This window comes from Staphylococcus massiliensis CCUG 55927, assembly GCF_000298075.1.
Taxonomy (GTDB): domain Bacteria; phylum Bacillota; class Bacilli; order Staphylococcales; family Staphylococcaceae; genus Staphylococcus; species Staphylococcus massiliensis.
Map to the genome: position 1 here is coordinate 104,665 of NZ_JH815594.1, position 57,671 is coordinate 162,335.

The following is a 57,671-nucleotide window of genomic DNA, read 5'->3' on the forward strand; positions in this document are numbered from 1 at the left end:
AGAGCCTCACGTATACAAATTTGCCTTATCAGTATGAAATCCAAAGCATCTTAAAGAAGTGTCTCAACTTGCCTCAAACACACTTGCGCCGCGTGCTTAAGAAATTGGATCATTATATCCGCTTCAACGACCAACACATCCAACCACTACCTTCAATTTTCAATGATATCCTGATTTATAGTAGCGAACGCAATGTCATGTCTGTAGAATTCACCACTTCTGAAAAGCCACGCTCTGAAAACGTCATCTTTATAGGGATGGTCTGTGAAAATGGCTCATGGCATGTTATTTGCTATGTAATCGGTACTGGTCACACGATGCCTATCCTTATTAATGACATTCAAGATATTTCTTATTCATTCCACAAATCAATACAAACGAGCGACATCACATTAGACAATTACCAAACCTTCTACGAATAATATAGAGACTTCATTTCAAACCTCCTTTTATATCCGCAATGATAATCACCTCTAAGAAAGGTTGATGACTATGAAACCTCATCACTTAACAACTCAAGATATCCATGCTCAATTCATAACGATATATCAGCTTGCTCAATCTTTCGACCTTTATTGCTTTAAAGACCGCGCAAAGTCATTAGAAATAGCCGCTGAGCTCAACCAACTTGTAGCGATGCACTATCATAATCTTGAAGAAGCTATAGCCATACCACCCCACCATATCGCCTCTCTATACAAACAAGCTTTATCTAACCTCCATCATGCTAACTTACAATTTATCTCTGAAGGCAACCAACACCTCGTTAACGACGAATATATTAAAGTTATACTGCATATGTTGAACATTTTACAAATGTAAAATTGTTACATATTTAGAACTTTAAATAAAACTAAATTGTAAAATTATTTCATATTAGGTATACTTCATGTAAACGATTACATGAGGAGGTTTTATTATGCTTGGTTTCTCAATCTATTTTAGCCATGAACCAAATTACGATTATGAGAAATCCTTACTTGATATGGGCTATAAGACGATTTTTACGTCAATTCAAATACCTGAAGAAGAACAAAAGGACCCTCTTGATATGTTGGAACATAGACTAAACAAGCTTAGTTCAGAATCCCTTAACATTATTGTAGATGCTAATCCTGAAGTAATTAATGACCAACTGTTTAACTTAATGTCTAAATATCCTTCACTTCAATTAATCATTCGAATTGACCATAGTGTGTCTTTAGAACTCGTTAAAGAATGTGTTTCAAATAATGTAAAAGTATGTCTAAATGCTAGTACGATTTCTCAAGAGGATTTAAAGCAATTTCATGAAGCAAAAATACCAAAATCACAAATGATATACTGCCATAATTATTATCCACGTCCCGAAACAGGTTTAAGTCAATCACATGTGCTAAAACAAAATCAACTAATAAGATCATTTGATAATGAAGCTACTATATATGGTTTTATACCTGGTACTTCATTTCGCGGACCTATTCATAAAGGTTTACCAACTTTAGAATCAGCTCGTGGTACCACAGTCATAGATGCATCATATCAACTTTTAGATAGTGGCGTTAATCATATCATCGTAGGTGATCACTATATTAGCTTATTTGAAGCTAGTCGCCTGTATAAAGCAATCATGAATCAGCACTTTGAGTTACCGCTCAAGTGGTTTAATGACTCATATCAAACAGAGTTATTCAAACGACATACCAATAGGCCAGATGTTGCTGAACAAGTAATTCGTTCCATGCATTCTAGAACAGAGTGTCAAAGAACAATACCAATAGAAGAAAATTTAGACCGTCCTGAAGGGACTATCACTATTGATAATAAACTCTATGGTCGCTATGAAGGCGAAGTTCAAATCACAAAAGTTAACCTACCTAAAACGGATTCTGTAAACGTCGTTGCTCAAATCGATTCTACTTACATTAAAGAACTCAAGTATATAAAAGGTAATCATACGTTTGAGTTTGTGAAAGGAGAAGAATAAATGACCTCAAAAATAACTGAATCACGTAATCAAGCTTCTACGAATTTAGACCGAATGGATATTGAAACTGCTTTAAAACTAATGAACCAGGAAGATCAAAAGGTACCAAGAGCAATTGAGGAAATCATTCCAAAACTAACACCCTTAATTGAAGAAACTATAAAAATTTTCAATGAAGGAGGACGTATTATATATGTTGGTGCAGGAACTAGCGGTCGATTAGGTGTACTTGATGCTGCAGAATGTATACCAACGTTTAATACAAAGAAAGGTGATGTCATTGGTTTAATAGCAGGAGGTGAACGCGCAATGACTGAAGCTGTTGAAGGCGCTGAAGATAATGAATCAAAGGCTATAGAAGATTTAAAGCAAATTCATTTGTCTTCTAAAGATATCGTCATAGGTATAGCCGCAAGCGGTAGCACACCATATGTAGTCGGTGGTTTAAAGTACGCATCCTCATTAGGTACTAAAACAGGATCAATATCATGTAATTTAAATACTCCAATAAGCAGCCTCAGTGATTATCCTGTCGAAGTAGACGTAGGTCCAGAGGTGCTAACAGGATCGACGCGTTTAAAAGCTGGCACTAGTCAAAAACTCATCCTAAATATGATTTCTACAATAACAATGGTTGGCGTTGGTAAAGTTTACGGCAATTTAATGGTAGATTTAAAACCTACTAATCAAAAACTTGTTAATCGCTCTATTCAAATGATTAAAGAAGTTTGTAATCTATCTGAACATGAAAGCAAATCACTTTTTGAAGAATCAGGAAGACAAGTGAAAGTAGCAATAGTCATGTCATTAATGACTGTTTCAAGAGAAAAAGCAATCGAGTTACTTAACCTTCATCAAGGTAAAATACAATCAATTATTCAAGAGAGTGTGATTAAAAATGAATAAAGAAGAAAAACTTGCTAAAGATATTCTACATGCTGTTGGATCCTTGGATAACGTACAAAACGTCATTCACTGCATGACACGCGTACGTCTAAAAATAAAAGACTATAATAAAGTTGATTATGATCAATTAAAAGCGATAGACGGGGTCATGGGCGTAGTTGAAGACGACCGTCTACAAGTGGTTGTTGGACCTGGCACAAGTAACAAAGTTGCTAATGTTATTAGTAAGATGAGTGGTGTTGATTTAGGAGAGGATATACCTTCTAATAATAAGCAACGTGTAGAAGATGAAGCTCAAAAAAACAAATCTAATTTTCAAAAGCATAAACAAAAGCCGCTTCAACGATTCTTTAAAGTTATCGCTAATATTTTCATCCCTCTCATTCCAGCATTCGTTGGTGCTGGTCTCATAGGTGGTATAGGCGCTTTATTAACAAACTTAGTTACTGCTGAAGTTATTGGCGGAGCGTTTATAACACAGTTAATATTAATTTTTGATTTAATCAAGAATGGTATGCTGGCTTATCTTGCAATTTTTGTAGGAATAAACGCTGCTAAGCAATTTGGGGCTACACCAGGATTAGGCGGCGTTATTGGAGGAACAACTTTATTAACAGGTCTCACTGAAGATAAGACGCTGACAAACATTTTTACTGGAGATTCATTATTACCCGGCCAAGGTGGTATTATAGGTGTTCTTTTAGCAGTTTGGTTGCTTAGCCTTATCGAAAAGCGACTGCACAAGGTTATACCTAACGCAATCGATATCATTGTTACACCTACCCTATCTTTACTATTCATAGGACTTTTAACAGTATTTCTAATTATGCCTATAGCTGGTTTTATTTCAAATGGTCTTGTGGGCGTTATCAACACGATTATTGATACTGGTGGTATGTTTAGCGGATTTATTATAGGTGCTTTTTTCCTACCATTGGTTATGTTTGGATTACATCACATGTTCACGCCTATTCACATAGAAATGATTAATCATTCAGGTCAAACATTTTTACTTCCAATAGCTGCCATGGCAGGCGCTGGTCAAGTAGGTGCTGCATTAGCATTATGGGTTAAGTGTCGTAAAAATAAAGAAATTAGAAATATGATCAAGGGAGCACTCCCGGTTGGCTTTTTAGGTATAGGGGAGCCATTAATATATGGTGTTACACTTCCCCTTGGACGACCATTTATCACCGCTTGTATAGGTGGTGGCATAGGAGGAGCTGTAATCGGAGGTATTGGTCATATAGGCGCTTATGCAATTGGACCAAGTGGTGTATCTTTAATTCCCTTAATTGCTGATGCAAAATACCTTGGTTATATAATAGGTTTACTTGCTGCTTATTTAGGTGGCTTTGTAGCAACGTACTTATTCGGTACTACTAAAGAAATGGTAAAGCCTAACAATGTTGGTGATGTTAAAAATGAGTATATTAATGAAACTTGATTCTGAAATGCCATATTTATCTAAAAGTGAAAAGACTTTAGCAACTTTCATTCTCAACAATCCTAATAAGGTAATTACAATGAGTATACAAATGCTTGCTGAAAGCACCAATGTAAGTACAGCAACAATTGTACGTCTATGTCGCAAACTAAATTTAAGTGGATTTCAAAGTTTCAAAATAGAACTTTCTAAATACATCTCTATAGACAACCATAGCTTAAACCCCGAGCTAAGGCAGAATGAATCAATTGCTGGTATTAAGAATAAAACCATTTCGCGTATTAACTTCGCTACCAATGAAGCAAGTTCTAGCTTAAACAATGAATCTATTGAACAACTATGCGACCTAATAGAAGAAGCTAATAGAATCATAGTTTATGGCATAGGTGCCTCTCATGTCGTAGCTATGGACATGTATCAAAAATTTAGTCGCTTAGGTATTCATATTCAATGCATTGAGGATACGCATTTGATAGCAAGTATCTTATCAAGCTTAGAAGATAAGGATTGTTTTATATCATTGTCTAATTCTGGTGAGAATGGTGAACATATAAAGCTCATCAACTTGGCACGAGAACACGGCGTTAAAACTGTAGGAATAACTAATCATCGATCTAACCCAATAGCCGAACTTACAGATATTCAACTCATACATGGTCGTAATGATGAAAGAGAATTAAGAATGGCTGCAACAACGTCTCTAGTTTCTCAACTATATACAATCGATATTATATATTATAGATACATTGCTAAAAATTATAATAAAGCTTTAAACCAATTAACTCTATCAAAGTCAACAGTAGATTCCTATAAGAAATAAATAAAAAAACGTGAGACTGAAAGCATTCAATCTCACGTTTTTATGATATTAGATTTGATCTTTTTTGCTTTGTTTATGGTAGCCTCTTAAGAAATAGTAAATAGCCATAAATCCTAAGAATAATACACCGATAAGTAATGGAATTCGTGTATCTACGTTAATAATCATGCCAACTAAGACAAGTAACAAGAAACCAATAGTTAAATAGTTTGTTACTGGTGCTCCTGGCATTTTAAATGGATGACCATCCACTTTTTCAGGATATCTCTTTCTGAAGCGAATATGACTGAATAAAATCATAAACCATGGAATCATACCTGGTAAAATAGAAGCACTATATACATAAACGAAAATATTTTTTGACTCAGGAATTATTAAAGGTAATACAATATTTAAAATTACACCAACAAAGATACCTAGTGAAACAGCTAATACAGCGAATAGCGGCACGCCATTTTTCATAACTTTTAGGAAAATCTTAGGCATTTGTCCATATTGCGCTAATGTAAAGATCATACGACTTGAACTAAAGATACCTGAGTTACAACCTGACATAGCTGCAGTGATTACAACAAAGTTAATTAAAGCAGCAGCGATTGTTACACCAACTTTGGCAAATGTTGCTACGAATGGGCTTCCTAAGTTACCTAGCTCATCCCAAGGATAAACAGTTACGATTACAAAAATAGCCCCAATATAGAAGATTAAAATTCTCCAGATAACACCATTAACAGCTGCTTTAATGTTCTTTTGAGGATCTTTTGTTTCACCAGCTGTAATACCGATTAATTCAACACCTTGATACGAACCGATTACAATTGATAATGCAAAGAAGAAACCAACCCATCCGTTCGGGAAGAATCCGCCATGTGCATAAAGGTTCGTTAATCCAAGTGGTTGGCCAACGCCTAAACCGAAGAAAATAATACCAAAGCCTGCAATAATCATTAAGACAATCGTAACGATTTTAATCATAGCAAACCAAAATTCGAATTCACCAAATGCTTTTACAGAAACTGCGTTAGCAGCAAATAATATTATAATTACGATGATACCAGGTATCCAAGAAGGTAACTCTGGCCACCAGAACTTTAAATATTGTCCAACTGCGATTACTTCACTCATACCGACGACAATCCATTGGAATATGTTACTCCACGCAGTCACATAGCCCGCAACTGGATGAATATAATCACTCGCAAAACTCGCAAATGAACCAGTTGTTGGATTTAAATAAATCATCTCACCCATCGCACGCATAATTAAAAATAAGAATATACCTGCAATTAAGTAAGCAAAAATTACTGAAGGCCCAGTCCATTTAATTGTGCTTGAAGCACCCATGAATAGACCTACCCCAATTGTTCCACCAAGTGCAATCATCTGCATCTGACGTGCACTTAGTCCCCTTTTTAATTCGTTATCATTCATGTTTCATCCCATCTCCTAATACATCTAATTAACGGATAAACGTATTATACTACAATTTATCTTTAATTGTAGAAAGATTTTAAAAATTTTTATAATTTAGTTACTACCTTAAATAATCAATCCCTTTTATACGTTGACATTTAGGAGATAATTTCAAAATATCTATATACTTATAACTCATACCTATTAACGCTTCAACCCTTTAAATGATTGCATTTGTTTTAACAGAAATGTATACGCTTTCACTAATTTAAATCATTTCTCTAATATATAATTTTGACATATATGCGACACAATATTGTAACAACTTCTTATTGTGAATTAATTCACAATACTATATAATTTATTCGTATGATGTTTCGTATGGAGGAAAGAAAGTTATGAATGAGAAAAATGTAAGATGGGATAAAATCTTTTACGGTAAGGATTGGGTGAATCAAATCGTAGACACGATAAAGACGAAGGACATTCTTCAAGGTGTTTACTTTAAACGCTATATACTAAGAGCTATTATGGCAGGCTTTATTATTAGCATCATAACCGTATTTGTGCTCGCGATTAAGATGTCGCTTATATCAGACATACCCCTTGGTGTGGTTAACATCATCGCGGCAATTGCCTTTAGTTTCGCTTTAGTTATGATATTATTTACAAACTCAGAATTATTAACGAGTAACTTTATGTATTTCACAGTTGGATTGTACTATCGACTGATTAAACCAACTCGCGTCGCTAAAATCTTCTTACTATGCTTTGTAGGTAACGTGGTAGGTGCTATATTATTATTCACCTTAATGCTAGGTACAGATGTTGTAACGCCAGATATGAAAGCCGAACTCGTACACATCATCGATCATAAAAGTGTCGACAGTTCTTTCATGTCTATATTAATTAAAGCAATATTCGCAAACTTCTTCATCAATATTTCCTTAGTCATCGCCATGCAAATACATGACATCTTCGCCAAAATGTTTGTGATGATGTTTGGCGTCGCGATATTCGCATTTATGGGATATGAGCATGTCGTGTATGATTCATGTTTATTTATCGCCGGACTCTTGTTCGATCCACTAGCACTATCACCGCTTCACCTTGTTAAGAATATCATTGCGGCTGGCATAGGCAATTATATTGGTGGCGGATTAATTATTGGGCTTTTCTACGCGTATCTTAATGACCATCATCAATTTGATAAGGAACGTCTCAATTAAGCCACATTAACAAGATGTGATATACTTCAATCAGATTCTATTGAAGGAGTTCAAATTAATGAAGCACATTCTTATGAGATCAATACGAGTGGGTATTTTATTTGGCATACTCTTCTTCGTTTTAAATTATTTTGCTGATTCCAATCACAATATGCCAAGGCTAATTGGCTTATCTTTACTTGCAACGCTTACATTCATGGTATTAAACTTTATCGTATTTTGGTCACTTAGAGACGAAAGAACGAAGATTAAATTCGGTATTACTATACCGATAGCAATCCTAATCGGACTTATTCTAGGCGGTTTAATCTTACAAAGTATTAAAGTCGGTCTTGTAGCTGGCGTTATACTTGGCATTATCGCTGGGGTCGTTTGGGTCCTTCTCGATAAAAGGAACGTGAATAAATAACCATGACAAATGCAATTATTATCATTATTATTATCTTATTGATTCTAAATTTAATACCGAATATGATCATGATTAAGAAATTTTCTAAAGAACCTAATAGCAACCGCTTCAAGATGATTGCACTTGTAGATGGTTTATTACTGATACTCTTAGTCCTCGTCTTCATAATATTTAATTAAAGATGAAACGCGTACTACTGTCTATCCCACAGTAATACGCGTTTTTTATGTAATCTCTTATAACAGGAACTTATATACAACATACGCAATCATTAAATATAATGCGAGTCCTAGCAGAAACGACAATAAATGAACCTTCATAGGTATGTGCTTATGTCGTTTAGGCCCGATACCTAGATTCCAAATGGCTATAATCACCGGGCCTACTATAAAGAATAGAATCGCTTTTATGGACATGCGTTAACGCCTCACTTTTCGAAGATCTGAATCATTTCTTCAGTTGATACTTCCTTTCCCACTAATGCCACGCTTGAAAAGTCATCTTGCTGAGACATCTCATTTGTGTTCACAATACAATCTAAACCAGCCATAGTCGCTGCTTTAGCGCCATTAAGTGAATCTTCAATGGCTAAGCAATGACTTGGACTATAATTTAATGCTTGCACAGCCTTTAAATATAAATCGGGCTCTGGTTTCACTGCTTCTACATCTTCACGGCCTATAATGACATTGAATAAATCTTTTATTTCGAGCCTTTCCAAAATGGGTGTGATATCAGATCGATAACTACTCGTTGCGATCGCCATAGGAACGTTACGCTTTTGTAAATAGTCGATAAATCCTTCAACCGCTTCACGAACGGGTAATTGGTGGCTTGTACCAAGTTGTTCTTGAAAGAGCAATTTCGTCATGTTAGTTCCTAACATAAAGCGGAGACGGGAATATACGTCGTCACCTGAACCGCCAATGGACTGACGATACCCTTCCTTTGTTAAAGGTGTTTCGCCAGCTATCTTAAGGTATTTATTAATCGTCTCAAAAATATAAGTTTCAGTATCAATTATCGTACCGTCGAAATCGAATACGACTGCTTTATACATTGTAAAAACCCCCTACTTGTATTCTAAGTAGAGGGTCTTTCAATGTCCAATTATAATAATTTAACTAAGCGTTGTGATAAACGTGCAGGTAGTTCCTTTTGCTTTTGAACCATTTTGTAAATTGTAAAGCAGTCTAACATGAATGATTGCTCTTTAATGTAATATGATTCAAGTTTCAAACGTTGATCTTCTGTTAAATGCGGTCCGCCGACCGTGTGTGAAAAGTTAATTAAACCAGGTTTGACTTGATTTAATCCATAAAGCTTGCGCTTAGAGATTAGTTGATATTGATTAAACTGTGCAGATTTAGGTCCTACAAATGACATCTCACCACTCAAAATATTAAAAAGTTGTGGTAATTCATCCATTGATGATGCACGTAAAAGTGTTCCTGAACGCGTCGTATACTTAGCTGGTGTTAGGTTTTCACGCGGTACAATCGGCGCATTGATGTGCATTGTTCTAAATTTGAATGCGTTGAAATAGGTATCACCTTTACCTGTTCGGCTTTGAATATAAAGCGCAGGTCCATCTGATTCGCGTCTTATTACCAAAGCTATAAGCAACATGAACGGGCCTAAAATAATTAAGCCAACAAGTGAGGACAAAATATCAAATGCTCGTTTCATAACTCACCTCTACAAAATTATAAGTTCTTATATACTATTATAACGTAAAAAATAGTAGGAACGTATCAATACGATTATATTCGATTAAGTTTCTGTCTTTTTAATATTGTGTTTAGAGCGATCCCACCAGTTAGCAAGAATTGGCCCTGTTATACAGTGGATGAAACTGAATACAGCACCTGGTATAGCGGCTAATGGGTTGAAATGTAACGTAGCAAGTGTCGTTGCTAAACCTGAATTCTGCATACCAACTTCAATGGAAACCGTCCTTGAATCTTGATTGTTAAGTTTAAATATATTTCCTAGGAAATAGCCTAATAAATATCCAAGAACATTGTGTAAGAACACAGCTAAGAAAATAATAGCACCAACTTCAAATAATTTATCGCGACTAGATGCAACTACAATTGCAAGAATAAGTGAAATCGCAAATACTGAGACGATTGGTAATAATGTCTCCGTAACGTGCTTGATGTTCTTAGAGAGCTTTTGCACAAGAAGACCAAGAATGATAGGAATGATAATCACTTGTGCGACCGTCTTAAACATGCTTAGGAATGAAACTTGTAGCGTTTCGTGCATAAAGACGTACATAAGTAATGGCGTTAACAACGGCGCGAGTAGTGTTGAAATACTTGTGATTGTGACTGATAAAGATACGTTAGCTTTAGCAAGATAACTGATCACGTTACTAGCTGTGCCGCCCGGTGAACACCCTACTAACATCACGCCTATAGCTAAGTCTGCAGGCAATTGAAAGATTAAAATAAGTAACCATGCGATAAGTGGCATGATCGTATATTGTAGGAAGACGCCGATTAAGACAGCTTTAGGTGCTGTTATGACATATTTAAAGTCATCTGGTTTAATGGTAAGACCCATACCAAACATGATTAACCCGAGTAAATACGGGATGAAACTACTTAATTCTGTATAGAAGTTTGGGAATGTGAAGCCGAGTATTGCGGCGATTAACATCCATATTACAAACGTTTGTGTCACGAATTGACTAACTCTAGACATATAAGCACCTCTTTTATTTTAATTTTCTGAATATTATCATTTTACATGCAATTACACGTCTTCTCAATACGAATTCAGAAATTTAACACTTCGTCCCAAAGTCTGAGTGATTTATATCATATGGAGTGGTACAATATGCTTACAAACTACTTTAAGTTCATATAATAAATATGAAAGAGGAATATATATGATGATAGATAAATATGACACTTTTTTAATTAATATTAAAGGTCTTCATTCCCGCCGCACTCGCTTTCGATTAAATAAAACGCTGAAGATGATGCACTTAATACACCAGCCTCAATTTAGTTTAAATAAATATCAATCTCATACTGTATTAGAAGTACAGATTCCAAAGCAGCAACTACCCTATTTAATTAGCTACTTAAGCTTTCATAACTATGAAATTTTTCAAATCCTTCGTGAAAAGGATCATAAGGGTTTAATCAATCCTGATCATACATTTAAATCTCCTAAACGATTTGAAATCGGTATTTTAGGCATCCAAGACGCCTACATTAAAGATAAAGCAATCGATATCCTTAACTATTTCCAACATCATCATGATTTACAATACCTGATTAATGAACGTACGATTTCTGTTCAGTGTCAGACAGACATTTATGTATCATTGATTCAAACTTTGGCTACACAACATTTAGATATTAACCAAGCTAACTTTTTAAAGCGTTCGTTAGCACATTCTAAGATTTCGTAATTTAGAACAACGCTTAAATTTAGATCGTGTTAAAATATAATATTTATGGACAATGGCGCTTACGGGCGATAAGAGAGGTTTTAACTTTTTAAGAAATTCCGCTCGTAAGTGCCTTTTTAAGTTGCACTAATACCCAACAGCACAAAAAGAAACCAGGCTAGGACATTTCATAAAAATTCGTCCAAGCCTGGTTTTTATTTTCTAACAAATTAAGACGTGATATAGTCGCCACCATTTACGTGAATCACTTGACCTGTGATATATGAAGCATCGCTTGAAGCTAAGAACACATATGAAGGTGCAAGTTCTACAGGTTGACCACGGCGTTTCATAGGCGTATCGCCACCTTGGTTTTCAACCTTTTCAGCGTCAAATGTAGCAGGAATTAAAGGTGTATAGATTGGTCCAGGGGCAACCGCGTTTACGTGAATGCCCTTTTCCATAAGGCTTGTCGCAAGAGAACGTGTAAATGACACGATCGCACCTTTAGTCGCTGAGTAATCGATTAAGTGCGCTGAACCACGATAAGCAGTAACACTTGTAGTGTTTACGATACTGTCGCCTCGTTTCATATGAGGCACTGCTGCTTGTGATAAGAACATCATGCCATAAATGTTCGTTTCGAATGTCGCTTTAACTTGCGCTTGTGAAATATCTTCAAAGTTATCTTTAGGGAACTGAACACCACCGTTATTCACTAAGATGTTAAGTCCGCCAAATTCATTCACTACTTTATCAACAAGCATTTTAGATTCGTCAGCTTTACGTAAGTCATGTGCGTAAGCTTTTGCTTTAACACCTAACTCTTCTAAACGTTTAACCGTATTCTCAGCATCAATATGCTCGTTTAAGTAGCCAATTGCAACATCTGCGCCCTCTTTTGCGAAAAGGATTGCAACGGCACGACCAATACCAGAATCACCACCGGTAATTAAGGCAACTTTACCTTTTAACTTACCGGCAGCTTTATATGAATCATCTTCAGTAATTGGAAGTGGATCCATATCTTTCTCTGAGCCTGGTTGTGTATCTTGCGTATAACCTTTAATTTGTTCATGAAATTTTAAAAAGTCGTTTGTCATAGTTAGTATGGCCTCCTATTAAACTTCACGATCCCAATAACGTACTTCTTTGAATTGCTCTACAATTGCATTCGCTTCATTTGAAACAAATACACCTGGTTGTGTTACGTCAACTTTGTCACTGTTAAGGTTAGCTTTAGCAGTTTCAGTTAATACAAGTGGTTTGCAGTGAACAAAGCTTTGTTCCATAAAGAACTCTGCTTCTTTAGATAATGGTGTATCATCAGATAACGTTACTAAGCTATCAAATAATACTGGGTGAACAGTATCGAACGTTTCAGTGATACCGAATGATTCAGTGATGTGTTTAGGTTTATGAGAAATAAACGCATAGTTTAATTTGTTGTTAGCTGCTGTTTTCGCATAAGCTTTTAACGTTTCTTCGTCTACTTCACCATCTACTACAATCGCTACTGAATGACCTGGTAATGGACGTTCAAATTTTTCTAATGTTAATTGACTATCAGATTTATCTGAACGTACTTCTTCGTTCACTTCAGGAACTTCAACGCCAATATTTTCAGCAACGCGTTCAGCTAATTTACGGTCTACTTTGTTTAATTGGTTTACTGCGTTTTGTTTAACTTCTACTTTTTCACATTTACCTAATTCGAATGAAAAGCCATCTACTGTGTGGTCGAATTCATGTGGTTTTAAACTATTTAAATATAACTTAGCTTGGCTATAGTAATCTTTAAAGCTTTCGCTACGTTTTTGAATTTTATGCGCATCGATTTTTTCTTGGTAATGAGCGAAGCCACCTTCTGATTGCGGTGTTGTATGAGGATCATTGTTGTTAATCGCATTCTTATGGTACGCCGTTTGACCACGGTGTACGTTCATTTGATGCATACCGTCACGTTGGTTGTTATGAACCGGTGCTACTGAACGGTTGATTGGAATTTGATGAAAGTTAGGTCCACCAAGACGTGAAATTTGAGTATCTGTGTAAGAGAATAAACGTCCTTGTAATAATGGGTCATTAGTAAAGTCTAAACCTGGAACAATATGACCTGGGTGGAATGCCACTTGTTCAGTTTCAGCAAATACATTATCAACGTTACGGTTTAAAGTCATTTTACCTACTTTTTTAACTGGCACTTCGTCTTCTGGCCAAATCTTAGTAGGGTCTAAAATATCAAAGTCAAATTTAAATTCATCTTCTTCAGGTAAAATTTGAAGACCTAATTCCCAAGCTGGGTAATCACCTTTCGCAATTGATTCATAAAGGTCTTTTCTATGGAAGTCGATATCTTTACCGCAAACAATTTGCGCTTCATCCCATACCATAGATTCTAACCCGTGCACAGGTTTCCAATGGAATTTCACGAAATGTGCTTTACCTTCTTTGTTTACTAAACGGAATGTATGCACACCAAAACCTTCGATTTGACGAATATTCTTAGGAATACCACGGTCACTCATAGCCCACATAGCTGTATGTGTTGATTCAGGATTTTGTGCAAAGAAATCCCAGAAAGTATCGTGAGCTGAACCACCTTGAGGCATTTCGTTATGTGGCTCTGGTTTAACAGCATGAATTAAATCAGGGAACTTAATAGCGTCTTGAATAAAGAATACTGGAATGTTGTTACCTACTAAGTCAAATACACCTTGGTCAGTATAGAATTTAGTCGCGAAACCACGTACGTCACGAACTGCGTCTGGAGAACCTTTTGACCCTTGAACTGTTGAGATACGTACGAATACTGGTGTCTTTTTAGACGTATCTGTTAAGAAGTCCGCATACGTATATTCAGATAAGTCTTCATATAATTCGAATTCACCATGTGCGCCGAAACCACGTGCGTGCACGATACGTTCAGGAATACGTTCATGGTCGAAATGCGTCATTTTTTCTCTGAAATGGAAATCTTCAAGAAGTGTAGGACCACGTTCACCAGCGCGTAGTGAATTTTCATCTTCGCTTACTTTAAGACCTTGGTTCGTCGTCATTGCTTTACCGTCATTATTTACAATATCTTTTTCTAAATCTTGTTCTTTTTTGTTAACCACAGTAAATCCTCCCTTTAGATATATGTAGATATACTTCCTATTTACCACTTCCGAAACATTAAAAACGCTACAAGCAAATTACTACCAATTATTGTAATAATATGTCATGGATGAAATATGTTACATAGCAATAATCATTATTTACATCATCTCCGTGGCGCCCCTCCTTGAAAAGCCCTATAGCACCACAAACGTTTTTTAGATAGCTACGCCCTATCACCAAAAGAAAAACCGACACGCATACGTGTCGGTCATCTCAGTCATTGATTCAATTTGTTCTTAATGAAATACGATTCGTAAGAGTAAGATAATTTCCTAACAGCTGACTCCTAGGGGAGTAGCGTGAGTCCGGAGACTACAGGCTCCGGCCACGCCCCAGGAAAGCATGCTGTTAAGGAAATTATTCGTCGTCTTCTTCAATTACTTGTTGTAGTTTATCAAACATCATTTCAAATCCATGCACAGTGGAATCATGATATTCCTTTTTCTTTTGCTTGTATTCAAGACGTGTTAAACGACGCTCCTTAGGAATATCACTTTGATATCTAAATGTCATTTGGCAAATGCCAGGTTCACGTTCCTCAAAGTAAAGTTCAATTAAATCTTCAACATCACTTAAATGCGGCATACCCATTGTCATGACAATGTGTTGATCAGGAATAAGTACTTGGTATGTACCAACTACACGTAATTCCTTTTGATTTTTAGCATCAATAATTTCGTAAGTTCCACCTTCTACAGGGTCATTGTCGAGCTTTTGATTCGTTCTTGGCGTTGTTAAGAACCACTGACGCAATAATTCAGGGTGGAGCCAAGCTTGATATAGTGTTTCAGGCGAAACTTTCATTAAACGAACAATTTCAATTTGCACTGTTTCTTCTTGCATTAGCTTTACACATCCATTCTTCGTCTATCATACTTGTTAATATATATTCTAACGTATAATACACAAAGTCAAAAACTATATGGTCTTAATTTTCGTTATGAGCGGCTTTTCGTTTAGATTTAAGAACTGGTAAACCAAGTATAATCGCGACAACACCACTAATTCCAAGAATGAATGGGTAGAACGAGTAAGGAATTAGCATTACTGGTGAAATACTTGCGACACCAGCTGCTGCAATAACTTGCGGACTATACGGTAAGAACCCTTGGAAACAACTACCAAAGATATCTAAGATACTTGCCGACTTTCTTGGATCAATGTCGTACTTGTCGGCAATCCTTTTCGCAAGAGGACCGGCCATTAAGATTGAAATCGTATTATTCGCTGTTGAAATATCAGCAACACTGACAAGGCCAGCAATACCAAGTTCTGCACCGCGTCTCGACTTAACCTTGGCATTCACAAATTCAAGCAACCATCTAATACCGCCATTGAACTCGATAATCGAAATTAAACCACCGATTAAGAGCGCGATAATCGCCGTGTCTTCCATACCAATGACACCTTCAGAGGCTGCCTTTAAAAAGCCCTTCCAATCAAACGAGCCATCTATAAATCCAATAATGCCTGATAAGAGCGTACCAGATAACAGCACAATCACGACATTAACACCGATTAAAGCCAAAATAAGTACTAATAAATAAGGTATCACTTTCACTAAATTAAAATCATATGACTTAGATTGATCGAGTGTAATACCATGCGTCAGGATCCATAAGAGCACCATTGTCAAAATGGCACCAGGTAATACAATCCTAAAGTTCACCTTAAACTTATCCTTCATTTGCGTCTTCTGAGTACGTACAGCAGCGATCGTTGTATCTGAAATCATAGATAAGTTATCACCAAACATCGCACCACCTACTACAGTTGCCATCACAAGTGCGCTTGATAAATCCGTTGCTTGGCTAATTCCAAATCCAACTGGTGCAATCGCTGCAACAGTACCTACGGACGTTCCCATTGAGATTGAAATAAACATACAAATTAAGAATAACCCTACGAGTAATAAATTAGTGGGAATCAAAGATAAACCTAAGTTAACAGTTGACTCAACGCCTCCCATCTCTTCTGTCACCTTTGAAAAGGCACCTGCGAGTAAGAAGATAAATACCATTAGAATGATATTAGAATGTCCTGCACCTTTCGTAAAGACGTCGACCTTTTTACTAAAGGACGTTTTATGGTTCATAAATAATGCAATTACTACAGCAATCATAATCGAAATATTTAAAGGCATCGTGCTAAAGTTACCAGTGATAATGCCTACTCCGATAAATAACGTTACAAATATTAATAAAGGCAATAAGCCCCATACATTTCCCTTTTCCTTTGTCATATCATCACTTCCTTAAAATAAAAACCTTTCTTCTTTAATATGTGAAAAAGAAGAAAGGTTGAATTTAACTTCTTATCTTCAGCATATTGCTTCTGGAATTGGCACACGCATCACCATGTTGCCGAAGTTTCGTAGGGCCAGTCCCTCCACTTCTCTTGATAAGATCTATATAAGATTTTTGAATTTGTGCTCGAGTTAATAACTCATTTTAGCATTGGTAAAACATTTAATCAATACATGATTTAAATTTAATTCTTAATTAAATATATTTGGTACACTTAATCAATCAACTTTCCTGATTAAGTAACCGCTTCGCTAATGTCACGAAATAGTCCGGTACTTTTTCTAGAATACCTTCATCTGGATCATATTTCGGATGATGCAACTGATACTCACTTTCTGAGCCAATCATAACGAACACGCCTGGATAGTGCTTCGTAAAGCCAGAAAAATCTTCGCCAATTGTGAGTGGTTCATCAAAAATTGTTACGTCATATCCAGTTTCTTTTGCCACTTCAATCGATTGTTCAGTAAGTTTATAATCATTGTACACAGCACCAGGTAAATGAGTATAGGTTGTCTTGATATCGACATCAAACATGGTTTCTAAGCCAGTCGCAATGTCTTTTAATCGTTTTTCAACATAGCTTTGAACCTTCTTATCAAAGGTTCTCACGGTACCTTGTACATAAGCAGTCTCTGGAATGACATTCCATGTTTTACCACTTGTCACTTCACCTATAGATACAACAGCGCGATCAAACGCTGAAACATTGCGACTTACTATAGATTGTATACTTGTAATTAACTGACCTAAAACGATTGAAGGATCGTTACCATCTTCCGGTCGCGCTGCGTGCGCGCCTTTTCCAGTGATTTCAAACTCGAAACGATCAACATTAGATGTTAAGATACCTGATTTCACTCCGAATTCACCGACTTTTAAAGAAGGATAATTGTGAAAACCAAGTATCGCCTCGCAACCTTCTAACACATTCGCCTTAACCATGTCTGTAGCACCATGACCAAGTTCTTCTGCTGGTTGAAAGACAAATCTCACACGCCCTTGAAGTTCATCCTCAATGCGCTTTAACTTAACTGCAGCACTTAGCACGCTCGCCATATGAATGTCGTGACCACATGCATGCATCACGTCATCATATTTAGATCTAAAGGTGTTAAACACTTCCTCATGAATAGGTAAGGCATCGATGTCTGAACGTATGGCAATCATGCGATCCCCTGAACCAACTTCAGCAACAACACCCGTCTCAAGGTCAAAATCTAATATCTTGATGTCGAACTTTTTAAGGATCTTCTTAATGTTTTTAGTCGTACGATATTCTTCATCAGAAAGTTCTGGATAGCGATGAAACATCCGTCTCCATTCAATCGTTTGTTCATAGTCATACATGATATCGACTCCCCTGTTATTTAAAAATACGCCTAACGAAAACTATAGTGCTATGCTAACACAATTTTTAGAATTTTGTGATAACATAGCGTAAAAAAGATTATAAAAATACCCCAACACTTATCTAAAGCGTTGGGGTATAGCATTTAGTCAATGCTTTATTTTAAAGATAAGTCACGATCTACGATAACTTTACCGTCTTTGATAACTTTATCTACATGGTTAACACCATATTTGTACGTAACGAATTCGTGGTTAGGTGCGTTCCAAAGCACGATATTCGCTTTGTCACCTTCGTTAATAGTACCTGCATCAACGTTGATTGCTTTAGCAGCGTTAACTGTTACAGCATTCCAAATTTCGTTTGGTGATAATTTAAGTTTTAATGCTGCGATAGCCATAACCATTTGTAAGTTGTTAGTTACACAACTACCTGGGTTGTAGTCTGTAGCGATTGCAATTGCACCGTCGTTTTCTAACATACCACGTGCATCTGCATATTCTTCTTTACCAAGGTAGAATGTTGTACCTGGTAATAATACAGCTACAGTTTCGCTATCTTTAAGTTTTTTCTTATCTTCGTCACTTGAAGCAACTAAGTGGTCAGCAGAAATTGCATCTTCATCAATTGCAAGTCCTAAACCACCTAATGGGTCGATTTCGTCAGCGTGGATTTTCACGTCGAAACCATGTTTCTTAGCTTCTTGCATATAACGCTTAGATTCTTCGATTGAGAATACGCCTGTTTCGCAGAAGATATCAGCGAAGTCTGCATATTCTTTAACTTCAGGTAATAAATTAATCATTTCTTCTAAGAATGCTTCGTTTGATTCAGCATCTTTAGGTACAGCGTGTGGTCCAAGGAAAGTGTGACGCATATCTAGGTTATACTTTTCAGCTAAACGATTTGAAACTTTAAGTTGTTTTAATTCGTTTTCTTTATCTAAGCCATAACCACTTTTACTTTCAACAGCTAACACACCATGGTGAATCATTGTTAATAAGTCATGTTCTGCTTTTTCGAATAGTTCATCTTCAGATGCTTTACGTGTAGATTCTACTGTAGAAAGGATGCCGCCACCTTGTTCAAGGATTTCTAAATATGAAGCACCTTGGCGTTTTAAGCTCATTTCGTGTTCACGAGAACCACCGTGAATTAAGTGTGTATGCGCATCTACTAAAGATGGTGATACAACTTTACCAGTAGCGTCGATTGTTTCTTCAGCTTCGTACTCTTCTGTATGCGGACCAGCATAAACGATTTTACCGTCCTTAACGACAACTGTACCGTTCTCAACAATTTCTAATTCATCAAGTGCTTTACCTTTTAAAGGTTTGTCAGTCTTCTTAGGTAATACAAGCTCCTTAATGTTTTGAATAACTAAATCGTTCATTACTTATCACCTTTCTCTGTAATCATTGGAATATGAACACCTTTTTCTTTTGCTACTTCTTTAGCGATGTCATAACCTGCATCAGCATGTCTTACTACTCCCATACCCGGATCTGTAGTTAATACACGTTCTAAGCGTTTTTCAGCTTTTTCTGAACCGTCAGCTACAACTACCATACCAGCATGAAGTGAGTAACCCATACCTACACCGCCACCGTGGTGGAATGAAATCCATGAACCACCTGCAGCTGTGTTGATTAAAGCGTTAAGTACTGCCCAGTCACCTACAGCGTCAGAACCATCTTGCATACCTTCAGTTTCACGGTTAGGACTTGCTACTGAACCTGAATCTAAGTGGTCACGGCCGATAACGATAGGTGCTGAAATTTCTCCGTCGCGCACTAATTTATTAAGTGCTACACCCATTTTCGCACGTTCACCATAACCTAACCAAGCAATACGAGATGGTAAACCTTGGAATGAGATTTTTTCTTGAGCTAAGTCTAACCAACGATTAAGTTTTTCATTTTCAGGGAATAATTTACGCATTTCTTCGTCTGCACGTTCGATATCCTTAGGATCACCGCTTAATGCAGCGAAACGGAAAGGTCCTTTACCTTCACAGAATAATGGACGGATGTATGCAGGAACGAAACCTGGGAAATCAAATGCGTTTTCTAAACCTTCGTTATGCGCTACTTGACGAATGTTATTACCATAGTCGAATGCAATGGCACCTTTTTCTTGGAATTCTAACATTTGTTCAACGTGTCTACGCATAGAAGCGTTCGCTTTTTTAACGTATTCTTGTGGATCTTCTTCACGTAATTTTTTCGCTTCTTCTAAAGAATAACCATGTGGAACATAACCATTTAATGGGTCATGTGCACTAGTTTGGTCAGTGATGATATCCACTTTAAAGTCATCACGTTTAAGTAAATCTTCATATACATCTACTGCGTTAGCAACTAAACCAATTGATAAAGCTTTGCCTTCATCACGAGCTTCTGTAGCTAATTTAATTGCTTCTTCTAAATCGCTTGTTTTAACGTCGCAATATCGTGTTTCAATACGTTTGTCGATACGTGTTTCATCAACATCAATACCGATAACAACACCGCCGTTCATTGTTACAGCTAGTGGTTGCGCACCACCCATGCCGCCTAAACCAGCAGTTAATGTAATTGTGCCGCTTAAGTCTTCATCAAAATGTTGTCTAGCAAGCTCAGCAAATGTTTCGAAAGTACCTTGTACGATACCTTGTGAACCAATGTAAATCCAGCTACCAGCTGTCATTTGGCCGTACATCATTAAACCTTTTTTATCTAATTCGTTGAAGTGATCCCAGTTAGCCCAATGTGGAACTAATACTGAGTTTGATAATAAAACACGTGGTGCTTCATCATGAGTTTTAAATACAGCTACTGGCTTACCTGATTGAACTAACATTGTTTCGTCTTTTTCTAAATTACGAAGTGTTTCAACGATAGCATCGAAGCTTTCCCAGTTACGCGCTGCTTTACCAATTCCACCGTAAACAACTAGGTCTTCTGGACGTTCAGCAACTTCAGGATCTAAGTTGTTATATAACATACGTAAGACTGCTTCTTGTTCCCAGCCTTTACATTCGATTTCTAAACCTTTTTTTGCTTGAATATTTCTCATTTCCATCTCTCCTTAAACTGAATTAAATAAATCTATTATTTTAAAAGGTACATTCATGTGTTACCCAAAAATAAGTAATGCTATTGGTAATGTGATTAATAAAGTTAAAATAACGCGTTCAAACCATATCACAACAAGCTTCCATACCGAGATTTTAATGTCCGTTGACATAATAACTGGTACAACACTTGAGAAAAAGATGATGGCAGATACGCTCATCACACCTACTGTGAAACGAATTGCTAAATCGGCACTACCTGCAACCGCCGCAGGTAATAACATTTCAATGATTGAAAGCGTTGCTGCTTGAGATAAAGTTGATACATCATCAATCGGAAAGAACATTAAGAACGGGTAGAAAATATAAGAGATATACTTAATAATCGGTGTGTATTCAGCGATTACTAACCCTAAGAAACCAATTGACATGATTGATGGGATAATTGCAATTGTCATAACAACACCATCTTTTAAATTGGTTTTAACGTTCTCCCATAAAGATGCACTGTTTTTAACTGCGATTTTAGCTTCTTCCCATGCTTCTTTAAGTAAAGACATGTCTTGTTTTATTTCCTTTTGATAAGGTACGTTGTCGTATGTGCTTGTTGATTCAAATCTGATTGGAGGGATATGTACTGTAATTGCTGTTACTACGAATGTGATAACGAGCGTTAACCAAAAATATAAATTCCAATGTTCTAAGATTCCGAGTGTCTCTGCAACAATAATCATAAATGTAGCTGAAACCGTTGAAAATCCTGTCGCAATAATGACTGCTTCCTTGTGGTTATAGTGACCTTCTTTATATACTCTATTCGTAATAAGTAAACCAATTGAATAGCTTCCAACGAAGGACGCTACAGCATCTACTGCAGATTTACCAGGCGTCTTAAAGACTGGTCGCATAAATGGACGACATAAAACACCGATAAATTCGAGTAGGCCATAACCTACAAGTAGTGATAAGAATATTGCCCCTACAGGAATTAATACACCAAGCGGTAGCGCTAGCTTTTCAAATAGGAAAGGTCCTATCTTAGGATTTAAAACAAATCCAGGCCCTACCTTAAACACGACCATAAATCCGATGATTACCCCTAAGATTTTGAAGAATGTAAATATCTTCTCGGTAGTCGTTTTCTTCCATTGACCTGTTACGATTGGATAAATAGCACCAAGTATTAAAAGTAATAAAATATAGTACGGTAATACCGGCCCTACTGTATTCCTGATCAACGTAACTAAGTGATCAATTAAGATTGAGTTCTTTCCACCTATTTCCATAGGAACAAAGAAGAATAAGATACCTATAAAACTATATACAAAAAATTTCCACATGTACTTAATACACCCCTTTGTGTTAAGTACCATCCCACTTCCTTCTCTATTATAATATGATAAAATATAGCTAACTAATATTAATAAACTAATTATTTATAGGTTAAGTCTATTAATACCCCTAAAAACCTATAGTTTAGGGATTTTAAAAACGCATTAAAACGCCTGTATTTATTGGAATTTTTGAAATTGACAGATAATTGGAACGATATTTTGATAATAGGAGTAAAGATATATGAAGATCATTCAACTGGAATACTTTATCGCAATCGTGAAATATAATAGTTTTACTAAAGCTGCGCAGTTTCTACATATTAGTCAGCCTTCTTTAACTGCAACAATTAAGAAGATGGAAGAAGATTTAGGCTATGAATTGCTCACGCGTTCAACGAAAGCAATCAAAATTACAGAAAAAGGGATTCAATTTTACAACTATGCGACTGAACTCGTGCAAGAATATCATCAAACTTTAGAAAAGATGCACGACCTTAACTTTAGCCATGACCCTAAAATTAAAATGTCTATCTTAGAATCGACGAGCCGTTGGGTACCATTAGTCATTCATAAACATCGTCAATCATTCCCTGATCAACATTACCAAATATCAGAAGTTTTAGACCCAGAAATAACAATTCAGCAATTACTCAAGTTTGATATTCATATCGGATTAACGAATGACCAAATTAAGCACGAAGATATCACATCTATCCCGTTATATGAAGAAGATTATGTCATCGTGATGCCAGAAGATAAATTTCCTAACCAACGTTCAATTTCAATCAAGAATTTGCCACTCATTTTGCCAAATAAGCAATACCGTGTCAGAAAGCACTTAAATGATTACTTTAAACGACTTAATATCCGCGCGAACATTGTCATGGAAGTCGATCGCTTTGAAGCAGCAACGAACTTTGTTCATCAACATTTAGGATATGCCGTTATCCCGCGTGTCTACTATCAATCGTTTAACACAAGCAAACTGAAGACTTTACGCATGCGTCCAAACCTAAAGCGTACAATTTACATTAATTACCTCAAAAAAAGAAAGCACTCTGAACAAGTGCTTTCCTTAGTTAATCTATGTCGTGAGTATTGGGACATGAAATCTAATACATCACATGATGCATAATGTTCGCAATTAATTTAGCTGTACGATTATCTACATCATATGTTGGATTCATTTCAGCAATACTCATTGTATTTACTTTGTCTGACGCCGTAATACGTTTTGCTAATTCAAGAACAATATTTGGCGTTAAACCTAGAACTGCAGGTGCACTAACGCCTGGTGCGTATGCACTGTCAATAACATCCATGCAAAGTGTAAATAATACAATGTCATGATTTTGCATGAATAATTCAATTTTATCTTTAATTGGTGGCGCGATTTGGCCTTGTAATTCATCAGCTGTCACAAATTCAGTGTTCGTTTCCTCAGCATAGTCGAATAATCCTTGCGTGTTACCACTTTGTTGGATACCTAATACAAAGTAATCCGCATTATCGTCGTTATCGAGAATTTGTCTAAAGCAAGTACCTGATGTCGAATGCTTTTCTTTACGGTTATCGAAATGCGCATCGATATTAATGAAACCAATTGATGCATCAGGGTTCGCTTTACGTGCACCAAGATACTGTGCGTAAGCGATATCGTGGCCACCGCCAATTAAGAACGTGAAATTATTATGCGCCATTGATTTCTCAACGTAATCTGCATACTCTTTTTGCGTATCAATTAATTCATCGCGATCATGATACACATTACCATAGTCAGTAACTGTTTTTTTATCTAGGATTGGCAATCCTGAAAAGGCCTTTCGAATCGCGTCAGGACCTTCTTTAGCGCCAACGCGCCCCTTATTTAATTCAACACCTTTATCAATCGCGTAACCTAATATACCAATACCATCTTCTTTGTGATCTTCTGCCGCGTTGATATCTTCAAAGTTCACTGTTTGGAATAATCTGAAATGACGTTCTTCTGTTTCACTATCTAAACGCCCATTCCAAAGTTTTGATTCTGCTTGTTGATACATTACCTAACATCCTCCCTTTATTTAAGCCCTCAGATTAAGTATAAATGGTGACGATATTTAAAATCAAATACGCCATACGCGCACCTTTGGCACTTTATAAAGAACACCATTTTTTCAATCTGGTTGTTATTTTATTACATTTCAATGATAATTACCCATAACTAATTTATTTACAAACATTTCGTCGTTATAATATCATTATGCGATTATAATATATTGCATTTAGAGATTTGGAGGATTTACTATGACTAAAAAGCGCATCTCAGGCTTTCAATGGGCTATGACAATATTTGTCTTTTTCGTAATAACGTTTGGACTTCCACTTATTTTAAAAGACTTTCAAGACCTTATTACGACAAAGAAATTCGTATTTAGTATACTGTCATTCGCACCATTTATTGCTTCATTAATATGTATATTAGTATTCAAACATAAGCGCATTCAACTTGGTGATTTAAAATTAGGTATTAACTTGAAAGTAATTGAACGCCTATTACTCGCGATTTTACTACCTCTAATCATATTTATTATCGGAATGGTCTTATCTAATACATATGCAGATAGTTTTATTTTATTACAAGCAAAGGACTTATCCGTACCTTTATGGCAATTATTCCTAGGCCAACTTGCGACAGCCTTTTTACTAGAATTTGGTTTTCGTTCTTATTTACAACATATCGTTGAACAAAAGGTTTATACTTTTATCGCTTCGATTATCGTCGGTGTGATATACGCACTTTGGTTTACTGTGACGTCATTTGGTTTAACATTTGCGATGTACAATTTCTTATTTTACTTCGCCTTTTCATTAATTGCCGGTGAATTAATTCGTGGTACGAAAGGTCGTACGATCTATATTGCGACAGTATTCCATACGTTAATGGCAATTGGACAAATTTTCTTCTTTAGTGAAGAAACAGGCGAATTATTCTCAATCAAGCTTTTAAGTTTAACAACCTTAGCTGGTGCTTTAATTTACATTATCATTAATATGCTTATAAGGCTTTTCAAATATGGTAAAAATAAAGCGAAACAAAGACGTGCTAGAGGTTCTTATGATGAAAGTTTAAATACGGATTACCAACATAAACGTACGTATGATACCGATGAACTTGATGAAACGGACCGTTACGATTACTCAAACCGTCGCTCGGAAGCACACTATCAAGACAGATATGATAAACGTGAGGAACCTCAACATGCGTATCATGAACGTTATGACGAAACTCACGATCGTGATCCTGCTCAAGATGACTTCCAAGCCCAAACGCATGATAGTTGGCAACAAGACGATATTTCAGATCGAGATGAACGTAAACTCAATCAAGACCTCGATGAGAAATTTAACGAGCGTCGTCCATATTCTTCAAAGGTTACTCAAGACCAACATCCTGAAGTAGATGCGCAACCTGAAACATCAAAGAAAAGTAAGTTAAGAAGACGTCGTCCATTTAGAAACAAACGATAAGATGAAACAAGCCCTAGTACTAAGCACTTTAACCTTTAAGGTAAGTGACCTAGACTAGGGCTTATTTTTGTGTATTCAATTTGAAACGCAGCGTTTATTGGGCTCGTTCACGCTTTTCTTCGCGTTGTTTATTTTTCTTCGTATTTAAGCTATCAATCGAATTCAAGAATTCTAATTTCTTCTTCGTAAAGGTCTGTGTTTCTTTGGAATCAATATCCCCCATAAAACCATGACCTGCTCGGCCTTCATCTATGTCAGGTATATAAATATCTGCCTTAACATCATTTTGACTGAGTGACACAAAGTAATCTTTAGATTGGTCTGAGAAGGAACCAAAGTTACCATCTGATAAAAATGTTGGTGGAAAGTCTTCATTAATATATTCAATAAGATTCAATTTCTTATTTAATTTAGAACGATACACAACAAGCGGTTGGTCAACGTAGGCACTAAAGTATTGACCAAACATATAATCATTGAGTATATTTTCGCGATCCGTTTTGTGATTGCGTACTGGGTCTAACATCGGTACCTCTAAAACTTGTGCTTTGATATTATCTAAAGAAATGACTGGCTTAACTTTAACCATCTTCGCGTATTCAGGATTCGCTTGAATCGTAACGAATTCCGCTGCAAGTTGGCCACCAGCACTACCACCAGACATCACGATTTTATCCGTACCTATGCCGTAGCCTTTACCATAGTCCTTTAAGAAGGAAATTGCATCGGACACTTGTTGAACTTGAACAGGATGATGGTACTGCGGTGCAAGTGGATAGTTGATCGTTACAACGTTATAACCTGCATCAACCATCTTCTTATATTGATACAATAAGTTACTATCATTCGTCTCAGAATGCGGGTCACCTTCCATCTTATCCCCAGCAACCCAGCCGCCACCATGGATGTAAAAGAACGTTGGTCTATCAGGATCGACCTTCCCGTTTTTTGTCATAATATCCATGTAACTACGCGGTTTATCCGAATCATATTGAACATCGCTAATTAATTTATATTTACCATTAATAACTGAGATGCTCTCTTCAGCTTGAATATAGTTCTTCTCACCCATAATTTTCTGCGTCACAATACTAAAGATTTGCGAGTTGAAGCTCCCCGCGAAAAGCAATATCGTCGCAAGTGAAACAATCGCAAATACAATACCTTTCGACGTTTCTTCGATAACAAACCTTAATTTACCACGTTCATTTTTCTGAATGAAAAGACCAAAAATTAATAAACCGAATGCGATAAACATTACGGTGACTTGTGACAACACCCAAAATGCAATGTGGTTCGTAACAATCCAAACTACGTCCGTAAACGTAAAAAAGATAATCGCTAAAATTAAGGCGTTTCGAACACGCTTAGACATCAACCCTCTCATCATGTACATACCGAGTTGTAAGACAATGATGGTAATGATACCTAACGTGAGATGCTTGTTGATTAGAAATTGGTGAGCCGCAATGAGTAATATGAGAAGTAATCCAAAAGACCGAGACATCGTGTTGACTCTTGAATTCATAAGACTTTGCTCCTAACATACATTAAGGTTGAGTGTGACGCACTTACTTGGATGCTTCGAACATCATAATTTATTTGTGATATACCCTTATTATTTTCGATTAATTACTTTCCTTAAATACTTCCTCAACACCATTTTCTGTACCATAAATGACTTGAGTTGCACAGTCGATAAAGTATCCTGTTTCAAGAACTCCTGTTAAATGAATTAAATATTCGTGTAATGCTTTAGGATCAATCTTTTCAGAGAGAGCAAGGTCAAGAATATAATTACCATTATCCGTCACAAAAGGTTCTCCATCTTGTTCACGGCGTTCAGGCGTCACGCCTTCATATGAAGCGATATGTCTTTGAACGTGCACCCAGTTAAATGGATCGATTTCAACTGGTAATTTAAATGTTTCTCCAAGGTAATTAACGCGTTTACGTTCATCAACAAGTACGATAAATTGGTCAGCCATTTCATCGATAACTTTCTCTCTGAATAAAGCGCCACCACCACCTTTTATAAGGTTTAAGTCAGGGTCAACTTCGTCAGCACCATCGATCGCAAGGTCTATATGCGTCACGTCGTTCACTTCTTTAATCGGAATATTTAAACTTTCGGCTTGTGCTTTCGTTTGTTTAGACGTACAGACACCTGTTACATAAATGGACTGCTCTTGTAATGCTGCAATTTTAGGTACTAACAATTCAATCGTACTTCCCGTTCCGATACCTAAAACCATACCATCTTTAATATATTTGACCGCTTCATCGCACGTCATTTCCTTTAAAGCATTAACATCCATCTTGAAATCCTCCTCATACGATTCTTTATAAACTTATTGTACATCACTCAAGCGTAGTTATATAGTGTTATTGTAAATAAGCGTAATACCATTCATTTATAATTTAAATACTTTTTATAATAAGTAAATTTTATCACTTTTTGAAAAGTCATTAATTATATGTATTAAGAATTTAGTCGTTTTAGATGGTAAAACTGTTGTAATTTTTGTAACGTTACTGTAATGTAATACCCGTAAGCTAAATATAGTTAAAGGGGTTAAGATAATATGAAAAAGATGATTAAAGTTGTCGCAGCCACTGGAATTGCATTTAGTTCACTTTTCGCAACTGGAATGACGTTTAACAATGACGCTCACGCTCAAGACACGCAATCAGTTACACCTTGGTATGAATATAATGGTAATGCTGGTAATAACGCTGGATTCCTTGTAGACCAAGACTTCGTTCGCGCAGTTAAATATAATAACGTAACACTTAATGGTTATAAGTTAAATTTAGGAGCATATAACGTAGAAGAAACTTCTAGTAAATTTGATTCTAAATACGATCAACAATTCTTATTCTTTGATAAGGATAAACGCCCGGATGGAACTACTATCGTACTAGATGAAGGTCAATTAACTAAGAAAGACGTTTTTAAAGCCTACGGTACTAACTATGAATTTACACCTGCCTACCATACTCCTGATGGCGACGCATATAAAGTAAATGGAACATATACTTACAATTTAAATGGTAATAATGTATCATTCCGTATTACTAATGGAAACGTTGAAGTTGTTGGCTTAGGATCTACTGTCTGGGTTTAATACATTTGTCTTTGAGAGGCTGGGACATAAGTCGTTAAATAGAGCAATTAAGCTTTATTCCCTACAATTCTCAAAATAGCTGACTCAGAGGGCGGGGCCCCAGCACGGAAATTTGCGTAAGCAAATTATCAAGCTATGCAAGCTGGGGCTTGAGCATGGTACAAAGTAGCTATGCTACTTTGTAAGTCCAACTCACGTATTGAAAAGACGTGTTGGGCTTTAGAGACTACAGGCTCCGGCCATGCCCCAGCTGTTTAAGGGAATTGTAGTATAATGTCCCAGCCTCTCTTTTAAAAATAGCTATTTAATCCAACTAGTAAGTTGCATACTTTCACATCATTTAATATAAATCAAAAAGTTTCATATAAGTTAAAGTTATAGCTATTAGGAATAATAATAACAAAAATTATGCTAATATTCACAATATTCAGAGTATATGAGTTGTACTTTTACTTATAGTTTTGTAATCTTTTAAGTGTAAGCTAAATAAAATTAAAGGGGTTAAAATACTATGAAAAAATTAACAAAAATAGTCGCAGCCACTGGAATTACGTTTAGTACTTTACTTGCTTCTGGGGTGGGAATTTCACAAGAGGCACAAGCTCAAGAAGAAGAGGCCGTAACGCCTTGGTATGAATATAATGGTTATGTTGAAAACAATGCTAGTTTTGTTGTAGATCCTGACTTTGTGCGCGCAGCGAAATATAACAACATTACTTTTAATGGATATAAAGTTAACTTACAAGATGCAGAGTCAGACGGAAATATAGTGAGTAAGCAAGTATATGACCAAGATTTTGCATTTGTGGATGAAGACAATCGACCTGATAAAACAACGTTCAGAGTGGCACCAGGTCAACTTACGAAAGAAGATATTATTAACGCATATGGTGAAGATTATGAATTCCACCCTGACAATCCAGGTCCAGGAGGAGAAATTTCTAAAGATAATGGTGATTATGCCTATAATTTTAATGGTAATCAAATTAAATTTGCAGTACTTGACGGGGAAGTCACTATAGTTGGTTTAGGTCATGTAGGTTGGGCATAAGTTTAATGTATAAGAGCGGGACTCTGGTCTCGCTCTTTTTTTAATACTGAAATTTATCTGGCGTAATGATACGATACTAGTAATTAAACGTCCGGAGGTAATCGTATGAACTATCAAATTATCGCCATTTCTACTGGTAAAATCGACGAAGTGCCCTATGGTCAAGATAAGGCAATGTCGTCTGCCATTATGAAAAAGCCTATTCAACAATCAATGTTTTTATCAAAGACAGGGTTCGTTGAAGACGAACAGCAATATCATAGTCATGGTGGTCCAGATAAAGCTGTGTGTATTTTTAGTAAACATAACTATCACATGTGGCAAGCGGATATCGATCCTATGCCTGAATATGCGATGTTTGGTGAGAACTTAACTATTGAAAAAATCGATGAATCTGATCTTTACTTTGGTAACCAATACCAACTTGGAGAGGCTATTATCGAAGTTTCTGAGATTCGTGAACCTTGTTGGAAAATTCAAAGCTTGTACGGTGTCAAAGACTTAGTCAAACGCATGTCACAAACTGGTAAAACGGGTTGCTATATGCGTGTTATTCAAGAAGGACATGTTAAGCCTGATGATCATATGAAATTGGTTAAAGAAGCTGAACCTGCTACACGTTTATCAATAGCAGATATAAATGATGTCTTTTATGTCGACCGTAAGAATATCGTGAAATTAGAGTATGCGCTTAGAAATCCGTATATTACGGATGAACGTCGTCAAACTTTGGAAAAGCGCCTAGCGAAGGCTAAAAAGTAGACGATTAGAGGTACGTAAGGCTTCCTTATTACATTGTTTGCATCAGTCTTTGTAACATGGCTTCCTTATTACATTGTTTGCTTCAGTCTTTATAACATGGCTTCCTTATTACATTGTTTATCTCAGTCTTTGTAACATGGCTTCCTTATTACATTGTTTATCTCAGTCTTTGTAACATGGAAGCCTTATTACTTTGTTTACTTTAGTCTTTGTAACATGGCTTCCTTATTACATTGTTTACTTCAGTCTTTGTAACAACCTCAATTTCCTAAATCCCTATAATCTAAAATCACTTCCTAAAACCTTCTTAAGCGCCTCTTTCTCAAAGGGCTTTTCAAGAGGTGTAATAAAAATAGAAATAAGATAATTAATTTGATAAAACCTTTTAAATATTATGTTATTATAAAAAATAGCTTCACCTTAAAATTAAAATATGATAAAGGAGACCATTCATGAAAAGACTCATACTGTTGTTAAGCACATTATTTATCTTTACGACTGCGTGTGACGGCGGAACTGAAAGTAAGCAATCTGATAAAGACGAGAATCAGAAACAAAGCGAACCTAAAAGTGAAGAAAAATCGAAAGACAAAGCGACAGAAGAATCAAAATCATCTAAGTCATCTGAAGATAATAAGGAAGCTAAAACTGAAGAAACGTCGAAATCAGACGAAACTAAAGAATCAGAGAAGGCATCTGAATCAGATCAAGCAACTGAATCAAAAGCTGCTGACGACAAGAAAAAAGATCAAGGCGTAAGTAACTTATCGCCTGCTCAGAAAGCTGCGCTCGTGTTCTCAGCCGATGAAGCATCAGAATTTACATTATCGAAAAGAGAAATTCTTACAGGTATCTTCGAACAACATTACTCGAATCCACCTGAAAAGAAACAACTTTATAAATTACATTTAATTAAAATGAACCCAATACCTGGAGCGCCGAAGGATATGAAATTCTATACGGTGTACCCACCTAAAAAGCCTTTCGCTACGAAGATTGGTATTGGGAAGGATAAAGCTTTTATCGCTGGCTCACAAAGCCCGGGCTCATATCAAGAATTATTGAAAAATGGTAAAGAACTTGATTTAAATCAGTTATATCAAGATAATAAACAATTAAAATCATTTAATGAATTAGCTCAAAAAGTAGAATTTAGTAACCAAAACCCTCTCGATAATGAACAAACTGCAGAAAAATATAAGGCTGAAGAAAGTACAGCAACAATGACACGTGCGCGCACTCAAGTTTATGACATGATTAATAAATTCGAAGGCAAGCCTATCGATACGGAAAAATACATCTGGGATAATGTTAAGTGGCATAACGGCATCACGAGTTGGACGGTAAACTACCGTGATCAAAACCTTGAAATTGTGGGTACATACAAAAAAGAAGAAGGTAAGCCAATCGTGAAATTAGACGCTCAAGGTAATAAAATTAAATAGAATGAAATATTGCAACTATCAAAAGTCATAGCATTAACACTGCTATATTAAGCATTTCCCTTAAACAGCATGCTTTCCTGGGGCGTGGCTGGAGCCTGTAGTCTCCAGACGCACGCTACTCCCCTAGGAGTCAGCTGTTAAGGGAAATTTTTTGTATCAAATTAATTAATCAAATTTATTTTGTCTCGATTCTTTAATTTTACACCCGTAACATAAATTACGCCAACGCACAATCAACCTTAACGACTTAACCTCGATGTGGTAATACCATAATTAGCACCCCAACGATACAAACTACGGCACCAATCACATCAAATTTATCGGGAACTTCCTTATCAACGACGAATCCCCAAATTAAACTCATGACGATGAATACGCCGCCATAAGCTGCATAAACACGTCCAAACGTCGGATATACTTGCATCGTTGCAACAACACCATACAATATCAGCAGTATACCGCCACCTAAACCGAACAACATACTTTGTTCTTCGCGTAGCCATAACCAGATGAGGTAACCGCCACCTATTTCACATAATCCAGCCAATATAAATACCGCGATTGGATAAATCACTGACATCTTTGTCACCTCCTGAAAAGCCCTTTAAATATCTTACCATTATAATAAGAAAAACTGCCTGCACATTCATGCAAACAGTTTCTCACGTTCAAATAACAAATGACGCAATCACTTATGCGTTTTTATTTTTCCAAAGTCTCTTAATTGAAGCAAATAAACCTTTATCAAATGATAATACAGCGTCTTTATACACTTTCATCGTTAAGAACATTAAGACGGCAATCGTAATGAGTGAAATAATCATACCGACTAAAACATGCCAAAACGGTGTATCTGGACTCGAGCTTCTTAAGAACATGACATACGGCGAGAATAACGGTATAAAGCTTGTAATCTTTGCAATAAGAGAGTTCGGTGTTGCTAGGTTGAACATTACAATGTAGAAAGCCCCTACTTGAATTAACGTCATCGGCGCAATCGCTTGACCAACATCCTCAATACGAGCCGTCATTGCACCAAGCATTGCTGCTAAGAATATGAAACTGATGATACCTAAGATAAAGAATATAACACCATAAATCATGACTTTAACGGCATCCGGACCAACTTTAAGATCAAGTGTTTCAAACAGGCTACTTAAGTCAAACACGAAGTAACTAAATACCATCGTAGCTACGATAAGCAGTAGTTGTGTAAACGCGACCGCTATAATCGCGAGTATCTTCGATAGCACATGCGCAATTGGAGACACACTCGTTATAACCATTTCGATAACACGTGACGTCTTCTCATTAGCTACTTCCATACCGATTTGGCTCGCATAATTGATAATGATAAAGAACATTAAGAACACGATGACATAGACAAATCCAGTGATAAAGAAAGATTCACTCGAATCACGTTCAGTTTCTTTATCATCTTCTGAAACCTTGAGATCATCTACCTGGCTTTGAGATAACAACTTCTGCATTTTATCAGGTTTGATATTTAAACTTTGGCTCATACGTTGTTGTTGGAACGTCGTTAAGATGCCTTGTAATTTCGCCTTATCGCCTGGATCTGCGTTTTGGCGCCCTACAATCGTTCCTTTCAACGCGTGATCTTTTGTTTCTTCAATAATATATGCCGTATCTAAATCCTTATCTTTAACTTTCTCTTTAGCCGCTTCAGCTGAGTTCACATACTGAATTTTAGCATTGTCATCAATCTTTTCTTCAGCTGCCTTAAGTTGTTTGTATAGATCTTTATCTTGCGTAACAATACCTACTTCGCCCATACCCGGGTTAAATGCTTTAATGATTTTATCAATATTTGCACCTACCAAAATTAACACCATCATTAATAACGTCATCAAGACGAACGACTTCGTTTTAATCTTTTTAATGTAAGTGAGTTTAAATGTCGCGAGAAACTTACTCATGAACCTCACCTACTTTCTGAATAAAGATGTCAGTGAGCGATGGTTCGATAACTTGGAAACGTTTCACATAGCCCTTCGCTACGACCGCTTGGAAGACCTGCTCCGCTACCGCTTCGTCTTCAATAAGCACCTCTGTAACACGTTTACTTTGTGAAAGGTCCACAACTCCAGGCAACGCTTCTAAATCCTCATATGTATGTTCGCCTTCAATCACAATCTTTTTATGACCAAAATCATTTTTAACGTCCTTAATCGAACCTGATACAACTAATTGACCTTTATTAATAATCGCAACATCGTCACATAACTCTTCAACATGATCCATACGATGCGAACTAAAGATAATCGTCGTCCCCGCTTCATTCAATTCAATGACCGCCTTTTTTAAAAGCTCTACGTTAACCGGGTCAAGTCCGCTAAACGGCTCATCCAAAATAAGTAATTCTGGTTTATGAATTAAGCTTGCCAGCAATTGAATCTTTTGTTGGTTACCTTTAGATAACGCTTCGATTTTCTTCGTACGATGTTCCGTCACTTCAAAGCGTTCAAGCCATACGTCTAAAGCTTTTTTAATTTCCTTTTTAGGCATACCTTTAAGCGTAGCTAGATACACCAACTCTTCTTCAACGGTATGTTTTGTATGAAGTCCTCTTTCTTCAGGTAAGTAACCTATTGAATCATATAAGTGTTTATCTACTTTCTGTCCCTTATAAGTTACTTTACCGTACGTAGGTTTTAACAATCCAAGAATCATTCTAAACGTCGTTGTCTTACCAGCACCATTACGTCCTAAGAAACCAAGCATGCGACCTTCAGATAATTCGAATGAAATATCATCAACAGCATTAAAGTCCCCAAACGTTTTCGAGATACTTTGAACAGATAACGTCATGCATATACACTCCTTACTTTAATTGCATTACTCTTAGTATATAATAATTGAGGACTTTTTAGTTAAAAGAATATAAATTTTACTTTAAAATTAATAACCAATTAACAATGCTATTGTCATACCTAATCCACAAATTACGACCCAACCTAGGATAATACGCCAAGCAAATTTCAGCCATTCTACATATGAAATACCGGCAACGGCTAACGCCCCCATAAGTACTGCCGATGTTGGGAATAAACTATTACTAATCGCATCACCATATTGGAAAGCGAGAACGGTAATTTGTCGATTGATGTCGAGAATATCTGAAATCGGTACCATTAATGGCATCGTCGTCAAAGCTTGACCCGAACCTGAAGGAATAAAGAAATTAAGCATAAATTGCAAGATAAACATCGCAAGTACCGTTACTGCGCCAGGTAAATTTTCAAGAAGTGACGTCATACCAAACACAATCGTGTCGATAATCTTACCATTCTCAAGTATCACAACAATACCTTTCGCAAATCCTACGATCATCGCACCATACAACACGGACTTCATACCTTCAATTAATGCATCAAACGTACCATTAAAGCCAAGGCCACCGACAAATCCTGCGATAATACCTGCTAATAAAAAGTTCGCACTCATTTCGTTGAACGTCCAACCGTAGTTAAAGATACCAAATACGTTCACGACAATGGCCGCTACAAGTATCAGTAAACTCAGTAATTGCCTCACTGAGAAGTGAATTTTATCTACCATTTGTTGAGACTGTGCTTCAGGTGTTTGTTCAAGGTGATAAACATAACTCTTCGTCTTATCCTTTTTAATGCGTTTCGCATATATCATGACATAAAGAATCGCCGCAGACACGATAAAGAGATATATAATTGAACGCAGTCCCCAACCTGAGAACATCGGAATTTCCGCAACCTTTTGTGCCACACCGACCGTAAACTGATTCAACATCCCCCCAATAAATCCGCTTGATGCACCAAGTATCACCATCGCAGCACCCGTTAACGCGTCATAGCCAAGTGCGCGCGCAATTATAATACCGATTGGCACAAAGATAATGGTCTCCTCCGCCAACCCAATTGAAAAGCCCAGCACAGAAAACAACAACATCGTGAGCGGAATCATTAACACTTTAGATTTACCTAAAGAACGCATCGCTTTATTAACACCCGCTTCAATAGCACCAGTACGGTGGACAATGCCGAATGCGCCCCCTACTAAAAAGATGTAAAATACAATATCCGCTCCTGAAATTAAACCTTCAGGAATCGAACGAAACATATCTATGCCTGGTACGGCTTGCTGATCTACGTGTTGGTAAGAACCTGGCACTACTTTCGTTTGATCCCCTTCCTTAACACGGTCGTAGGTGCCTGCAGGTATCACGTACGTTAGCACGACAGATAAGGCGATAACCATGAGCAGTAACGCGTATGTGTGAGGCGTTTTGAGCTGAAACTTCTTATCTTTTTTCTCCATAAATTTTCCCCTTTAAGCTTTTACCTTATCTTACAAAAATTGTTAGAATATTTCAAAAACTGATTTCATTTAACCTTTCCCTTTTTCAAAATAAAAAATCCGGCAAAGATTGTACTTCACCGGATAACTAAGTATTTATTCTTTCTTTAGGGATATGCCATTTCGATAGAACAATATACGAATGGTTACATATGAACCTAACAATAATAGGATTAAAATGATTGGCATTACAATACTTTGATGTAGAATAAGTTGTAATGCTAAATCAAGTACTGCCGTAAGGAGCACACTATAAAATAGAATGAGATACGTAATCGTTTTGAGTTTAAATAATTTCAAACGTTCAAGTTCATCACGTTTGTCATTTTCAAGAAGTGAGTTGTAAACAAAATCTATGATCTTCATGCCTCAACACCACCAATTCCATCAGCATCTACTTTGACTTGTTTACGCAGTTGTTTAGTTGATGAATACGCTAAAGGTAGGTAAAAGATTACAAAGGATCCGGTTATTTGAATAAAAGCATTCCATACATTCACCTTTAAAGTAAACATCATAATCATCATTGATATAACCATAAATAGATAAACCAAGACACCACCGATAATACTGATACGTTTACGACGTTGAATATATGCTTCTTTCTCCGCTTCACTCGCCACAACTTTCTTACGTTGTGTCACAAAGTCACTATGAATTGCCGCTCGTGCGCCTACTATAAAGAAGATTACTGTTAATAGAATCGGCGTGAGTGACATTGTTGCTGTCGCAATCGATGTGATAACTGAGATATACCACACTATAAATAAAGCCACTACTAACAACGTTTCAACGAATCCAATTATCTTCGTGCCCATAGTACGTTGATATTCATCTAGTCCCGATTGATCTTTCGTAAAATCACTTAAACGATAGCTCGCCATATTAATCACCTTCTAAAAATAAGTCGTCTAAAGTTACATTAAGTGTCTTCGCGATGTTTATACACAAATTTAATGATGGATTATACTTATCATTTTCAATTAAGTTAATCGTTTGTCTAGAGACACCTATTCGTTTCGCTAGTTCTAACTGAGAGAGGCCGCGCGCGCCTCGATACTTTTTCACATGGTTAACCTGTTTCAAAATGCCACCTCTTCAAATGTCACATATATGTTACATGTACAATATATATGACATCTTATAGACTGTCAACTTTCGTTCGTAATTGTATATTAATACTTGATTTAGAATATTTATTCGTTTATACTCTATATAAATTCAAACTGGTATTATTGGAGTGGATATTATGACAACTTACACAACTTCATTACACCAACTTAATCAATTTAAAGGTAAAAGCTTTTTAAAAACGATGGATTATACAGGTGATGAACTACTAACTTTAATTGACTTTTCAATGGAGTTAAAAGATAAAAAGCAACGACACATTCCGCATCGTTATCTTGAAGGTAAAAACATCGCGCTTATCTTTCAGAAACCTTCGACGCGTACACGTTGTGCGTTCACTGTTGCCGCGCGAGACATGGGTGCTTTCCCACAATTTCTCGGTGAAAAGGATTTACAACTTGGTACGAAAGAATCGGCTGAAGATACGGCTAAAGTGCTTGGAAGAATGTTCGACGGTATTGAGTATCGTGGCTTTAAACAATCAGACGTTGAGGATTTAGCGCAACATTCAGGTGTTCCCGTGTGGAACGGTTTAACGGATGATTGGCATCCGACTCAAATGTTAGCTGACTTTATGACCCTTAAAGAAAAGCTCGGTGCATTGAAAGGCAAAACGCTCACTTACGTGGGAGATAGTCGAAACAACGTTGCGCATTCATTATTAATTGCGGGCAGTCTGCTCGGTGTCAACATTCATATTGCTGCACCTACTGCTTTACAACCTAAAGCTTCCGTTGTGGAAAAGGCCAAAAGCTTTGCGAGCGAATCTGGAAGTCATATCCTTATTACAGACGATATCGAGGAAGCAGTTCAAGGTACTGACGCGTTGTACACTGACGTCTGGGTGTCTATGGGTGAGGATGAATCCGTAGTTGCAGAGCGTATTGAACTACTTAAACCATATCAAGTGAACCAATCTATGATAGATCAAACGAAGAATCCAGATGTGCTCTTCTTACACTGCCTTCCTGCTTGTCACGATTTGAAAAGCGAAATGGGCGAAGCCTTCTATGAAAAGTTTGGTATGAAGGAACTTGAAGTCACAGATGAGGTTTTTAGAAGTAAACATTCAGTCGTCTTCGATCAAGCAGAGAACCGTCTGCATACGATAAAATCAGTCATGGCTGCGACACTTGGAGATATTTATTAAAATTGCATATTTTATGAATAAAAATTAGGCGAACTCTCGATGTGTTGAGTTCGCCTTTTTTAATTGAAGCTTAAAACCCGAAATCTTCTTTAGGATTTGGACCGTACTTGTTAGGACCCTTTTGCGATTTATATATCGCGACAATAAAGATAGCTATCGTAAGCAGCCAATATAGGTTACTTAGAATTAATCCAAATGCACCACTTAAATAATCAAAATTTGGTGTACTGAGTGCAGTAACTGCTTTTTCAATTTGTGTAAAACCCAATCCTGACGATAATTCTATGAAGAACCCGAAGAACCTTGCTATTAAAGATATAATGAGTATCATAATTGGAATAGTCATCGACCAACCTACATCATGAAAGCGTCGCACACTAAGTGTGAACGCCGGAATTGTTAAGAAAATGAATATGAGTGAGATTATAAACTCTAAAATTCTGTCGTTCATAGAATTAAATGACATTTCGGAAACTAAAATAGAAATACCAGTTAACGCAATTGTAAACAATATCGCCCATATGACCATGTACCAAAATTCACTTCGAGAACTTCTACCTTTAATGTTGAAGTAGTTTTTGAAAAACAATACAAGTGCTTCAAAAAATCCTATATCTCTTTCGATTTTAAGCGCCTCCTTGATGGAATTATTAAAAGTGGCTCGATAATTTTCAAGCCACTTAAGAATTAGTAATGATATTTGTCTTGATTATTTTCGTGGGGCTTTTCAGAAGAAGCATCACCATGAAAACGATCGTTTAAATCACGCTGGTTGTCACTATAGCCATCACCGTCATAGCGATTGTCGTAATGATTGATTGCTTTCGGATTAGGACCGTATTTGTTCGTGCCTTTCTTAGAATCAAGAATCGTCACGACGAGAGAGAAAATGCTAAGTACGAAACTTAGTAAACCAAACACCATCATGAAAATCGCGAGACCGATTGGAAAATTTTCAGGCGTATAATTTTTCTCTATAACGACTTGAACGACGTTTGTTCCTACGCCGACAAGAAAATTAAATATAAACAACCCGATTGGCACCCAAGTTGGAAATCCTACATCATGGAATCGTCGAACTAATAATGCTAAGTTCGGTATAAAAGACCCTAATGTGAATAGTCCCCAAATGATTCCCATTAGAATTCCTAATATCGGATTAATAATGAAACTAATAATTGTAACGAACATAAAAGCGATATGTATAATGACAAACCATAGTGCGACATACCAATACTCGCTTCGACGACTTCTTCCTCTAAAATTAAAATAGTTCGTCCAAAATAATTTAAACGCTTCTAAAAACCCTACGTCCTTCTTCATAAAGTCTCTCCTTCTTTTTAAAAATTTCTGTAATTTTGAAATATAAGTACATCGTATCATATAACTAAAAAATTAAAACACTTTTATAATTAATTATAATTTTAGATTGTTTAATAAAGCAATGATATCAGTATTTAAGTCCATTTAAATTAATGATAAAGTTATTCTAACAAGGAGTGAACGTCATGGATTTTATTGAAAGAGACACTGAAACGATAGCTAAGGACTTACTGGGCCTTAAGATTATTTATATCGATCCTGAATCAGGCACGAGATTTAGCGGTTTTATTGTTGAGACAGAAGCGTATCTCGGGACGATTGACCGCGCGTCGCATAGTTACAACGGTCGCCGAACACCGCGAGTCGAGTCGCTATATCGTAAAGGCGGCACAATTTATGCGCATGTGATGCATACACATTTACTTATCAATTTCGTAGCTCAAGACGAAGATGTACCTCATGGTATATTGATCCGTGGAATTGAACCTGATGAAGGTGTTGAAGAGATGTCGTTGAATCGAAATAAGACAGGCTATGATATCACAAATGGTCCAGGTAAATTGACGAAAGCTATGAACATCAAGCAAAGTTTAGATGGCACGCCAATCAATGCCGGCCCATTTTATATAGATGAAGAAAACCGTCGATATCCTAAAGAAATCGTAGCTGATGCTCGAATTGGCATTCCTAATAAAGGTGAATGGACGGATAAACCGCTTCGTTTCACCGTTAAAGGGAACCCTTATGTCTCACGTCGTCCGAAACGCGATATGATCGACGCCAAAGATACTTGGAAATAGATGTATGAGACGCTGACCACCATATTCCTTTACTTCACTTTCTGAAAAGCCCTTTAGTGAAACTTTGAATGGTGGATGAGACTTGATAACGGATCGCTCATCAAGTTTCAATGGCTCTGAGACTCGATCACGGCTCGCTCATCAAGTTTCAAATGGCCTGAGACTTGATTACGGATTCACCATCAAGTTTCAAATGCCCTGAGACTTGATTACGGATTCACCATCAAGTTTCAAACACCCTGAGACTTGATTACGGATTCACCATCAAGTTTCAAAGGCTCTGAGACTTGATTACGGATTCACCATCAAGTTTCAAATCACTCAAATGCGCCCTCCTACAAAATTCAATGCCAACACCTCACTACCCACAAAAAAAAGTGGAACCCACTCTAGCAGGTTCCACTTTTTATACTTACTTATTTTCCTTTTTGCGAAGTAAACCAAACTGGATGGTTATAATCGCACATATCATCAATACTAAAGGATAGAAAGAGTATTGAAGTACTTCTAAATATGAAACTTTACCATATTGTTCAACCATTAACATGCCGCTATCATGCGGTAACAACATCAAAGCACTTGCCGCAAAGATATCAAGTAGACTTGCCATTCGCTTCGGTGGCACTTTGTACTCCTGACCGATTTCTTTTGCAATAGGTGCAGAAATAATAATCGCAAGCACATTATGAACAAGTGACGCGGATAGAATACCTGCCATGAAACTGATGACGTATTCAGCACTCTTACGATTTCGGGCCTTAGATTTCATAGTCTTGATGACCCAATCAATACCGCCGTAATAACGGATTAAGGCTACTAAACCAGAAACTAAGAATGCGACTAAGAAGATTGGAAACATACTTTCCATACCTTTACCAAGCGCACTCGTCCATTGGAAGAAATCAAGCTTACCTTCAGCAATTCCGATAATCCCCGTCATCACAATACCGATCATGAGTACAAGAATAACGTCCAGACCAAAAACTGCTGCTACCAACACAAATAGATACGGTAACACATCTAAGAAATTGAAACTTAAGTCACCTTTAATATTACCAGTACCGCCAACTACCGCATAAATGATAAAGGTAATTATTGCTGCAGGTAGCGCAATCAGAAAGTTCATTCTAAACTTATCTTTCATCTTCGCGCCAACACCATTCGTCGCAGCAATCGTCGTATCCGAAATAATCGATAAGTTATCGCCGAAGTATGCACCTGCTATTACCGCAGCACCTGCAGCTGCAACATTTAAATCAGCAGCCTGTGCGACACTAACACCTACAGGAATAAAGGCTGCTTGGGCGCCAGTCGACGTACCTAGTGTTAACGCGGCGAAACCACTAATAATGAATATCCCTGGAATAATCAAGCTCGCTGGAATCACTGATAATCCCATGTTCACCATGGCATCCTTACCACCCATTTCACCAGCGGCAGTCGAGAACGCGCCAGCTAATAACAGGATTAATCCAAGTTGCACAATGCCTGAGTTACCAGCATTCTCTGTAAATACCTTAACCTTTTTAGTAAAAGGCGTCTTAATGTCATAACATAACCAGGCGATTGCAATACCTATAAATATCGCGACATATCTAGGCAATTTGTCAAAAGCATCTTCACTACCCATTATCGTAAAAAACAACCCTACGCCAATGTAAAGCACTAAAAAAATCACTAACGGAAGTAACGCTAAAGCACCATACTGTTTTTTACTGCGTAATTCGTTAGACATTTTCATTTCTCCTATTCATATTATTACTATCAGAATTATACATTTTTTTAGATATAATACAAGGTTCTTGTTTAATTCCAATTATTGAAAATATATTTTTAAAGTTCTAAAAACTTTAATATTTATTTTCGCTCCCCCTTGAAAAGCCCTTATAAAGCGTTAGTTCCCGTTGATTAAACTAAAAAAGTGAGGCGCTCACGCCTCACTCCATCAACCTTATTTAATTCGAATTTCGCCTGTATCGGCTACTAATTTAAATAGATACTTTCCGTCACCACTACGTCTATCTTTAAGCGCATCATTTTCAAAGGAAACATCGCCAACACCGGAACGCGCATCAAATTGTGTATTTTGAGGTAATTCATCATACGTAATATCGATTTCACCTGTATCCGTTTCTGCACTCGCATAAATATCAGGTGTCATATCTTCTATACGAATTGTACCTGTGTTCGTATAAGTGTCTAAGCGTGTGTAAGTCGTTTTCTTAGAAATAAAGTCGCCAGTATCGATATGAATTAAAGAATTTCCTAATTTATTGTGTTCTGATTTCACACGGCCTGAATCAACATCTATTTCAGACATTTTAGATCGAATGCCTTTAATCTTAACGTCACCCGAATCTGACTCTAGCTTAAGTTTCTCCAATTCTGTTTCTGGAACAGTAACGATAACTTTGTTGCGATTAGTTTTACCAAAGATGTCAAATTCTACATGGAAGCTTGAATCTTCTTCTACCTTCAACGTTTTATCTTCAACTTTTGTGCTAAATTTCGTAACCTTATCATTAAGCATGGTTTCAACCTTAAAGCGATCGCCTTTTCTTATCTCAACATCTGCAGAGATCGTATCAATATCTAACCCATGAATTGGTTCATCGAACGATTTACTTTTCTTCTTAGTGACGCCATGATCTTCACTCATTTTCTTCACTTCATAGAACGTCAAAGCTCCGAATACAACAGTGATGATAAGTCCTATGATTAATAGTATCTTTAAATATTTTCTCATGCCTTCGTACTCCTTTTAAACTGATCAATATTCCACTTCAAGTATCGAACACATAGTTTAATAAATGATTTAATAGCTTTAATCGCGATCACTAGGAATATAAGCCCTATGCCAAACATCGTTAGAGAAACGTAGACTTCTAAAGGCATAAGATTGTTAAAGCCATCCGTAGCTCCCTTTAATATCATAAATAATGGCGCGGTTACAAAGCCTACACTCATCGATGCAATCGTAAACAATATACCGACGATAAACATAAACGGTATCGTAATCACGAAAAAGTTCAGCACGCCTAGTCCGATCGTCGCGATAATTGCTTTTCCGACATCACCAACCTTACCACTTTCATGTGCGCGTTCGACAGCCATAGATGCATTCATTTCTTTAGCAATATCTTTAGGGTGACCAAGTTCTTCCGAGATCTGTGCTTCAGACTTACCATCCCGCATCCCATCTAAGAAATGTATATGATATTCATCGATTATGTCGTTCTTTTCATCTTCACTGATATGCTTTAAATGATTTCGTAATGTGGCTAAATAAGCCTCTTTATTCATTCGCGTTTGCCTCCTTTATGAAAATGTCTACAATCTCAATAAATGATTCCCATTCAACTAAACGTGCTTCTAAACGCTCGCGTCCCTTTTCTGTAAGGTCGTAGTATTTTCGTTGAGGACCTTCAGATGACGGTTGGTAATAAGTTTGTAACACGTCGTCTTTAACGAGACGCCTTAAAAGTGGGTACACCGTTCCTTCAGCAATCGTCATATGTCGCCCGATTGACTGAACAAGCGAATACCCATATTGAGGCTCATTTTTGATGATTAATAACACAATTAATTCTAAAGCGCCTTTCTTATATTGAATATTCAATCGTTACACCTCGTTTTCCGGTACTGTGTATTACCAAGTACTCAAATAGAATATAGCACATCACTATTATACATTGCAAGGTACTGGTTAATATTTAATACACAGATTTTTATCATTGCACATAAATACACCTCATCATCGTGGTCGGCAATACCTTTCAAAGCTTTCCTATTTCCACTTTAAAAGCCCTCTGCCCTACCCTTAATGACAAGGTGTATATCGAATTATTTATAATTTAATGACAAATTCTTGTTTAATATATTCAGTTTCAGACTCTATAATACATACATAGAAGTGTTCTGTTTCAGGAGTCATTACAATTGGATGCGTGATACGGAGTTGAATTGGTTTATCGTAGTCTAATTCTTGCGTAAGGAGCGTGTTACCCTTAGGATCCATAATCATACAGTTTAAGTATGGTCGCCCTTCTACATCTAAACATTTGAAAGTTACTTCAGCTTGATTCGAATTAATGACTTTAATGTCTAGATCAAAATCATCTAAGCGTTCTACCTCTCTTTTCATTATGAAAGCTTCCACGTTCGATATCGCTAAATTCGAGGCAGCTATACCTGGGTGCATGACTAAAGTTAGCTCATTATCAAAAGCACTAATCACTTCAGATACTTCATAATGCTTGGTCGAACTATCATAACCACTCGTATCAATATAATGGTGATTCAGCATTACCGTAGTAAATGGTGCTAATTGACGTAACGTAAGATGGTAATCTTTAACCGCTTCATAATCTTTCATATTAAATCTCGTCTTAAATACAGTCGTCGTTGGATAATCATTTAGAAGTTGTTCAAAAGAAGTATGTTCATGTTCGCTGATTGGGATATGTTCTAATTTTAGCGTGTCGTTAATTTGTGTAGTTAATAGAAGTTGTTCAAGTAAGTTTTTAGGATCTTCATAAATGGATGTTTTCCAATTGTCTTTTAAATAAGTAATTGTAGAAACATCAGGCAATTCTTTAAGAAATTCTTCCGGTGTTGCATAAACGTGATAATCATTTTGTCGATGCAACATTTTAACATGTGTTGGTAGTTTATATTTATTTATATCTTGCTTCACGATTTGTTCCCCCGTTTATATCTTTCTATAAAACAAACTTTCAACGATTTGAATTTATCACAATTTTATTATTTAAAATATTACTTCATCGACCAAAAATATGGTAAAATGTTTCCATTAAATACTTTAGGGGTTTAAAGCATGCAAGTACTATGGAAGAAGTTCAAGAAAGATAATTATTAAGCTCAAATAGATGAATGTGGCATTGAGATCGGAACACCTCATGTCGATTACACCTACAAAGTAAAACGACAAGCAGTCTTACATTATATCTCAAAGGGTTCCGGTACAATTCATTACGAAGACCAAGTTTATCATCTTAAAGCAGGCGACTTATTTCTATTAAAGAAGGATATTAACGTATCCTATTATCCGTCGCCGACTAACCCTTGGACATACTACTGGGTTGGTTTTAGTGGCAAGCAAGTCCGTTCTTATCTCTCACGTTCAACTGTAAACGAAGACTATGTGATTCAAGACACAGATACCAAGACGCTTTCTCATATCATATTCAATATGTGTGATATTGCGAGGTCTTATAATCCAATACTTTCAGACGATATTCGACTCATGCGTCACCTATACGACCTGCTCTATCATCTTCAACTTCAATTCCCGAAACCAATTGAAGATATTAAACCTGAATCGTATTCCACCTTAGAAAAAGCACTAAACTACATTCATAATCACTATATGGATGGCATTACCATTCATGACATCACAGAGCACGTGAATTTAAGTCGTAGCTATCTCTATAAACTTTTTAAGAACAACTTAGACGAATCACCTCAATATTACTTAATACACCTCAGAATGTACAAAGCTTCCCAACTACTACTTCATACCAACAAACCGATTAATACAATTGCGCGTGAAATTGGTTATCATGATGCGCTCATGTTCTCAAAAGCATTCAAAAAACACTTTAGTATGAGTGCTTCTCAATATCGCAAAAGCCATCGTGACTAATTATTTAAATATTCTAATAATTTAAAACGTTATGTATATAGTAAAAATACAATTGTGCAGTTCGAAAAATATGTGGAATCACTTATAATTTTTCTGTATAATATAATACATTGGCCATGAAAGCCCTTTCTAAATTAAATCTAGGGGGAAAATAGATGATAGAATTAAACAATCTTACAACTTTGTTTCTAGCTTGTCTCATGCTTTTAATTGGTCAAGCTATTGTAAACAAAGTTAACATATTCAGGCGTCTTTGTATTCCATCACCGGTTATTGGTGGATTAATATTCGCTATCTTAGTCGCAATCTTACAGTCAACAGGAATTGTGAACATTAAACTTGATTCGAAGTTTTTCCAAAACTTCCTCATGATCGCCTTCTTCACTACAATTGGACTAGGTGCATCATTTAAATTATTACGTCTCGGTGGAAAGGTCCTTTTAATCTATTGGTTATTATGTGGTATTCTTGCCATCATGCAAAACGTGATTGGAGTATCACTTGCCAAAGTAATGAACTTAGATCCACTACTTGGTTTAACAGCTGGTACCATGTCAATGGAAGGTGGACATGGTAACGCTGCGGCATATGGTCAAACCGTGCAAGAACTAGGCGTTGATTCTGCTTTAACTGCTGCTTTAGCTGCAGCTACATTAGGTCTTGTTTCAGGTGGTTTAATAGGGGGACCAGTCGTACGTTTCTTAATCAAAAAGCACAACTTAGAACCAGCTAAAACTGAAAATACTTCGAAAGATTACAGTCAACTCGACTTCAATAAGAAGTTACACAATCGTTTTACATTCTCAGAAGTGTTCTTTATTCAATTAACGATCATTTCATTCTGTATGGCATTAGGAACATACTTAGCTGAACAATTCAGTGAAGCTACAGGCCAAAACGTACCTGTATACGTTGGTGCCATGTTCATTGCCGTAATTGTGCGTAACATTAGTGAATTTACTGGGCTTAATATCGTGGACCTTAAAATTAATGATCGTATCGGAGATATCTCATTAAATATCTTCTTATCACTCGCTTTAATGAGTATTAAACTTGTAGAAATCTATAGTTTAGCATTACCGTTAACTGTAATTGTTATCGTTCAAATTATTTTCGTTGTGTTATTCTCAGTATTCGTCGTATTCTTCTTACTCGGCAGAAACTATGATGCTGCAGTAATGATTGGTGGCTTTATTGGTCACGGTCTTGGTGCGACTCCTAACGCAATGGCAAACTTAGAAGCCATCACGAAACGTTTTGGTAACTCTCCAAAAGCATACTTAGTTGTACCTATTGTTGGTGCGTTCTTAGTAGACTTACTTGGTGTACCAATTATCACAGGCTTCATCAACATCTTTAAATAATTCTAATATCAACAATAAAAAGGCTAGGACAATTGTCATGAAATGAGCTTAATTGCTTAATTTCATACAATTCCTAAACAGCTGACTCCTAGGGGAGTAGCGTGACACCAGAGACTACAGGCTCTGGCCACGCCCCAGGAAAGCATGCTGTTTATAGGAATTGTTAAAAAGTCCTAGCCTATTTTTTTTATATTCCTCGTTGTGTTATCCAATTCATTACATAAGGATCCATCACATATTGAGCATCTTTCAACGCTTCTAAATCACCTTTATCAAGCAATACAGCTATCTTTTTCATATGATGATAAAATGTTTCTAAATAGTTAATCGTCTCGTCGACGCCATATTGTTCTACATATTCTAATATTGGTCGTGACATGCCTACTGCCGTAGCACCAAGTGTCAACGCTTTAATCGCATCTAAAGGGTTTCTAATACCACCGCTCGCAAACACAGTTATATCATCTTGAAAGGCTTTTGTTTCAAGTAAACTGATTAAAGTTGATTGACCCCAGTCTGACATATATGCCATGTCCTTCAGTGGTCGACGTTCATTTTCAATGAGGGCAAAGTTCGTGCCACCACGTCCACTCACGTCTACATGTTTAATGCCGAGTGATTGAATGCGCGATAATGTTTCATGACTCATACCAAAGCCAACTTCTTTAATAATAACAGGAACATCGATCTCACTTTGAATAGATTCAATATGTGTCATCCATTCAACAAAGTCACGACTACCTTCTGGCATAACGAGCTCTTGAAGCGTATTCACATGGATTTGAAGGGCATCCGCTTCTAACATTTCTACTGCACGTTTCGCACCATCTAAAGATACATCTGCGCCAACGTTACTCATTACAAGTCCTTTAGGATGATTGTGTCTTACAATCTCAAAGGTATCTTTGAGCGATTCATCTTTAAGCGCTGCATGCGTTGAACCGACAGCCATCGGGATATCTAAGGTATGTGCCACTTGAGAGAGTTTGTCGTTAATCGACTTCGTCCAACGACTACCCCCTGTCATCGCATTGATATATAAAGGTTTCTTCCCTTTCATAAAGGACCTATTTACCAACAAATCTACATCTTCTAAATTGATATGCGAGATTGAATGATGTACAAATCGCATATATTCAAAATCTGATTGTACGTTCTGATGTTGCGACATCGCGAGTTTCACATGTTCATCTTTACGCATTTCCCTTTGACGAAACGAATCCATGCTTATAACCTCCAACATAATGATATGTTGACTATATCACATTTTCAAAATGAAACCAGATGTAATTATCCCGTCACAAATGTTTTTATCGCATCAAACATACTATAGCAACCTAGAAAACATACAGTTAAGACAACTAGGAAGCCTAGAATATTTAAAACTGTGCCATTTTTAAACTTACCCATCATACCTTTCTTATTAATAATGACATAAATTAAAATGGCAATGAGTGGTAATATCATGCCGTTTAACGCTTGAGCTATCAATAATACTTCCAATGGTTCGAAGCTTAGAGCTGACGTAATAATACCAATCATGATGATAATAGCGAAGACAATTTTATACTTCGTATTCTTCATGCCACCTTTCCAACCCATGCAACTACTAATCGTAGTCGCGGCACCCATTGGCGAGGCAATTGCTGAAGATAATCCTGCCGCAAATAAACCGATACTAATCATGACTGGCGCAAAATCACCCATAATCGGCTTTAAAGGTTCTGCGAGCTGTACCACGCTCGTCACTTTTTTACCATCGATTAACGCGCCTGCTAGAATTAAAATCGATGCTGAAATCAAACCGCCCACAGTAATTGATAGGATCGTATCGAGTCGAGCAGCTTTTAAATCACGCGTACCGTCAAAACGTTCATGTACTGAATTTGCGTGAATAAAGAAATTGTACGGTACTACCGTTGTTCCAATAAGTGCAATCATCGTAAGTACCGAACCATTTGGCAGAGAAGGTAAGAACGCGCCTTTTAAAACAGCACCAAAGTCGGGTTGCACAATGAATACCGTCGTTATGAAGATGATACCCATGATGACTACAAGTAAAAGCATCATCTTCTCAACAAGATGATAACTTCCGCTAATACCAATCGCTAAAATAATCAAGCCAATTACAGGCGCAACCGCATTCTCAGGAATGTTGAATAAGTACGATGCACCAAGCGATGTACCTAACAAATCACCACTGATATAGGCGGCGCAACCAAGTGTCACTGCAATCATTGAGAACCATACTGCACCGAACTTTAGAATATGATGGTGAAATAAATCTTGAATGGCTTCACCAAGTCCTTCGTTCGTCACTAAACTAATTCTGACAATCATTTCTTGTAAGATAATTGTTGCGATAATTGAAAAGATCACTGTCCATAACAAACTATAACCAAACGAGGCACCACCTTGTGTCATCGTTGTTACAGTACCTGGACCTATAAATGAAGCTGTTACAATCATACCTGGTCCTAGGATTTTTAACTTTTTAATCCCCTTTTCTTTTTCCATAAAGACCATCCCCTATGATGTTCAAACTTTATTCAGATATTTCGCATGACCGGCTAAGACGTATAAGACAACCGTCGAGACAAAGTGCGCGCTATTCTGGTTCGGATCTTGCATCGGATACACTTCGACAAAGTCCATACCTACAAGACCTAACTGCGCAAATTCATACACGAGCGTTAAGAGCTCATAACTTGTTAAACCATTGCCATCAACTGGTCCCCCTGGGTTAAAAGCAAAGTCGAGCACGTCACTACAAATGGTTAAATACACTACGTCAACATCTTTAGACGCTTGTTTATAGATATCTCGCGCATAGGCTTTTAGGTCATCTTGTGCTTTAATATCATTAATCGTAATTGTCGTTGCACCATTCTCTTTCGCATAGCGCCCTGTATCTGGCTTATTACGAGGGCCATGAATGCCGGTATGCATAATACTTTCGTTCACAATGCCCTCTGTTTCATAGAGACGCATAAATGGAGTATTACGTGCGAAACGTTCATCCTCATGAATAGGCATATTGTCATAATGCGCGTCTAAATGAATAATACCGACCTTTTGATTCGTAGAAGTGAGTCCCTTTAAGATTGGATACGTTACGCCATGATCGCCACCGAAGCCGACTAAGAATTTACCTGTTTGCCATAGTTTCGTCGCAAAGCGTTCGATCTCGTTGACAGTCGCTTCGACATCATGAGGTACAGTAGAAACATCCCCTACATCACCGATTGATAGATGTTCAAAGACATCGATGTGGTCGAGTTCAGGTAAGTAGCCACTATAACGCGCTGAGGACAACCGAATTTGTTTCGGCCCAAGTTCACAACCCGTGTAATCACCCCATGTACAAGGTCCTTCGAATGGCACGCCATACACGAGCACATCCGTGTTGTAGTCGTCAGTTTGACTAAGATTGTCACCCCCTAAGAAACATGGTGTATTACCATAGATATTCTTTTTCATGTATAAAATCCCCTTTTTAAAAGTAATTTGTAACTTTTGGTTCATTATATATCTATTTCAAATCACAATCAATGATAAATCAGAATATTCAAAATTTACCGTAAATTTAAAAGCATTTTATTCTGTGCTTTAAATGCTTTTGATTATTGATTTCATTAAATGATTAAATTTAATTTACTTTTCGAAAGGAACTCGCGTTATACAAGGCATTGAAGTCATGATAAAATTTCTTTAAACAGTTTACGAAGGAGGTCGTCGACATGAACGCACCACTGTCATATCAAGGTGAGGTTATTGAGGATTGGATTGACCGCAATAATCATATGAACGATGCGGAATACAACCGCGTCTTTAGTGAAACGGTAAACGACTTTAACAACGATATGGGATTAACGAACGCATATCGAAACGCGCACGCTTACACGGTATTCACGCTCGAATTACATACGACTTACATTAAAGAAATTACGTTAGGTGAGCAATTTGACATACGTGTCCTACTCATTGATTTGGATGAGAAGCGTACACACCTATTCCTAGAAATGTATAACACGTCTCAAGAAATCGTTGCGACACATGAAGTTATGATGATGGGGATTAGTCGTAAGACGCGTAAGCCAGAACCTTTCCCTAAAGCGATCATGGACAACTTCAAGGCTTATAGCGAGGCGCAACCTAAGTTAAATCCGCATCAATCTTTAGGTCATTTAATTCACATCCCTGAAAAGTCCTTTAAGACCAAACAAGCTCAATTAACTCAAACGCATCTTCAAAGTCGCTTACTTGATTTAAAAGATGACCTTAAGGTGAAACTTATAACTTTCAATGATCAGAAACAGTTATATGTAAGTGGTCCGGTTACTGAACGCATTCATCAGTCATTTGATCTAGCGACACTACAAGGTGAACAAAATATGATTGAAAAATTAGAAGGACTTTTAGCGGAGATGGATGATGAGGAAGCGTTAGACGAAGCGATAATGAAGTTATTTCACATTAACAAGCGTCAGCTAAAGTTGGTAGAAATGCAAGCGCGACAACACATACAGGATCCCGACAGTTTGGCAGGTTTATTGAATGAAACATACCGTATCCACGGTTATTTAAATATTTTAACTCAAATTACCGAATAAGCTAAAAAGGTCCTGAGGGGGCGTAGATAAGCTAAGAAAAAGTACATGAAAAGAGCATAAAAGCTTTATGTATTACAATTCCCTAAACAGCTGACTCCTGTGGGAATAGCATGAGGCCGGAGACTACAGGCTCCGGCCATGCCCTAGGAAAGCATGCTGTTTAAGGGAATTGTTTGTTAAACCTAGTTCGTCTAAATTATCCCACAGGACCTTTAATCTATGTTATTTATGCTTCTTTAGTTGTCTTTTCTTTTTGCTGCATTTGTTGTTTTGTAATAATTGGATAGTTCTTGAACATGAGACTGCCTAAGAAGCCCCATATTAAGCCAATAATAGCCATCGCTACGCCATAGATAATGACTTTTCCTGGAGAATTAAAACCAAACATGACAAGAAAACCGGCTATAGGTGTTGCAGTACCCGTCGCGTCGTTCACCATACCACTGAGCGCTATCACGATGCCCGCTGTTGCCCCACCTAAGAAATTCGTTACGTAAACCGGTATTGGGTTGGCAGAAACGATGTCTGCTTGTGATAATGGTTCAATACTAACAGATATCGTTGATTTACGATCACCAAGCTTTAATCTGTGGAACAACAATCCATTCATGAATGATGAACTGAAAGCTGCCATCGCACCGATTGCCATTGGTACGCCTGTCAAACTGAGTAGCGCAGTTAAAGCCATGGAACTGAGTGGTGCCGTTCCTACTACAGTGATGACGCCACCTAGAATGATACCCATAATGATTGGATTGACATCCGTACTACTTTGAATTATAGTCCCGATTCTATGTAGAGAACCATCAACTAACGGTGTCACCCCTGCCGCAATTAAACGTGTGAGTGGCGCTATCACGATGATCGAAACGATCAGGTCTACACCGTCTGGTAAACGTTTCTCAGCGTATTTCATCACGAAGCCTATCAAATACCCTGCGAAGAATCCTGGCAATAAATCTAAGCCTGCACAAGACGTGGCGATAACAAATGCATACACCGGTGACACGCCTATTGCTAGAGCGACAAGTCCAGCTGCTGCGACGCCTCCAAGACCGCCTGCACCGCTTCCTAAATCTTCAAGAAATTTAATGCCAAATATTTCGCCACCTACATATTTCTGGAATGCTTCTACTAAGAACGTTGCGATTGCTGCGTTCGCAAGTGCCCCCATTGCTTTCATACCTTTAGGCGCTTTATACGTAAAAATGGTAAAGACGAGTAATACCAAGATTAAGAATAAAGTCCCAAGTAAAATATCCATAATATCCCCCTTTGATTGATATAAAGTCTGTTAGCACACGATGGTCTCAGATAAGTCCCCCTTGTTTTGAAAAGTCCTTTGAAATATCAAAATATTGCGACATTTGAATTCGCATTTCTTTTAATTATCGAGATTTCTAAAGGGCTAACACACTTAATCATTACAGATGTTAATTTAAATAATTTCACATTTAAATACATCTGTATAAATCTAGTGTACTAAAAATTAGACTGAATTACACAGTTTCGTGTAAATCAGTCTATAAATATTAGTTATAATGTTTTTTTAATTTGTTTAATGACTTTACGTGAGTCAGTAATTGGATACAATGGAAAACTATGAATCATTTTAGGGTATTCATAATACTGGAATGATTGGTTTAAATCCATGCATATATCCTGTAACTTTTTATAATCTGGTAAGTTAATTTCTTCAGAACCTGCAAATAAATAAATCGGTGGTAGTCCTTCAAATTGACCGTTTAATGGCGATAAAATCGGGTCGTCTAGTTTTAGGCCTTTTCCAAAACGGCTCGATAATGATTGAATACCGAATCGTGACACAACAGGATCTCGATCTTGAAGAGACTCTGTTATTGCTGGGTTTGCCATCGTCGCATCAAGCCATGGTGAAATCAGGTAAAGTTTGTGTGGTAAAGGCTTGTTCTCTTTCATAAGTTGTTGTGTTAATGACAACGCCATCGTACCGCCTGAGGAATCACCCATAATGATTATGTTGTCCGCTCCAACTTGATCGACTAAATCGAAATACAACGCTTTAATCGCGTCGTACGTTTCTTGATAATGAAAGTCTGGTAACTTAGGATAAATCGGCATCACGATGTCATGTAGCGTGTTGTATGCAAGTTTATCCATAAAGCGCCAGTGGAACACGGATGGTTGCAACGCATAGAAACCACCTGGAATATATAGGATTTTCTTTTGCACATGGTGGCCGAAGTTAAATCTAAAGACTTGCATGTCTTTAAATGAATCTTTATCTAGATTTGATTTAACGTTAATTGAATCCGGTTGTTTATGCTTAAGACGATTTTTGTCTTTACAAACGTTTAAAAAGGCATCAACGTCATATTCACTTGTATAACGCATTTGACGATGACGTGATAAATATTTTTCAATCATCTTATTGATAACTCTACGCTTTATCAATTGTTCATCACTCACTTTGTTTTTTAGCTTATTATTATCATCATAAACGTTTTTTACAAAAAATTAAAGATTAGATGTGTTCATTCATCTATACCATTCTTGTCGATTTTCTAAATATTCCAATCGTAAATTGTCATAAATCATTTTAAACTTGAGAAAAAGCTTAGTATAATGAAACGTAATATGAATGAAAGGAGTCCCTCATGAAATCAAACGTCCAACCGCACCATAATTTCGATGCGGCTTTTGACCAAGAGATCCATAGAGGTCGCTATGGTAAGAAACGTCGCTCTTGGATGAGTATGATCTTATCGCTACTATCTTTAATATTAATGGTAGTTGCTGGATTCAGTATGTTTAAAGATCATTTATTTAAACTGAACGTACTTGGCAAGAAGATTAACCTTGAATCGCTACAAAGTTTAGCCAACAACGTACATCAGCAGTTAAATATAGATATTAATCATGCTGAGCAATATGTTCAATTTTTAGTATATGGTATTTATGCATTTTTAATTGCTTGTTTATTAAGTATCATTTTACATATCATTACACTTATTTTTAATCGAACAGCGATTAAAATTATCAATTTATTCTTAACTTTAATTACGGTTATTATTCCGGTTGCTTTAATTTTCATTTCAAAAGAAGCAGCTAAACGCATTTCAGACGGTATTTCACAATTTTATATTACAGTTAAACCTGAAGAAGTTATTGTTCCGGATGATGCCATATTTAATGCGATCATATTAACTGGTAGTAGTTTAATCTTATTACTCGTTAACTTATTCTTTAGAAATAAACCACCTATTTATAAACGTAAATAGCTTTTTAAGGGGAGGGCTTTTTATGCATTTAAAAGACAAAGCACCGAAGGAAATTCGAGAACTTATTAGAAGTAACCAACTTAGACAACATACGAGTGGTATGGCTGACGGTTTTATTCAAGCAAATGTCGTGATATTACCTGAGAAATATGCGTATGACTTCTTGAAATTTTGTTTAAGAAATCCTAAAACTTGCCCGTTAATAGATGTTTCTGAAACGGGTGAAACTTCTTTTCCTATATATGGTAAGGATGCGGATATTAGAACGGATGTCGGTGAGTACTACGTGTATCACGACGGCGTTCGAACGGATGTTGTCGAAGATATCAAGGATATTTATACGGATGACATGGTGAGCTTTCTGATCGGTTGTAGTTTCACATTTGAGCATGCGCTATTAAAGTCTGGCATTCCTTTAAGACATTTAGAGGAAGGTCATAATGTGCCGATGTATATGACATCGATTCCAACGACTGAAAGTGGCTTGTTTAACGGACCTGTAACAGTAAGCATGCGTCCGATGACAATGGAACAAGTCATTAAGGCAACTGAAATTACCACTAACTTTAAGGATGTTCACGGCGCGCCGATTCACATCGGTGATCCTAGTGCAATCGGTATCAAGGATATCTCTAAGCCTGATTTCGGTGAACCCGTAGAAATACGTGATGGCGAAGTGCCCGTATTCTGGGGTTGCGGGGTAACACCGCAATCAGTAGGTCTTAGTGCGAAACCTGAGTTAATGATTACGCACGCGCCAGGTTACATGTTTATCACAGATGTTAAAGAAACTGAAATATTATATTAACGAAAAAAGGTTGGGCATATTATAGCAATTCTCTTAAACAGCATGCTTTCCTGGGGCATGGCCGGAGCCTGTAGTCTCCTAAAGCCCAACTCGTATTTTCAATACGATAGTTGGACTTACAAAGAAGCTCAGGCTTCTTTGTTCATGAGGAAGAGCCCCGGCTTGCATAGCTTGTTATTTTGCTACGCAAATTTCTTTGCCGGGGCCCCGCCCTCTGAGTCAGCTGTTTTGAGAATTGTATGAAATAAAGCTTAAACGCTCTATTTCACAACTTATGTCCCAACCTTTTTTGGTTTGTAATATGAAATTTGACCGATTTGGTTATAAAGTGCTTTTAAATAATGGGCTTAAGTCCCTACCTAGTTATATAAGGCTTTTCAAGGATAAGCATGAAACCCCGCCTAAAACTATAGGGCTTTTCAAAGATGGGCAAGAAACCCATCAAATTATTTAGTCGGAACTGGCCAAGTTTCCATGTTTTCAGCCATGTCCCAGAAC

Annotated in this window: 58 protein-coding genes, 1 pseudogene and 1 riboswitch (1 of these 60 running past the window's edge); of the genes and pseudogenes, 23 read left to right on the plus strand and 36 right to left on the minus strand. The window is 36.9% G+C overall.

Features of this window, described 5'->3' with window-relative positions; genetic code table 11:
• The 6 genes and pseudogenes from A33S_RS11835 to A33S_RS0109240 all read left to right on the plus strand — a co-directional run.
• A pseudogene (locus tag A33S_RS11835) lies at positions 1 to 422 on the plus strand (helix-turn-helix transcriptional regulator); the annotation flags it as partial.
• A gap of 70 nt (positions 423 to 492) precedes the next feature.
• On the plus strand, positions 493 to 822 hold the full coding sequence (locus A33S_RS0109220) for a hypothetical protein (RefSeq protein WP_009382879.1): 330 nt from the start codon (positions 493 to 495) through the stop codon (positions 820 to 822).
• A 97-nt stretch (positions 823 to 919) separates the two neighbouring features.
• Positions 920 to 1,966 (plus strand): MupG family TIM beta-alpha barrel fold protein, encoded by a 1,047-nt coding sequence (locus A33S_RS0109225; RefSeq protein WP_009382880.1) that lies wholly within the window; start codon positions 920 to 922, stop codon positions 1,964 to 1,966.
• Positions 1,967 to 2,872, plus strand: a complete 906-nt coding sequence (gene murQ / locus A33S_RS0109230; protein WP_009382881.1) for an N-acetylmuramic acid 6-phosphate etherase — start codon at positions 1,967 to 1,969, stop codon at positions 2,870 to 2,872.
• Entirely contained in the window at positions 2,865 to 4,319 is a 1,455-nt protein-coding gene (locus A33S_RS0109235) for a PTS transporter subunit EIIC (protein ID WP_017176767.1), read from the plus strand. The genes murQ and A33S_RS0109235 overlap by 8 nt, the downstream gene beginning before the upstream one ends.
• Complete coding sequence (locus tag A33S_RS0109240; protein WP_238100916.1) at positions 4,309 to 5,139, plus strand: MurR/RpiR family transcriptional regulator; 831 nt, start codon at positions 4,309 to 4,311, stop codon at positions 5,137 to 5,139. The genes A33S_RS0109235 and A33S_RS0109240 overlap by 11 nt, the downstream gene beginning before the upstream one ends.
• A gap of 48 nt (positions 5,140 to 5,187) precedes the next feature.
• On the opposite strand, the gene A33S_RS0109245 is transcribed toward A33S_RS0109240, so the two are convergent.
• Entirely contained in the window at positions 5,188 to 6,570 is a 1,383-nt protein-coding gene (locus A33S_RS0109245; RefSeq protein ID WP_017176768.1) for an amino acid permease, read from the minus strand.
• A gap of 380 nt (positions 6,571 to 6,950) precedes the next feature.
• Here A33S_RS0109245 and A33S_RS0109250 point away from each other — a divergent pair, with 380 nt between their 5' ends.
• From A33S_RS0109250 to A33S_RS12425, 3 genes are read left to right on the plus strand one after another with little or no spacing between them, the layout of a single operon-like run.
• Entirely contained in the window at positions 6,951 to 7,781 is an 831-nt protein-coding gene (locus A33S_RS0109250) for a formate/nitrite transporter family protein (RefSeq protein ID WP_009382885.1), read from the plus strand.
• Between the two features lie 58 nt (positions 7,782 to 7,839).
• The gene (locus tag A33S_RS0109255) at positions 7,840 to 8,190 is read left to right on the plus strand and encodes a hypothetical protein (protein ID WP_009382886.1); all 351 of its coding nucleotides are present in this window, start codon (positions 7,840 to 7,842) and stop codon (positions 8,188 to 8,190) included.
• Between the two features lie 2 nt (positions 8,191 to 8,192).
• Positions 8,193 to 8,369 (plus strand): hypothetical protein, encoded by a 177-nt coding sequence (locus tag A33S_RS12425; protein ID WP_100223787.1) that lies wholly within the window; start codon positions 8,193 to 8,195, stop codon positions 8,367 to 8,369.
• 57 nt (positions 8,370 to 8,426) lie between these two features.
• Here the strand turns inward: A33S_RS12425 and A33S_RS12075 are convergent, their stop codons facing one another.
• From A33S_RS12075 to A33S_RS0109275, 4 genes are all read right to left on the minus strand, one after another.
• A complete protein-coding gene (locus A33S_RS12075; RefSeq protein ID WP_026048994.1) occupies positions 8,427 to 8,606 on the minus strand; it encodes a hypothetical protein in 180 nt (59 codons plus the stop codon).
• 11 nt (positions 8,607 to 8,617) lie between these two features.
• Entirely contained in the window at positions 8,618 to 9,250 is a 633-nt protein-coding gene (locus tag A33S_RS0109265; protein WP_017176769.1) for an HAD family hydrolase, read from the minus strand.
• A gap of 50 nt (positions 9,251 to 9,300) precedes the next feature.
• Positions 9,301 to 9,879 carry a sugar transferase gene (locus A33S_RS0109270; RefSeq protein ID WP_017176770.1) on the minus strand — a complete coding sequence of 193 codons (579 nt, stop codon included), beginning with the start codon at positions 9,877 to 9,879 and terminating at the stop codon, positions 9,301 to 9,303.
• An 84-nt stretch (positions 9,880 to 9,963) separates the two neighbouring features.
• Positions 9,964 to 10,902: a bile acid:sodium symporter family protein gene (locus tag A33S_RS0109275; RefSeq protein WP_009382889.1), complete on the minus strand. Its 939-nt coding sequence runs from the start codon at positions 10,900 to 10,902 to the stop codon at positions 9,964 to 9,966.
• 187 nt (positions 10,903 to 11,089) lie between these two features.
• On the opposite strand from A33S_RS0109275, the gene A33S_RS0109280 reads away from it, so the two are divergent.
• Complete coding sequence (locus tag A33S_RS0109280) at positions 11,090 to 11,620, plus strand: hypothetical protein (protein ID WP_009382890.1); 531 nt, start codon at positions 11,090 to 11,092, stop codon at positions 11,618 to 11,620.
• A 209-nt stretch (positions 11,621 to 11,829) separates the two neighbouring features.
• Here A33S_RS0109280 and A33S_RS0109285 read toward each other — a convergent pair whose 3' ends face one another.
• The 8 genes from A33S_RS0109285 to A33S_RS0109320 form a co-directional block, all read right to left on the minus strand.
• Positions 11,830 to 12,702, minus strand: coding sequence for an SDR family oxidoreductase (locus tag A33S_RS0109285; protein WP_017176771.1), 873 nt, complete (start codon positions 12,700 to 12,702; stop codon positions 11,830 to 11,832).
• A gap of 18 nt (positions 12,703 to 12,720) precedes the next feature.
• Entirely contained in the window at positions 12,721 to 14,718 is a 1,998-nt protein-coding gene (locus tag A33S_RS0109290) for a catalase (RefSeq protein ID WP_009382892.1), read from the minus strand.
• Positions 14,719 to 15,118: 400 nt separating this feature from the next.
• A complete protein-coding gene (locus tag A33S_RS0109295; RefSeq protein WP_009382893.1) occupies positions 15,119 to 15,604 on the minus strand; it encodes an SRPBCC family protein in 486 nt (161 codons plus the stop codon).
• Between the two features lie 85 nt (positions 15,605 to 15,689).
• A complete protein-coding gene (locus A33S_RS0109300) occupies positions 15,690 to 17,003 on the minus strand; it encodes a Na+/H+ antiporter NhaC family protein (RefSeq protein ID WP_009382894.1) in 1,314 nt (437 codons plus the stop codon).
• Positions 17,004 to 17,072: 69 nt separating this feature from the next.
• Positions 17,073 to 17,168, minus strand: a riboswitch (SAM riboswitch).
• Positions 17,169 to 17,289: 121 nt separating this feature from the next.
• The gene (locus A33S_RS0109305; protein ID WP_009382895.1) at positions 17,290 to 18,417 is read right to left on the minus strand and encodes an amidohydrolase; all 1,128 of its coding nucleotides are present in this window, start codon (positions 18,415 to 18,417) and stop codon (positions 17,290 to 17,292) included.
• A 158-nt stretch (positions 18,418 to 18,575) separates the two neighbouring features.
• On the minus strand, positions 18,576 to 19,811 hold the full coding sequence (hutI, locus tag A33S_RS0109310) for an imidazolonepropionase (RefSeq protein ID WP_009382896.1): 1,236 nt from the start codon (positions 19,809 to 19,811) through the stop codon (positions 18,576 to 18,578).
• Positions 19,811 to 21,475 carry a urocanate hydratase gene (gene hutU / locus A33S_RS0109315; RefSeq protein WP_009382897.1) on the minus strand — a complete coding sequence of 555 codons (1,665 nt, stop codon included), beginning with the start codon at positions 21,473 to 21,475 and terminating at the stop codon, positions 19,811 to 19,813. Before hutU ends, hutI begins: the two co-directional genes overlap by 1 nt.
• Before the next feature lie 60 nt (positions 21,476 to 21,535).
• Complete coding sequence (locus tag A33S_RS0109320; protein WP_009382898.1) at positions 21,536 to 22,813, minus strand: YjiH family protein; 1,278 nt, start codon at positions 22,811 to 22,813, stop codon at positions 21,536 to 21,538.
• 235 nt (positions 22,814 to 23,048) lie between these two features.
• Here A33S_RS0109320 and A33S_RS0109325 point away from each other — a divergent pair, with 235 nt between their 5' ends.
• Complete coding sequence (locus A33S_RS0109325) at positions 23,049 to 23,942, plus strand: LysR family transcriptional regulator (protein ID WP_009382899.1); 894 nt, start codon at positions 23,049 to 23,051, stop codon at positions 23,940 to 23,942.
• Here A33S_RS0109325 and hutG read toward each other — a convergent pair.
• A complete protein-coding gene (hutG, locus tag A33S_RS0109330; protein ID WP_009382900.1) occupies positions 23,920 to 24,849 on the minus strand; it encodes a formimidoylglutamase in 930 nt (309 codons plus the stop codon). The genes A33S_RS0109325 and hutG overlap by 23 nt on opposite strands.
• Positions 24,850 to 25,093: 244 nt before the next feature.
• Between hutG and sdpC the strand changes: the two genes are divergently transcribed.
• Positions 25,094 to 26,317, plus strand: a complete 1,224-nt coding sequence (sdpC, locus tag A33S_RS11945) for a peptidoglycan release complex CPBP-like subunit SdpC (protein WP_017176773.1) — start codon at positions 25,094 to 25,096, stop codon at positions 26,315 to 26,317.
• Positions 26,318 to 26,411: 94 nt separating this feature from the next.
• On the opposite strand, the gene A33S_RS0109340 is transcribed toward sdpC, so the two are convergent.
• On the minus strand, positions 26,412 to 27,824 hold the full coding sequence (locus A33S_RS0109340; RefSeq protein WP_238537489.1) for an alpha/beta hydrolase: 1,413 nt from the start codon (positions 27,822 to 27,824) through the stop codon (positions 26,412 to 26,414).
• 121 nt (positions 27,825 to 27,945) lie between these two features.
• Positions 27,946 to 28,635, minus strand: coding sequence for a ribose 5-phosphate isomerase A (rpiA, locus tag A33S_RS0109345; protein ID WP_017176775.1), 690 nt, complete (start codon positions 28,633 to 28,635; stop codon positions 27,946 to 27,948).
• A gap of 267 nt (positions 28,636 to 28,902) precedes the next feature.
• Here rpiA and isaB (A33S_RS0109350) point away from each other — a divergent pair, with 267 nt between their 5' ends.
• The 4 genes from isaB (A33S_RS0109350) (at position 28,903) to A33S_RS0109365 (ending at position 32,703) form a co-directional block, all read left to right on the plus strand.
• Positions 28,903 to 29,445 (plus strand): immunodominant staphylococcal antigen IsaB family protein, encoded by a 543-nt coding sequence (gene isaB, locus A33S_RS0109350; protein ID WP_017176776.1) that lies wholly within the window; start codon positions 28,903 to 28,905, stop codon positions 29,443 to 29,445.
• Between the two features lie 511 nt (positions 29,446 to 29,956).
• On the plus strand, positions 29,957 to 30,496 hold the full coding sequence (isaB, locus tag A33S_RS0109355; protein ID WP_009382905.1) for an immunodominant staphylococcal antigen IsaB family protein: 540 nt from the start codon (positions 29,957 to 29,959) through the stop codon (positions 30,494 to 30,496).
• A gap of 105 nt (positions 30,497 to 30,601) precedes the next feature.
• On the plus strand, positions 30,602 to 31,258 hold the full coding sequence (locus tag A33S_RS0109360; protein WP_009382906.1) for an MOSC domain-containing protein: 657 nt from the start codon (positions 30,602 to 30,604) through the stop codon (positions 31,256 to 31,258).
• A 452-nt stretch (positions 31,259 to 31,710) separates the two neighbouring features.
• Positions 31,711 to 32,703 (plus strand): hypothetical protein, encoded by a 993-nt coding sequence (locus tag A33S_RS0109365; RefSeq protein ID WP_009382907.1) that lies wholly within the window; start codon positions 31,711 to 31,713, stop codon positions 32,701 to 32,703.
• Positions 32,704 to 32,950: 247 nt separating this feature from the next.
• On the opposite strand, the gene A33S_RS0109370 is transcribed toward A33S_RS0109365, so the two are convergent.
• The 7 genes from A33S_RS0109370 to A33S_RS0109400 form a co-directional block, all read right to left on the minus strand.
• Complete coding sequence (locus A33S_RS0109370) at positions 32,951 to 33,277, minus strand: YnfA family protein (RefSeq protein WP_009382908.1); 327 nt, start codon at positions 33,275 to 33,277, stop codon at positions 32,951 to 32,953.
• 118 nt (positions 33,278 to 33,395) lie between these two features.
• Positions 33,396 to 34,643 carry an ABC transporter permease gene (locus A33S_RS0109375; RefSeq protein WP_009382909.1) on the minus strand — a complete coding sequence of 416 codons (1,248 nt, stop codon included), beginning with the start codon at positions 34,641 to 34,643 and terminating at the stop codon, positions 33,396 to 33,398.
• A complete protein-coding gene (locus tag A33S_RS0109380) occupies positions 34,636 to 35,535 on the minus strand; it encodes an ABC transporter ATP-binding protein (protein ID WP_009382910.1) in 900 nt (299 codons plus the stop codon). Before A33S_RS0109380 ends, A33S_RS0109375 begins: the two co-directional genes overlap by 8 nt.
• Positions 35,536 to 35,625: 90 nt before the next feature.
• On the minus strand, positions 35,626 to 37,020 hold the full coding sequence (locus A33S_RS0109385) for a YfcC family protein (protein WP_009382911.1): 1,395 nt from the start codon (positions 37,018 to 37,020) through the stop codon (positions 35,626 to 35,628).
• A 135-nt stretch (positions 37,021 to 37,155) separates the two neighbouring features.
• Complete coding sequence (locus A33S_RS0109390; protein ID WP_009382912.1) at positions 37,156 to 37,425, minus strand: hypothetical protein; 270 nt, start codon at positions 37,423 to 37,425, stop codon at positions 37,156 to 37,158.
• Complete coding sequence (locus tag A33S_RS0109395) at positions 37,422 to 37,943, minus strand: hypothetical protein (protein WP_009382913.1); 522 nt, start codon at positions 37,941 to 37,943, stop codon at positions 37,422 to 37,424. Before A33S_RS0109395 ends, A33S_RS0109390 begins: the two co-directional genes overlap by 4 nt.
• 1 nt (position 37,944) lies before the next feature.
• The gene (locus tag A33S_RS0109400) at positions 37,945 to 38,145 is read right to left on the minus strand and encodes a helix-turn-helix transcriptional regulator (protein ID WP_017176778.1); all 201 of its coding nucleotides are present in this window, start codon (positions 38,143 to 38,145) and stop codon (positions 37,945 to 37,947) included.
• Between the two features lie 163 nt (positions 38,146 to 38,308).
• Between A33S_RS0109400 and argF the strand changes: the two genes are divergently transcribed.
• Complete coding sequence (gene argF, locus A33S_RS0109405; RefSeq protein WP_009382915.1) at positions 38,309 to 39,340, plus strand: ornithine carbamoyltransferase; 1,032 nt, start codon at positions 38,309 to 38,311, stop codon at positions 39,338 to 39,340.
• Positions 39,341 to 39,410: 70 nt separating this feature from the next.
• Here the strand turns inward: argF and A33S_RS0109410 are convergent, their stop codons facing one another.
• Positions 39,411 to 39,869, minus strand: a complete 459-nt coding sequence (locus A33S_RS0109410) for a DUF805 domain-containing protein (protein ID WP_009382916.1) — start codon at positions 39,867 to 39,869, stop codon at positions 39,411 to 39,413.
• A gap of 158 nt (positions 39,870 to 40,027) precedes the next feature.
• The gene (locus tag A33S_RS0109415) at positions 40,028 to 40,663 is read right to left on the minus strand and encodes a DUF805 domain-containing protein (RefSeq protein WP_009382917.1); all 636 of its coding nucleotides are present in this window, start codon (positions 40,661 to 40,663) and stop codon (positions 40,028 to 40,030) included.
• A gap of 185 nt (positions 40,664 to 40,848) precedes the next feature.
• On the opposite strand from A33S_RS0109415, the gene A33S_RS0109420 reads away from it, so the two are divergent.
• A complete protein-coding gene (locus tag A33S_RS0109420) occupies positions 40,849 to 41,463 on the plus strand; it encodes a DNA-3-methyladenine glycosylase (protein ID WP_009382918.1) in 615 nt (204 codons plus the stop codon).
• Positions 41,464 to 41,875: 412 nt separating this feature from the next.
• Here the strand turns inward: A33S_RS0109420 and A33S_RS0109425 are convergent, their stop codons facing one another.
• From A33S_RS0109425 to A33S_RS0109445, 5 genes are all read right to left on the minus strand, one after another.
• A complete protein-coding gene (locus A33S_RS0109425; protein ID WP_009382919.1) occupies positions 41,876 to 43,198 on the minus strand; it encodes a Na+/H+ antiporter NhaC family protein in 1,323 nt (440 codons plus the stop codon).
• A 216-nt stretch (positions 43,199 to 43,414) separates the two neighbouring features.
• Entirely contained in the window at positions 43,415 to 44,209 is a 795-nt protein-coding gene (locus A33S_RS0109430) for a DUF4097 family beta strand repeat-containing protein (RefSeq protein ID WP_009382920.1), read from the minus strand.
• The gene (locus A33S_RS0109435; RefSeq protein WP_009382921.1) at positions 44,206 to 44,766 is read right to left on the minus strand and encodes an HAAS signaling domain-containing protein; all 561 of its coding nucleotides are present in this window, start codon (positions 44,764 to 44,766) and stop codon (positions 44,206 to 44,208) included. Before A33S_RS0109435 ends, A33S_RS0109430 begins: the two co-directional genes overlap by 4 nt.
• Positions 44,759 to 45,082, minus strand: a complete 324-nt coding sequence (locus A33S_RS0109440; protein WP_009382922.1) for a PadR family transcriptional regulator — start codon at positions 45,080 to 45,082, stop codon at positions 44,759 to 44,761. The genes A33S_RS0109435 and A33S_RS0109440 overlap by 8 nt, the downstream gene beginning before the upstream one ends.
• A gap of 228 nt (positions 45,083 to 45,310) precedes the next feature.
• Positions 45,311 to 46,159, minus strand: a complete 849-nt coding sequence (locus A33S_RS0109445) for a hypothetical protein (RefSeq protein WP_017176779.1) — start codon at positions 46,157 to 46,159, stop codon at positions 45,311 to 45,313.
• Between the two features lie 189 nt (positions 46,160 to 46,348).
• Between A33S_RS0109445 and A33S_RS11845 the strand changes: the two genes are divergently transcribed.
• Together A33S_RS11845 and gltS are read left to right on the plus strand one after the other, a co-directional pair.
• A complete protein-coding gene (locus tag A33S_RS11845) occupies positions 46,349 to 47,128 on the plus strand; it encodes an AraC family transcriptional regulator (RefSeq protein ID WP_268741334.1) in 780 nt (259 codons plus the stop codon).
• 155 nt (positions 47,129 to 47,283) lie between these two features.
• On the plus strand, positions 47,284 to 48,492 hold the full coding sequence (gene gltS / locus A33S_RS0109455; protein ID WP_009382925.1) for a sodium/glutamate symporter: 1,209 nt from the start codon (positions 47,284 to 47,286) through the stop codon (positions 48,490 to 48,492).
• 187 nt (positions 48,493 to 48,679) lie between these two features.
• Here gltS and fni read toward each other — a convergent pair whose 3' ends face one another.
• The 3 genes from fni to A33S_RS0109470 form a co-directional block, all read right to left on the minus strand.
• Positions 48,680 to 49,717, minus strand: a complete 1,038-nt coding sequence (gene fni / locus A33S_RS0109460; RefSeq protein ID WP_009382926.1) for a type 2 isopentenyl-diphosphate Delta-isomerase — start codon at positions 49,715 to 49,717, stop codon at positions 48,680 to 48,682.
• Positions 49,718 to 49,782: 65 nt separating this feature from the next.
• Positions 49,783 to 51,009, minus strand: a complete 1,227-nt coding sequence (locus A33S_RS0109465; RefSeq protein ID WP_017176781.1) for an Nramp family divalent metal transporter — start codon at positions 51,007 to 51,009, stop codon at positions 49,783 to 49,785.
• A 21-nt stretch (positions 51,010 to 51,030) separates the two neighbouring features.
• Complete coding sequence (locus tag A33S_RS0109470; protein ID WP_009382928.1) at positions 51,031 to 51,972, minus strand: agmatinase family protein; 942 nt, start codon at positions 51,970 to 51,972, stop codon at positions 51,031 to 51,033.
• A 260-nt stretch (positions 51,973 to 52,232) separates the two neighbouring features.
• Here A33S_RS0109470 and A33S_RS0109475 point away from each other — a divergent pair, with 260 nt between their 5' ends.
• On the plus strand, positions 52,233 to 53,105 hold the full coding sequence (locus tag A33S_RS0109475; protein WP_009382929.1) for a thioesterase family protein: 873 nt from the start codon (positions 52,233 to 52,235) through the stop codon (positions 53,103 to 53,105).
• Between the two features lie 226 nt (positions 53,106 to 53,331).
• Here A33S_RS0109475 and A33S_RS0109480 read toward each other — a convergent pair whose 3' ends face one another.
• Positions 53,332 to 54,369, minus strand: a complete 1,038-nt coding sequence (locus A33S_RS0109480) for a PTS sugar transporter subunit IIC (protein ID WP_017176782.1) — start codon at positions 54,367 to 54,369, stop codon at positions 53,332 to 53,334.
• A 272-nt stretch (positions 54,370 to 54,641) separates the two neighbouring features.
• Positions 54,642 to 55,553: an alpha/beta hydrolase fold domain-containing protein gene (locus A33S_RS0109485; RefSeq protein ID WP_338009726.1), complete on the minus strand. Its 912-nt coding sequence runs from the start codon at positions 55,551 to 55,553 to the stop codon at positions 54,642 to 54,644.
• A gap of 188 nt (positions 55,554 to 55,741) precedes the next feature.
• Here A33S_RS0109485 and A33S_RS0109490 point away from each other — a divergent pair, with 188 nt between their 5' ends.
• Entirely contained in the window at positions 55,742 to 56,365 is a 624-nt protein-coding gene (locus A33S_RS0109490) for a hypothetical protein (protein WP_009382932.1), read from the plus strand.
• 22 nt (positions 56,366 to 56,387) lie between these two features.
• Positions 56,388 to 57,173, plus strand: a complete 786-nt coding sequence (locus tag A33S_RS0109495) for a putative hydro-lyase (protein ID WP_009382933.1) — start codon at positions 56,388 to 56,390, stop codon at positions 57,171 to 57,173.
• Between the two features lie 446 nt (positions 57,174 to 57,619).
• Here A33S_RS0109495 and tenA read toward each other — a convergent pair whose 3' ends face one another.
• A protein-coding gene (gene tenA / locus A33S_RS0109505) for a thiaminase II (protein ID WP_017176785.1) crosses the window boundary here: on the minus strand, positions 57,620 to 57,671 show its 3' portion. The gene runs 626 nt beyond the window's last position; only the last 52 of its 678 coding nucleotides appear in the window; the start codon falls outside the window, past its right edge — the gene reads right to left on this strand; it ends in the stop codon at positions 57,620 to 57,622.

Excerpts from the sequence above, each read along its gene's own strand:
- A33S_RS0109220 (WP_009382879.1), top strand. The coding sequence starts at position 493 with ATGAAACCTCATCACTTAACAACTCAAGATATCCATGCTCAATTCATA.
- A33S_RS0109225 (WP_009382880.1), top strand. The coding sequence starts at position 920 with ATGCTTGGTTTCTCAATCTATTTTAGCCATGAACCAAATTACGATTAT.
- murQ (WP_009382881.1), top strand. The coding sequence starts at position 1,967 with ATGACCTCAAAAATAACTGAATCACGTAATCAAGCTTCTACGAATTTA.
- A33S_RS0109235 (WP_017176767.1), top strand. The coding sequence starts at position 2,865 with ATGAATAAAGAAGAAAAACTTGCTAAAGATATTCTACATGCTGTTGGA.
- A33S_RS0109240 (WP_238100916.1), top strand. The coding sequence starts at position 4,309 with ATGAAACTTGATTCTGAAATGCCATATTTATCTAAAAGTGAAAAGACT.
- A33S_RS0109245 (WP_017176768.1), bottom strand. The coding sequence starts at position 6,570 with ATGAATGATAACGAATTAAAAAGGGGACTAAGTGCACGTCAGATGCAG.
- A33S_RS0109250 (WP_009382885.1), top strand. The coding sequence starts at position 6,951 with ATGAATGAGAAAAATGTAAGATGGGATAAAATCTTTTACGGTAAGGAT.
- A33S_RS0109255 (WP_009382886.1), top strand. The coding sequence starts at position 7,840 with ATGAAGCACATTCTTATGAGATCAATACGAGTGGGTATTTTATTTGGC.
- A33S_RS12425 (WP_100223787.1), top strand. The coding sequence starts at position 8,193 with ATGACAAATGCAATTATTATCATTATTATTATCTTATTGATTCTAAAT.
- A33S_RS12075 (WP_026048994.1), bottom strand. The coding sequence starts at position 8,606 with ATGTCCATAAAAGCGATTCTATTCTTTATAGTAGGCCCGGTGATTATA.
- A33S_RS0109265 (WP_017176769.1), bottom strand. The coding sequence starts at position 9,250 with ATGTATAAAGCAGTCGTATTCGATTTCGACGGTACGATAATTGATACT.
- A33S_RS0109270 (WP_017176770.1), bottom strand. The coding sequence starts at position 9,879 with ATGAAACGAGCATTTGATATTTTGTCCTCACTTGTTGGCTTAATTATT.
- A33S_RS0109275 (WP_009382889.1), bottom strand. The coding sequence starts at position 10,902 with ATGTCTAGAGTTAGTCAATTCGTGACACAAACGTTTGTAATATGGATG.
- A33S_RS0109280 (WP_009382890.1), top strand. The coding sequence starts at position 11,090 with ATGATGATAGATAAATATGACACTTTTTTAATTAATATTAAAGGTCTT.
- A33S_RS0109285 (WP_017176771.1), bottom strand. The coding sequence starts at position 12,702 with ATGACAAACGACTTTTTAAAATTTCATGAACAAATTAAAGGTTATACG.
- A33S_RS0109295 (WP_009382893.1), bottom strand. The coding sequence starts at position 15,604 with ATGCAAGAAGAAACAGTGCAAATTGAAATTGTTCGTTTAATGAAAGTT.
- A33S_RS0109300 (WP_009382894.1), bottom strand. The coding sequence starts at position 17,003 with ATGACAAAGGAAAAGGGAAATGTATGGGGCTTATTGCCTTTATTAATA.
- A33S_RS0109305 (WP_009382895.1), bottom strand. The coding sequence starts at position 18,417 with ATGTATGACTATGAACAAACGATTGAATGGAGACGGATGTTTCATCGC.
- hutI (WP_009382896.1), bottom strand. The coding sequence starts at position 19,811 with ATGAACGATTTAGTTATTCAAAACATTAAGGAGCTTGTATTACCTAAG.
- hutU (WP_009382897.1), bottom strand. The coding sequence starts at position 21,475 with ATGAGAAATATTCAAGCAAAAAAAGGTTTAGAAATCGAATGTAAAGGC.
- A33S_RS0109320 (WP_009382898.1), bottom strand. The coding sequence starts at position 22,813 with ATGTGGAAATTTTTTGTATATAGTTTTATAGGTATCTTATTCTTCTTT.
- A33S_RS0109325 (WP_009382899.1), top strand. The coding sequence starts at position 23,049 with ATGAAGATCATTCAACTGGAATACTTTATCGCAATCGTGAAATATAAT.
- hutG (WP_009382900.1), bottom strand. The coding sequence starts at position 24,849 with ATGTATCAACAAGCAGAATCAAAACTTTGGAATGGGCGTTTAGATAGT.
- sdpC (WP_017176773.1), top strand. The coding sequence starts at position 25,094 with ATGACTAAAAAGCGCATCTCAGGCTTTCAATGGGCTATGACAATATTT.
- A33S_RS0109340 (WP_238537489.1), bottom strand. The coding sequence starts at position 27,824 with ATGTCTCGGTCTTTTGGATTACTTCTCATATTACTCATTGCGGCTCAC.
- rpiA (WP_017176775.1), bottom strand. The coding sequence starts at position 28,635 with ATGGATGTTAATGCTTTAAAGGAAATGACGTGCGATGAAGCGGTCAAA.
- isaB (WP_017176776.1), top strand. The coding sequence starts at position 28,903 with ATGAAAAAGATGATTAAAGTTGTCGCAGCCACTGGAATTGCATTTAGT.
- isaB (WP_009382905.1), top strand. The coding sequence starts at position 29,957 with ATGAAAAAATTAACAAAAATAGTCGCAGCCACTGGAATTACGTTTAGT.
- A33S_RS0109360 (WP_009382906.1), top strand. The coding sequence starts at position 30,602 with ATGAACTATCAAATTATCGCCATTTCTACTGGTAAAATCGACGAAGTG.
- A33S_RS0109365 (WP_009382907.1), top strand. The coding sequence starts at position 31,711 with ATGAAAAGACTCATACTGTTGTTAAGCACATTATTTATCTTTACGACT.
- A33S_RS0109375 (WP_009382909.1), bottom strand. The coding sequence starts at position 34,643 with ATGAGTAAGTTTCTCGCGACATTTAAACTCACTTACATTAAAAAGATT.
- A33S_RS0109380 (WP_009382910.1), bottom strand. The coding sequence starts at position 35,535 with ATGACGTTATCTGTTCAAAGTATCTCGAAAACGTTTGGGGACTTTAAT.
- A33S_RS0109385 (WP_009382911.1), bottom strand. The coding sequence starts at position 37,020 with ATGGAGAAAAAAGATAAGAAGTTTCAGCTCAAAACGCCTCACACATAC.
- A33S_RS0109390 (WP_009382912.1), bottom strand. The coding sequence starts at position 37,425 with ATGAAGATCATAGATTTTGTTTACAACTCACTTCTTGAAAATGACAAA.
- A33S_RS0109395 (WP_009382913.1), bottom strand. The coding sequence starts at position 37,943 with ATGGCGAGCTATCGTTTAAGTGATTTTACGAAAGATCAATCGGGACTA.
- argF (WP_009382915.1), top strand. The coding sequence starts at position 38,309 with ATGACAACTTACACAACTTCATTACACCAACTTAATCAATTTAAAGGT.
- A33S_RS0109410 (WP_009382916.1), bottom strand. The coding sequence starts at position 39,869 with ATGGTCATATGGGCGATATTGTTTACAATTGCGTTAACTGGTATTTCT.
- A33S_RS0109415 (WP_009382917.1), bottom strand. The coding sequence starts at position 40,663 with ATGAAGAAGGACGTAGGGTTTTTAGAAGCGTTTAAATTATTTTGGACG.
- A33S_RS0109420 (WP_009382918.1), top strand. The coding sequence starts at position 40,849 with ATGGATTTTATTGAAAGAGACACTGAAACGATAGCTAAGGACTTACTG.
- A33S_RS0109425 (WP_009382919.1), bottom strand. The coding sequence starts at position 43,198 with ATGTCTAACGAATTACGCAGTAAAAAACAGTATGGTGCTTTAGCGTTA.
- A33S_RS0109430 (WP_009382920.1), bottom strand. The coding sequence starts at position 44,209 with ATGAGAAAATATTTAAAGATACTATTAATCATAGGACTTATCATCACT.
- A33S_RS0109435 (WP_009382921.1), bottom strand. The coding sequence starts at position 44,766 with ATGAATAAAGAGGCTTATTTAGCCACATTACGAAATCATTTAAAGCAT.
- gltS (WP_009382925.1), top strand. The coding sequence starts at position 47,284 with ATGATAGAATTAAACAATCTTACAACTTTGTTTCTAGCTTGTCTCATG.
- fni (WP_009382926.1), bottom strand. The coding sequence starts at position 49,717 with ATGGATTCGTTTCGTCAAAGGGAAATGCGTAAAGATGAACATGTGAAA.
- A33S_RS0109465 (WP_017176781.1), bottom strand. The coding sequence starts at position 51,009 with ATGGAAAAAGAAAAGGGGATTAAAAAGTTAAAAATCCTAGGACCAGGT.
- A33S_RS0109470 (WP_009382928.1), bottom strand. The coding sequence starts at position 51,972 with ATGAAAAAGAATATCTATGGTAATACACCATGTTTCTTAGGGGGTGAC.
- A33S_RS0109475 (WP_009382929.1), top strand. The coding sequence starts at position 52,233 with ATGAACGCACCACTGTCATATCAAGGTGAGGTTATTGAGGATTGGATT.
- A33S_RS0109480 (WP_017176782.1), bottom strand. The coding sequence starts at position 54,369 with ATGGATATTTTACTTGGGACTTTATTCTTAATCTTGGTATTACTCGTC.
- A33S_RS0109490 (WP_009382932.1), top strand. The coding sequence starts at position 55,742 with ATGAAATCAAACGTCCAACCGCACCATAATTTCGATGCGGCTTTTGAC.
- A33S_RS0109495 (WP_009382933.1), top strand. The coding sequence starts at position 56,388 with ATGCATTTAAAAGACAAAGCACCGAAGGAAATTCGAGAACTTATTAGA.